Source organism: Salinimicrobium sp. WS361 (assembly GCF_050750585.1).
Classification (GTDB): domain Bacteria; phylum Bacteroidota; class Bacteroidia; order Flavobacteriales; family Flavobacteriaceae; genus Salinimicrobium.
Genome location: NZ_JBOJLM010000015.1, coordinates 1 through 57671, shown reverse-complemented (window position 1 = coordinate 57671; position 57671 = coordinate 1). Strand labels below are relative to the sequence as shown.

Genomic DNA, 57671 nt, shown 5'->3' with positions numbered 1-57671 from the left:
TAAGTAAAAGAATTCTCTCCTGTGGAGGGATTAGTTAAATGAAGGTATTGATAATACAGCAAAAAATGATTGGGGATGTACTTACATCCTCAATCTTATTTGAAGCCCTTCACAAGAAGTTCCCAAAAGCAGAACTTCATTACCTCATTCAGCCTCATACTTTACCGGTTGTTAAGAACAATCCTTTTATTGACAAATTCATTATTTATAATTCGGGGCTTAATAAGAACCCCTTAAAGTTTCTGCAGTTTGTAAATCGCATCAGGCAAGAAGAATACACCCATGTAATCGATGTATATTCTAAGATAAGTACGGGAATAATTTCCTTATTATCGGGAGCCATCAGCAGGCTAAGTTATCATAAGAAATATACCAGTCCTTTTTACTCCCGAACCTTTCAGAATATAAAAAATCCGTCTACCTGTGCCGGGTTGGCTATAGAAAACAGAATGCAGTTTTTACAGGCGTTTCATACGGATTTTCCTATGCATGCCCCTCCAAAAATATACCTGGAAAAGCTTCAGAAAGAAAAAGCCGCTACTCATCTTGAACAGGGTGGAATTTGTCATAGTAAACCTCTTATTATGTGTGGGATTTTGGGAAGCTCCGGCAACAAGAGCTATCCTCCTGCTTATATGTCCAAACTTCTCGATACCGTGGCAAACCAGGTAAAGGATAGTCAGATTTTATTTAATTATTCTCCATCACAGGAAAAAGAAGCTTTCGCTATTTATAACCTATGCTCTGAAACCACCAGGTCCAGGATTTTTTTCAAGCTTTACGCCAGGGAACTGGCAGATTATATTTCAAATTGTGCCAACTGTGATATTTTCATAGGAAATGAAGGTGGAGCAGCTAATATTGCCAAAGCACTGGCAGTCCCTACTTTTTCTATACATTCCCCTTCTATAAAAAAGAATTACTGGGGAATTTACTGTGATGACAGAGATAAAGTTTCTGTTCATCTGGAAGACTATGAGCCCAATCTTTTTCAGAATAAAAAAGAAAAGGAAATTAGGGCAAAAAACCTGAAATACTATAAAGTGTTTAGACCCGAATTAATACAACCAAAGCTGGAATCCTTTCTTAAAAACCTCGACCTATGAATTATCGCTTCCTAATCTACATTAGCTATTCATACGCATTTCCAATTGGAGAGCCACTGGAGAAAGAAATTTTAGCACGTGGATATGAGGTAAAATGGTTTGCCGACCGGGAAGAGACCCGAGAAAAAATTAGCAGTGAAAAACAAGCACTTAATAACATTAAAGAGGTTATTGATTATCAACCTCACGTGGTTCTAAGTATCACTAATACCATTGCCGATTTTATTCCAGGGCTAAAAGTTCAGGTGTTTCATGGCTTTGAAACCAGCAAAAGAAACTTTAAAAAAGGACATTTTAGGATAAGAGGTTTTTTTGATCTTTACTGTACACATGGTCCCTCAACCACTCAAATATTTTTAGAACTTCAAAAAAAGCATATACACTTCGAGGTACGCGAGACAGGTTGGCCCAAACTGGATCCTCTTTTTCCTGTGCATGATGAACCCAGGGAAAAACCATGTATTCTGGTTGCCTCAACATTTACCGAACGCCTTAGCCTCGCCTATAATGATGATGTGGTCAAAGAAATTAGGCGACTTTCAAAAAGGGGAGAATGGGAGTTTAAGGTAGTACTGCATCCAAAATTGCCTGAAGAAATCGTTAATAAATTTCGGGAAATTCAGAATGAAAATCTCACCTATTATGAAACCACTAACCTAATTCCTCTTTTTAAGGAAGCAGATGTGTTGCTTGCAGATTCTACCTCGGTTATTACAGAGTTCTTACTGCAGGAAAAACCGGTGGTTACCTTTAGAAATTCTAAACCCGGACCACAGCTCATTAATGTTACTGAAGTAAGGGATGTGGAAGTTGCTCTTACCGAAGCTCTCGACCCACAAATACAGCTTCTGGAAAACATCAAGGAATTTAATCAGAGAGTGCATCCATATAAGGATGGAATGTCCAGCAAAAGACTAATTGATGCCTGCCTGGAATTTCTTCACGCAGACAAAACAGAACTTAAGCCGAAGCCCTGGAATCTTGTAAGGAAATTTAAAGAACGAAGAAAACTTAGTTATTTTACACTTAAAACATATCGGAGACCCCCAACCATTAAATAATACCAACTAATTACACTTTTTTTACTATTATTGTGATTTTCATGATTTTAGTATACCTATAACCCTGATCTATAAAGATTATCCATAATTTTGGTATTATTTATTTCTCAAAATTAACTTCCTGAAATAAAAATCTCTGATTAAACTCTTACTGAATGACAAAAGCTGTAGAAAATATTCAAGTTGATGCCGTTATCACCTGGGTGAATGGAAATGATAAAAATTGGCAGGAAAAGATTAATACCTATTCTGAATCTAAAATTAATTTCTCTTCTAAAAACCACCTTAAACGATATAATTCAATTGGAGAAATAGACATTGCAATTAAATCGATAATTAAATTTGCTCCTTTTATTAAGAATATTTTTGTAGTAGCCGATAATCAGTCGCCTGAATCTTTTACATCCCTAAAATCTTTGGCTCGAAAAAAAGGAGTAAACTTAGAACTGGTTGATCATAAAGTTATTTTTAGAGGATTTGAAGAATATTTACCCGTCTTCAATTCGTGCTCTATTGAAACTATGCTATTCAGAATACCTAACTTATCTGAACACTTTATTATTTTAAATGATGACACTTTCATAATGAAAGAAGCATCGCTAGATGATTTTTTTATTGATGGGGAACCCATTATTAGAGGCGAATGGCAACTATTTAATGAAAATAAAACATTAAGAAAATCCTACCGCAAAGTTTTGACTTTTTTAAATATTTCGAAAAAAAAGGATAAAATAAGTTTTAAGAAATTACAACAAAATAGCGCCAAATTGGCACTAATGGAGAAATATGTTAGACGTTTTCACACCCCTGTAAGTGTAAGAAAATCAACTTTAACAAATTTCTTTAAAGAAGACACCTTACTACGAAAGAATATTCAGCACAGATTCAAAAGTCAAGATCAATATCTTATCTCGTCCTTATCTGAGCATTTAGAAATTAAAAATAATACTTACTACTATCAAAAAGATTCACAACTAACATATTTTAGATCATACAAAAATCTATGGTTGACCAAGTTAAAGCTGAAGTGGTATAAAAAAGATCAGAGGAAACTTTTCGTCACCTTCCAAAGTTTGGATATGGCAAACGATAAAATATTAGATTATATACTGAATTGGATAGAAAAACAACTTAGTAAAAACTAAATGTTCCTGTTTTAAGGATGTAAAGCGAAAGCCAAAGAAACCTAAGGCAGCCAGTGTTATTCTTTTTTATATGCCTTTACTTTTAAAGAAGATATTTTTTACAGAATCTCTTTTGCTTAATCCCTTATGTAGAATTGTTAGTTAAATAGAACTTTTTTCTGAAGCATACAAAAGGTTAATACTCCTTTTGATCTATTTAATTCCTACCGACTTCTTTAACTGCTGTTTTAATTTCCTGTTCTTCCCACGGTTCTTAAAGAATGTGTCTACTAAAGACCACATTTTTTCAAAAACTTCGTTTTTCGGCCTATTGATTAATTTAGCATACTCATCCGCCATTACTTCCACCTGTTTTTTGTTTGGAGTAAGACGTTCAAAATTCTTCATTCGCTCATTGAAATTAAGGGATTTAAAATTCATCCTGTTAAGATCAACCAGATAAAATTTATAGTCGTCTTCGTTAATTTGAATAAGCGTATTTCCGGGGGAATGGTCAAGGAATTCTATCCCTTCTTCATGTAATTTAAAGGTGAATCTGGTAAAGGCACGTAAAATTTTTTCATGTCCCTTTTTGTCGAGGTCAATATCCCTAAAGGTTAAATCGTACTCCAGGTGTTCGCTAACATAGTAACTTTTTAAAAAAGAAAAAGAAGTAGTTTCTTCAGCATAAGCCACAGGAGCCGGGGTGTTAATTCCTCTTTTTAAAAGTTCACTGGCATATATAAAAGATCTTTCAGCTTTTGATTTTCTAAAAAACCTGTAAGCAATTTTATTTACAACATTAGGGATCTTAAAAGCTTTAATGTTAAGCTCTTTCTTCTTTATGACTACTGCTTTTAAAATATTTCTTTTTCCCGGACCGATTTTTCGACCTTCCTTTTCAAAATTATTTAAAGCATCAATAATCTCTTTTTTATAAGATGAATATGCTGCACTTACAACTACCTTCATATTTTTTCAACCTTTTTGCAAAGTTAGCTATTTGAGTTTGCATTAACTTTAAACTTCAGAATTTATAAGCTTCATCACCTCCATAGCATCCTTAGAAATACCTGTTTCAAGATTCTTCTCTGCCTGCCTTGAATAGATTTATTATAAATTCGCAATACCAGGCTTTAAAAAGACGAATACAGAAAAAATATATGAATATCCTTCATTTATCGGCAGTAAAAAATTGGGGCGGCGGTGAAAAACATATTGAAAACCTGTGCCTGGAGATGTCTGAACACCATCCGGAAGTATCCAATATTATACTGTGCAGAAAAGGAAGCCTTTTTGAGCGAAGCCTTAAAAATCTAGAATTAAGGCATTATACTGCTCCCGTTTTTACGAGTTTCGACTTCAGGTATGTCAAAAAAATCATTCAGGTCTCAAAAAGGGAAAAAATTGACCTCATCCATATTCACGATCCCAATGCACTATCGCTTGCCGTATTAGCCGATCATTTTTTTGACCTGCCTCCCTTTATTTTCAGTAAAAAGACCAGTTTCCCCATCAGGGCACGCCGCCAAACCCTTTTTAAATACAATTACCCCAAAATTAAACGTATTTTATGTGTTTCAGAAGAAACAAAACGCGTGAGCTTGGAAACTCTGAGTGATCCTGACAGGTTTGAAGTAATTTATCACGGCACAAGCCTGAAAAATAAAGATCAAAAATGCCCTTTTTGGATACGTAGCGAATATAAGCTTCCGGAGCATTCAAAAATTATTGGCAACATTGGGAATCATATTGATGCAAAGAACCTTGAAACTTTTGTTCGCACCGCAGATTTTCTCATAAACAAGAAGAACCTGAAAGATCTCTACTTTTTTCAGATGGGTAACTTCAGCGAGCTAACCCCTGCTCTTAAAGACCTTGTGCAGGAATACAATCTCGAAAATCATCTGTTTTTTTCAGGTTATATTCCGGATGCTTCAGCTTTTATTCCACAGTTTGACATGCTGCTCCACACTTCCAAAAGCGAAGGAATCCCCCAGGTGATCTACGAATCTTTTTATTACAAAGTTCCTGTAGTAAGCACTAATGTAGGCGGAATCCCCGAAGTTATTGAAGATAAAATCAACGGCCTGTTGAGCGATCCTTATGACTTTAAAGGGCTGGGCGAAAACCTGCTGTTTTTACTTGAAAATCCGCAGGTAATCCCGAACTTTGCAAAAATATCCAGGAAGAAACTATTTGAATCCTTTACCAGTCAGATTATGGCCGGGAAGACCCTGGAAGCATATAAAAACGCACTAAATGGGAGATTACACTGAAGAACTTAACAATGCTTTTAACGTCCTTAAAAGAGGCGGAATAATTCTATATCCTACCGATACGGTGTGGGGAATTGGCTGTGACGCCACCAATCCTGAGGCTATAGACAAGATTTTTGCCCTTAAAAGAAGAAGTGAGGAAAAGGCATTGATCTGTTTGGTTTCTGATTTTAAAATGCTCAACCAGTTTATTGAAGAAGTGCCCGAAGTGGCTTACGATATTCTGAAATATGCTGCCAAACCCACCACCATAATTTACGACAAACCTATAAGAGTGGCCGAAAACCTGATAGGAGAAGACAATACGCTGGGTATACGGGTAACCAAAGACAAATTTTGCGAGCAGCTTTTAAGAAAACTGAAGCGCCCCCTGGTATCTACTTCTGCAAACATAAGCGGCCAACCCACTCCAAATTCCTTTAGCGAAATAAGCAAGGAGATCATAGATGGTGTAGACTACGTGGTGAATTTACAGCAGGCTATTAAAACCCCTAAACCTTCGGCTATAATCAAGCTAAGTAATGACGGGAAAGTAAAGGTGATTAGAAAGTAATAAAAACCAAAGGAGCCACGAATACACGAATATTTCCTGGCTCTTACTCAAGTAGTACGAATCTTTAAATTTATGACCGATATTATATACAAACATGAGAGTTACGCCATTGTAGGCGCCCTTTTTGAGGTATATAATAATTTAGGTAGCGGGTTTTCAGAAATAGTATATAAGGATGCGCTGGAATATGAACTTAAAAACAGAAAAATTCCATTCACTCGCGAAAAACAATATTCTGTATCTTATAAAGACATTGTTCTGTCACATAAATTTTATGCTGATTTTGTAATACAGGATAAAATAATTCTGGAAATAAAGGCAGTAGAGGATATCAATGATAAATTTATTTCTCAATGCATAAATTACCTAAAAGTGTCTAATTGCCGATTAGCAATATTGGCTAATTTTCATAAAGATCTGCTGGATCATCGACGAATTGTTTTATAAAGATTATTCGTGAATTCGTGGCAAAAAAAAGTAGCATTTTTAATGAGCCATTTGAGATTCATAGCAGAAAAAAAGAATAAAAAAAGTGAACAACTATAAACAGGCCCTAACCAATAATATTTTCAAAGTAATTTCTCTTGCAGCCACAGAGCTGGAACTCGAAAGTTACGTTATAGGTGGTTTTGTAAGGGATTATATTTTGCAACGTGGCGAGCACAAGGATATTGATATAGTGGCTGTGGGCAGCGGAATTGAACTGGCGCAGAAGGTTTCTGAGCTGCTTCCGCATAAGCCTAAAGTACAAATCTTTAAAAACTACGGAACTGCCATGCTCAGGGCTTATGACATGGAAGTGGAATTTGTTGGTGCCCGCAAGGAAAGTTATTCCGAAGAGAGCAGAAATCCCGACGTTAAAAGCGGAAGCCTTGAAGATGACCAGAACCGCAGGGATTTTACCATCAACGCCCTGGCGCTCAGCCTTAATGAAGATACTTACGGCAATCTACTGGACCCATTTAATGGGCTTCAGGATCTAAGTGCAGGCGTTATTCGCACGCCCTTAGATCCCGATATCACCTATTCTGATGATCCTCTCAGAATGTTAAGGGCAGTGCGTTTTGCTTCTCAATTGCAATTTAGGATTGAAAAGGAATCACTGCAGGCAATTATTCGCAACAGGGGCCGTCTCAAGATTATTTCGAGGGAAAGGATTGTAGATGAACTTCATAAGATCCTGCTTTCCCCGAAACCTTCAGTAGGGTTTGGGCTTCTTCATAAAACCGGGCTATTACGGCTCATTCTTCCGGAACTCACGGCTTTGGAAGGGATTGATGAAATTGAAGGGCAGCGCCACAAAGACAATTTTTGGCACACGCTTGAAGTTGTAGATAATATTTCAGAAAACACAGATGACCTCTGGCTGCGTTGGGCTGCATTACTGCACGATATTGGGAAAGCTCCCACCAAAAAGTTTGATGAAAAGCTGGGCTGGACCTTTCATGGTCATGAATTTGTAGGCTCAAAAATGGTGTTTAAGCTCTTCAAGCGACTGCGAATGCCCCTCAATGAAAAGATGAAGTTTGTACAGAAAATGGTGTACATGAGCTCCCGCCCTATCGTGTTGTCACAAGATGTAACCGACTCGGCTGTACGCCGACTCATCTTTGATGCCGGCGAAGACATAGAAGACCTGATGACCCTGTGCGAGGCCGATATTACCACCAAGAACCCGAGACGTTACAGAAAATACCACAACAACTTTAAGCTTGTAAGGCAAAAAATTAAAGAAGTTGAAGAACGCGACCATGTACGTAACTTCCAGCCGCCGGTTTCGGGAGAAGAGATCATGGATACTTTTAGTTTGAAACCATCCCGCGAGATTGGGATCATCAAAGATGCCATTAAAGAAGCCATTTTAGAAGGGGTGATCCCCAACGATTATGACGCTGCCAAAGCTTATATGCTTCAAAAAGGAAAGGAAATAGGTTTATCTCCAAAATAAGACATGCTTTACCTTCACATTTACCCCCATGAAAGACAATAAAAAAGTAGTTTACTGGCTGTACACCGGCTGTTTCCTGATTTTTATAATGGTAGTGGTTGGTGGAATCACCCGCCTTACCAATTCGGGATTGTCAATATCCGATTATAAACTCATTACCGGGACTATTCCACCTCTTACAGAAGAGCAATGGATAGAGGAATTTGAATTCTACCAACAGTTTCCCGAATACCAGAAGCTGCATTACCACTTCACTCTCGAAGACTTTAAAGGTATTTACTTCTGGGAATGGCTCCACAGGCTTATTGGGCGCTTAATAGGGGTGGTTTTCATTATACCTTTCCTCTATTTTCTTATCACCAAACAGCTTACAAAACCAACTATTTACAAATCTATCGTACTGCTCTTTTTGGGTGGTTTCCAGGGATTTTTAGGCTGGTATATGGTTAAGAGCGGCCTGGTAGATATGCCGGCCGTGAGTCATTACAGGCTTGCTGCCCATTTAACAACGGCATTTCTCACTTTTGCCTACTGCTTTTGGGTGGCTATGGACTTGGTTTATCCTAAGAAAAAAGACATCAATAAAAGCTTCAGAAACCTGGTTTGGGTGGGAATGGTCGTCCTGCTTTTACAGATCATCTGGGGAGCATTTGTAGCCGGACTCGACGCCGGATGGATTCACAATTTCTGGCCTAAAATGACCGGTGGCGAATGGATTCACGAGACCGTTTACATAGAACAAAAGCCGCTGTGGCGTAATTTCATTGAAGGTAAAAGTGGCGTTCAGTTCGTACATCGCTATCTGGCGTACGGCGTGGTAGCCATGATTCTCTTCATTTGGTACAAATCAAGAAATTTACAGCTTACCCTTCCGCAGCAAAAAGGGATCAACTGGCTGGTAGGCCTTGTATTTCTGCAATTCCTGCTGGGTGTACTCACTTTGATATATGCCGTGCCTTTATGGCTGGGTGTAGCACACCAGGTAGGGGCATTTTTCCTGCTCACGGCTATGACTTTTACCCTGCATAGATTTAGTCGCTAGCTGTAATTTGTCATCTAAAAATGTATCTTTGCAATCCAATTTTTTGACTTATGCTGTATAGATTTAGAATTATCCTCGATGCCGAAGAAGACGTATTTCGTGACATAGAAATTATGGCCGACAATACGCTTGAAGATTTACATAATACCATATTACAATCCTTCGGGTTTGATGGCACCGAGATGGCTTCTTTCTACATTAGTGATGATGATTGGAACCAGGGCGAAGAAATTTCACAGTTTGATGTGACCGAAGGTACAGGTTCTGTACGCGTTATGAATGAGACTACCCTTGATGATGTGGTTTCTGAACAACAGACCAAGCTTATTTATGTCTACGATTTTCTTAGCATGTGGACTTTTCTTGTAGAGTTGGCCGAGATCGCAGAACCCGACCCGCAAATGGACTATCCAAACCTGCTTTTTGTTCACGGGCAGCTCCCGGTGAGCGCACCCGAGAAAGATTTCCAGGCCGAAGATGACGACCTTGGCCTCGACTATGATGACGATTTTGACGTAGACGATTACGACGATCTTTCTTTTGACGAAAACTGGAACTAGTCCAAATTTTCCTATTTTTTAGCTTTTATTAATCCGGTAATTTAACCGCACTTCAATATGATCAATTTATATAACGCTCACATTGACTCCCTGTCTATTCATAGGGTTGGCAATAAGAGCAGAAATGAGAACATCTTTCTTTCTGCCCAGCCTTTTCATCTTAATGACGAGATCACCCCGCTCATAAAGGAATATTTTTTAAAGCCTTTTAGAGACAAGGAAGAAAACTATTTCCAGTTCACAAATGAAGTAGATGTAGAGTTCAATCCGTTGTACGACATTGCCTGCAAGGTCTTTGACGCACCTCAAACCATTCATGAGCAGTCAAAAAAGATCACTACCCTGCTCTTTGAACAATCGGCACACCCGCATATTAAAAGTGGGGAGGTCTATGTTGTATTTTTTGACAATATGATGCTTGACAATGAAAAGACTACCGCTATTGGTATTTTTAAGTCTGAATTAAAGCACGATTTCCTGCAGTTCCAGGAAAAGGAAAGCATTCTGGAGATGATCATTCAGCAGGGAATAAACCTAAACAAGCTTGACAAAGGAGCAATTATTTTCAACAAAAATCGCGAGGAAGGTTTCAAGATCCTTTCAGTCGATTCTAATAAGTACGATACTAAATACTGGCTGGAGAATTTCCTCGGAGTTGATGTTTTGGCCGATGAGAATTTCCACACAAAAAAGTACCTGAAGTTCTGCCAGAATTTCGCCAAAGATGTGGTACTTCCTGCGGAAGATAAAAAGGAAGAAGTAATGTTCATGAACCGAAGTGTAGATTACTTCGCCAAGAACGATGAATTTGAAGAGACTGCTTTCCTGAATTCGGTAATAGACAATCCGGCTCTGGTTCCTGAATTTCAGAATTACAAGACCGAAAAAGCTCCAAAATACAAGATTGAAGATCTCACCAGCTTCCCAATCTCTAACACAGCCGTAACAGCTGCGAGAAAATCGATTAAAAATACCATCAATCTAGACACCAATATTCAGATCAAGATGGACTTTATCAACCCCGAATCTGCTGAAAAATTTGTGGAAAAAGGATGGGATGAAGAACGACAAATGTATTATTACCTGGTATATTTTAATAAAGAGAATAAGAGTTAAGTCCGCTTCCCTTCCAGAAACAGGAATCAGAAACCAGGACTAAAAAAAGAGGAGCTTCAAAAATGCCATTTTTGAAGCTCCTCTTTTTTATTATACATTATTCCTTAATCCTTATACCTTTAAACGAGTCTTTTCATATTCACATTCTCATAATTTCTCTTCACAAAGTCAAGGGCAGTTCTTAGTATCTGGCCCATATTACGCGCTCTTTTGAACTTCATGTCATTGGAAAAGTCATAAAGTTCTTTTCGCAGTTGCTTTACATTGGGTTCGTTAGAGATTTGATCGTTGAGAATGCATCGCATTAATTCCTTATAACGCGACTGGGAGTTTATGATCCTTTTTGCTAACAAAGATCTTTCTTCCCTCCTGTATTGTTCTATGGAATTCTCCTGAAGCTTGTCAGCAACCAGCTGTACCATCTTAAAATTCTCTTTAAAGAATTGCGGCCGATACACCTTTAAACTGCCTTCAAAACACTGTTGATCAAAATCTATAGCTCTTATGGTATAATCTACATGATCAAAATCGTGAGTGGGGATGATCACATAGTTATACGATCGCATATCGCCCAGCAGTCTAACAGTACAACGTTCATTGAACTTGACAAACTGCTTGGCTATTTGGGTTTTCGCCCTGTCATCACAGGAAGGCAATTCATCTTCAATAAAAACGTCTCCGGGAATTCCGGCTATGTGCTCTTCAATAAGAGTATCCCGATAGATAAGAAAATTGATCCTGTGCGGTGAAAGTATATGTTCAAACTCCAATCCATAAATACGGGAAGCATCCGCTTTCTTGACATAAAAATAGGTGAAACTGTCATTCAGGATATTCCTGACCTTTATACGGAAGGGTTTTGAATTTCCGAAGGTACAGTAGTCAATCGCATCTACATTAAGGAACTCCAGGGAATCGTCACTTCCATCGGAATGGAGGATGGTGTAAACCTGCTTTAGGCTATTGTCGATATCATCACGTTCATAATCGGGATAGTAGCAACGCACCCAAAAAGTATCTTCATCGTGCTGATCATAGACTACGATAGACCCCGAAAACCTCAGCAGGTCATCATAAAATACCGGAATTTTAGTGTTGCGATTGTACTTTGCGAGATATTTATGGAACCGGTCGCTAACCGGAAAACTTGGTTTCTTTTTTGACATTAATTTTTCCCGCATACTCTGAATTTCCTCAAAAATAAGACTTCTTTTTATTTCGCCGTGTAACAAAACGTTAACTTAGACGTCGAATGTTAAAACGGTTTACTTTGAAGACAATCCTTCGCCTCAATAATCTCACTAAAAAATTTGGTCCCGTTACGGCGGTCAAAGATCTCTCCTTCACCATTGAAAAAGGTAACATATATGGCATTTTAGGGCCCAATGGCAGCGGAAAATCCACCACCCTGGGAATCATTCTGAACGTTGTAAATAAGACGAGCGGAGATTTTCAATGGTTTGATGGTTCACAGAGTACGCACCAGGCATTAAAAAAAGTGGGAGCCATCATTGAACGGCCTAATTTCTATCCTTACATGACCGCTGCACAAAACCTGGAACTGGTGTGCAAGATCAAGAATGTTTCAGCAAAAAATATAGATGAAAAGCTGGAAATGGTGGGCTTGCTGGACAGAAGGAACAGTAAATTCAGGACATTTTCTTTGGGAATGAAACAAAGGCTGGCAATTGCTTCAGCTTTGCTCAACGATCCGGAAATCCTTATTCTTGATGAACCCACAAACGGACTAGATCCGCAGGGGATTCACCAGATAAGGGAGATCATTACCAGGATTGCTGCTACCGGAACAACTATCCTCTTAGCCTCTCACCTGCTGGATGAAGTTGAAAAAGTTTGTACACATGTAGTGATCATTCGAAAAGGTGAAAAACTTTACAGTGGCCCGGTAGACCAGATGAACGCCAGCTTTGGCTTCTTCGAACTCAAGGCAACTAACGAAGAAAAATTACTGGCCCTGCTCAACTCACACCCTGCTTTTGGCAAGGTGGTCCAAAAAGGGGAAATTATAACGGCATTTTTGGAAGAGCCACTGGAAGCCGAAGCTCTTAACTCTTATCTTTTTGAAAACGGCCTAAGCCTCTCTCAGCTCGTAAAACGAAAAGAGAGCTTAGAAGAACAATTCTTATTGTTAACCAACCAAATTTCTGCCTAATGCTACGATTACTCAATATAGAATATCACAAACTTCGTTTTAGTAAATCTTCCAGGGTTCTAATTACAACTTATTTTATACTCATTACTTTTATTGCGCTTATCGCTTCCATAGAATTCAACTTCGGGAATGTGAATTTCAGACTGGCCGATCAGGGGATCTTTAATTTCCCTTACATCTGGCATTTTAACAGCTACATCGCTGCCACTTTAAAGCTGTTCCTGGCGATAGTCATCGTATCTATGATGTCTAATGAATACAGTAACCGCACAATAAAACAGAACCTCATTGATGGTCTCAGCAAGAAAGAATTCGTGCTCTCTAAATTTCTTACTGTAGTTACTTTTGCCTTTTTATCTACCATCTTTCTCTTTGTAGTTTCCCTTATTCTGGGGCTTTCTTTTTCAGATTATACCGAAATTTCCATCATCTTTTCAGACATGGAATACCTGCTGGCCTATTTCATTAAGCTCACAGGATTTTTCGCCTTCTGTATGTTCCTCGGAATTTTGGTGAAAAGATCGGCTTTTGCGCTGGGTTTCCTGTTCATTTGGTGGATCATGGAAAGTATTGTGAGAGGCGTTATGGAGTACAAGATCTTCAGGGATTCTAATATTGCTGAAAACATTGCGCAGTTCTTTCCGTTAGAATCTATGGCTTTGTTGGTAAGAGAACCTTTCTCAAGGCTCAACGCAGTACAATCGGCAGCCACACAACTGGGTTCAGAGATCACTAAAGACTATTCCATCCACTGGTACCAGCTTCTTATCGTGGTGTTGTGGATCGTAATTTTCGTTTACCTGTCTTATTTACTTCTGAAGAAGAGGGATCTTTAATTAACCTGATTTTAAACTTTTTAGGAACCGGCAATATTTGTTGGTAGCTCCAAAATTGGCTATTTTTGCAGGTCAGCAAAAAAGTCTATGAAATTCAAAGTAAAGTCCGATTTTAAACCTACAGGCGATCAGCCGCAGGCTATAAAGCAGCTGGTAGGCGGTATTAATAATAAAGAAAGGTACCAAACCCTGTTGGGGGTAACAGGATCTGGAAAAACTTTTACGGTCGCTAATGTGATCGAAGAAGTGCAAAAACCCACTTTGGTTCTTGCCCATAATAAGACGCTTGCAGCCCAGCTCTATTCTGAATTTAAGCAATTTTTCCCCGAAAATGCGGTGGAATATTTTGTGAGTTACTACGATTATTACCAGCCTGAAGCTTTTATTCCTTCATCGGGTACTTACATAGAAAAAGATCTTTCTATTAACGAAGAGATTGAAAAATTGCGGCTCAGCACCACTTCTTCCCTCCTCTCCGGAAGAAGAGACGTGATTGTTGTGGCTTCAGTTTCCTGTCTCTACGGAATCGGGAATCCGGTGGAATTCAAAAAGAACGTGGTTTCCATAGAAAGAGACATGGTAATCTCACGAACAAAGCTGCTGCACAAGTTGGTACAAAGTTTATATTCAAGGACTGAAGCAGAGTTCACCCACGGAAATTTCCGCATTAAAGGCGACACCGTAGATATCTTTCCGAGCTATGCTGATAATGCTTTCAGAATTCACTTTTTTGGAGATGAGATTGAAGAAATAGAAGCTTTTGATCCCGCTACCAACGACGTGATCGAAAAGTACGACCGACTCAATATTTATCCGGCAAACATGTTTGTTACCTCCCCTGATGTTTTACAGGGCGCTATAAAAGATATACAGGATGACCTGGTAAAGCAGGTTGGTTATTTCCAGGAGATTGGAAAGCATCTCGAAGCAAAGAGGCTGGATGAACGCACCAATTTTGATCTTGAAATGATCAGGGAACTCGGGTATTGCTCGGGTATTGAGAATTATTCCCGATATCTTGACGGAAGACCTCCGGGTACACGACCTTTCTGCCTGCTGGATTATTTTCCCGATGATTACCTTATGGTAGTTGATGAGAGCCACGTGACCATTCCGCAGGTTCATGCCATGTATGGCGGTGACCGCTCCAGAAAAGAGACGCTTGTAGATTACGGCTTCAGGCTTCCGGCAGCTATGGATAACCGCCCCTTGAAGTTTGAGGAATTTGAAGTACTTCAAAATCAGGTGATCTACGTAAGTGCTACCCCGGCCGATTATGAGCTTCAGAAGACAGAGGGAATGTATATTGAGCAGGTGATTAGGCCCACCGGCTTACTGGATCCCATCATAGAAGTCCGCCCAAGTCTTAACCAGATAGATGATCTTATTGAAGAAATGCAGCTAAGGATTGACAAGGACCAACGGATTCTTGTTACTACCCTTACCAAGCGTATGGCCGAAGAACTGACCAAATATTTAACCAGGATTGATATCCGTTGTCGATACATTCATAGCGATGTTGACACTTTAGAGCGGGTAGAAATTATGCAGGACCTCAGAAAAGGCATTTTTGACGTACTCGTGGGAGTGAACCTGCTACGGGAAGGCCTTGATCTTCCTGAAGTTTCTCTGGTGGCAATTCTCGATGCTGATAAGGAAGGATTTTTACGAAGCAACAGGTCGCTTACCCAAACCATTGGTCGTGCCGCACGCCACCTGGAAGGAAAAGCCATCATGTATGCCGACAAGATTACGGACAGTATGCAAAAAACTATTGACCAGACGGAATACAGGCGCGAAAAGCAACTTCAGTACAACGAAAAGAACAACATTACCCCAACCGCCTTAAAGAAGTCGTTTGAAAATATGCTGGTGGGCAAAAAACCTGAACCTTATGTATATGAAGTCGCTCCAGATCTAAAAGCTGCCGAAGCAGAAACAGAATACTTCAGCAAACCTCAATTAGAAAAGCGCATCAGGGAAAAAAGAAAGGCTATGGAAGCTGCAGCCAAAGAACTGGACTTTATGACCGCTGCAAAACTTAGGGATGAAATAAAAATGCTTCAGGAGAAAGTCAAAGAGGCTTCTTAGATGTTAAAATTTATATATAATCCTGCTGTTCAATGAGATAAATAAGTATATTGACTCTCATTAGTGCCTCCCCAATAAAAAGATCAACTTGTGCACAAGCTTCTGATAACGGGGATTTTCCTGATGCTGTTTTACTCAAAAACATATGCTCAGGTGGGAATCAATACTTATGATCCAAAAGCTCAACTGGATATCCACACCGAAAATCCTAATTCTCCTGAACCCACCGACGGTATTCTCATCCCGCGGATCAACAATTTTCCAAATACTAATCCCACAGCGGAACAACAGGGAATGCTGGTTTTTCTTACCTCTCAAAAAGGGCAATTTTTACCGGGATTTTACTGGTGGGATTCGGTTACCGGCAACTGGCAGGGCGTGGGTGGCAAGGCTACTTCCGACTTTTATAAAACAGGAACCACCTCCCCCTCAACCAGCCCCGATGATGCTGTATTTAGAAAAGGAAATGTAAGTATAGGCGGCTCTTCCCAAAATGTGAAACTAAAAGTAATGATAGATAATCAGGAAGATCATAATATTCGCACTCCGTTGGAAGTAGAAAATGCCAGCTCAACCACAAAGAACGTCACGTATGGCCTTTTAAGTAGTAACAACACAGCAACCGCCGATAAAAAGTACGGCATAAAAAGCTCGGTTAGTGCTGCAGGCATTGGTATTCACTACGGAATCTTCAATGAAGTAAATCAAAATACAAACGAAGAGATCTACGGGATCTACAATGATGTAGGAAAGACCTTTGGCTCCACCAAAAACCATTACGGGATCTACAATGAAATTGGCACCGAACAGGGCAACGGCTTTGTCTATGGCATTTACAGTACAGCCCTGGGTAACGATCCAAAAAAGGTATTTGCAGGATACTTTGCAGGAAGGGTGGGCATAGGAACTACCGGAAATGATTACATCCTGCCCGATACGCGCGGGGCAGTAGACCAGGTACTTATGACAGACGCCAACGGACTGGTAACATGGAAATATGCTAACTCTGGAACTTATTCTTCTACCGCTTCGGGCACCGGAGCTTTCCTAATCCCTCCGGAAGCCTATTCTTTGCGCATCAACAATCAGGTGAGCAGCATTGTCATTCCCGATGCAGCTACCAATAAAGGTCGTCTTATCTACCTGCTCAACTGGCCGGGGAATACTATTAAAACCCTCGAATTTATTGGCAGTAACGATCTTTTTGACATTACTACAAACACCACAGTTAACTCGATTGCTCCGGGACAGAAATACCTCATTCAAAGCGCCGGGAACCGATGGATTTTGCTGGACAAATAAAAAAGCGCCCTAAAAGATGCTTTTTTAATAGTTCATTAAATCTGACTTAGATAATTAACCAATCTCAATCACGCGTTTTGCCTGTACCTTTGCATCTTCACGTTTAGGAAGGTTGATCATCAAGACCCCTTCTTTGTACTCGGCGGAAATCTTGTCGGCTTGTACGCTATCTGGAAGACTAAAAGCCCTTTTGAAGCTGGTATAGCTAAACTCGCGGCGGGTAAACCTACCACCATTGTCTTTTTTCTCTTCCTCTTTCTTTTCTTCCGCAGAAATTGTGAGTACGCCGTTGTCCAGTTCAAGATTAAAATCCTTTTTGGTCATACCTGGCGCTGCAAGCTCGAGAGTAAAAGCATCATCATTTTCAGAAATATTCACAGCGGGAACGCTGGTACCAATACGGTTCATTCCTGAATTTCCATTGTCCATCCAGTCGGTTTTGAACATATCATCAAAAATAGATGGAAGCCAGTTGTCGGTGTTTCTTTTAATAAGGTTCATAACATTAATATTTTGAGATTAAACTTCTTTTGATTTTCATTCGGTGTAAGGCAAATTAAATACCAACTGGCTATTCAAGACTTTATGGCATAATTCTACCGAAATATGCTGACAAAATGACATTTTAGGATCCTCTGGTGTTTATTTATATTATAGTTATACCTCTCAAACTTCATTTTTAAATTCAGGTTACGTACTTTTACGGCTCAAAATTCACCTATGCCTTTATCGAATAATGATATCTTCAAAAAGCTGCGAGTTGCTTTAAAACTAAGGGATGAAGATATTGTTCACATTTGCTCCCTTGTTGATTTCAAGGTCACAAAAAGTGAAATTGGTGCGATCTTTAGAAGTGAAGACCACCCAAAATACATGGAATGTGGAGACCAGTTTCTTCGGAATTTTTTAAACGGACTGGTAATCTACAAACGCGGACCCATGCCTAAAAAAGAAGACAAAAAATAGCCGATGGAAATTGTTGCAGAAAAAAGAGCTGTTACGGCTGCCGAAGTTGACAGACTGAATCTTAAATACCGAAAGCTCGACCTTCACGAAAGGATCGAAGAACTATACAACGATTTTAATCTTGCCGAAGTTATGCTTACCAGCTCTTTTGCTGCTACTTCGGCTTTCCTTTTAAAATTATTTTCAGACGTTAACCGCGACCAGCTGGTATATTTTATTGATACTGGATACCACTTCGGGGAAACCCTGGAATACAGGCAAAAACTTACTGATCTCTACGGACTCAAGGTAAAATCTGTAAGCGCCCTAAAAGAAGAACACGAGTTTACACAAAAAGATAAGACCTGGGAAAAAGATCCCGATTTTTGTTGCCATATCAACAAGGTAAAACCCCTTGATCTGGTTAAGGCAAAATATACCGTTTGGGTAAGCGGACTCATGGAATGGCAGAGCGAACATCGTGCTAGCCTCAATATCTTCGAGAACCGCGGAGACATCCTAAAGTTTTATCCGCTGCTAGACGTTACTAAAGAGGAGCGGGATGAATTCATTAAAAAACACCAGTTACCTTTTCACCCACTGGTAAAGAAAGGATATCATTCTATTGGATGTTCCCATTGTACTTCGCCGGGAGTTGAAAGATCGGGCCGCTGGAACAACAATCCAAAAACAGAATGTGGTTTACACCTTTAAATAAAAACCCGGAGTGATTCTTCCGGGTTTTTTACTTTTAAAGCTAATGGGTCCTGACTTAACTCATGCGCTTCACTACAGTAAGTTCATAAATTTTGCCTTTTACCCAGGCTTCTACAGGCAATTGCTCATTAGACAATTGCTTTTGAATGTAAGAATTCACCTCCTCATTGGAAGAAGAAACCTGCAAACTCTGGATTTTCTGATCTTCAGAAACAGAAAAGAAAATTGTGATTTCAAGTGCCTCACATTGATTGGCTAATTCCAGGTTCTCAAGCATTCTTTCAACTTCAACAGAGACAGAATCGGGATTTGCGAGATTCCTGATTTCCTTTGCTGAAACAGATGAGGAAAGAATTATTACACACATTACCAGCAACAGTTTTAAATTTTTCATGATGTTCGTTTTTTAGATTAATTGATGCGATTTGATGATTGATGATTTACTATAAAGACTTTTAAAAATACTGATTGTTACACGGTTACATATTTTTAACAAAAGTTTCACACATTTTGATGTAAGGTTTTTGATTCCTAAAACAGCTTTCTGGTTGTTATCATTAATGAATTAGAAATGAAGAAAAGGCGCCTATAAAAAAATCCGGGTATTCCCCCGGATTTTGAACTTATCTTGTGGCCTGCACCCTTACCGGCAGTTCATAAACTTTTTCAGACTTCCAGGAATCGCCGTGGAGCTTTTGATTGGTAAGTCGCTTCTTCAAAAAAGCATTGACTTCTTCATTTGGGGATTCAACTAGCAGGATCTTAATTTTTCTTGCACTGGTCATTACAAAAAATACAGTTGCAGTAAAATCTTCTTCTATAACCAAACCGGAATCGGAGAGCATTCGTTCAATTTGATAACTTATTGAACCTGTCTTTGCTTCAAATTCAAAAGAAGAAGGAGAGCCGGCAAAGGCTACAGTTGATAAGGTCATCACTACAGCGGCTAAAAATGATTTACAACGTTTCATAATTGTTCGTTTTAAGGTTAATATTAAATGATTGATTGATGATTGTACTTTAGAGACTATTTGTCAATTTGATTGTTACAGTTATTTTTCACTCTAATGCTTCTTTTAAGCCAAAAAACCGCCTGTAATTTCTTTCTAGTATTTATATTATTACCTGATAAATTGAATGTTTTGAGAGCTTCAGGATGATTTCACCTTCATTATTCTTTGTTTTACATTTCAGAATAAAAATATTTAATTCCTGCTTCCGAAGAAAGATTCTGGGTTATGAAAATGTTGCAGAATGTTTATCAAATCTTCCCAGATGAAAATTCGAGGTAAATTATTTCCGAAGATATTATAAACGAAAAAACCCCGGGAAATTCCGGGGTTTTCTCTATTTAAATGTAAGTCTTATTAAGCCAGCACTTCCTGAACTTTATCTGCTGCTTCCTGGAATTCGACAGCACTGTACACATCAAGTCCGCTGTTGTCGATCAATTCCTTGGCAATGTCGGCATTGGTTCCCTGTAAACGAACAATAATAGGCACATTGATAGTGTCGCCCATATTTTTGTAAGCATCTACAATTCCCTGCGCCACACGGTCACATCTTACGATTCCTCCAAAGATGTTCACCAAAATAGCTTTTACTTTCTCATCCTTCAGGATAAGTCTAAAAGCTTCTTCTACTCTCTTTGCGTCGGCGGTACCACCTACATCAAGGAAGTTTGCAGGCTCTCCCCCGGCTTGTTTAATAAGATCCATGGTAGCCATTGCCAATCCGGCGCCGTTAACCATACATCCTACGTTTCCGTCAAGGTCTACGTAGTTAAGCCCAACTTCACGAGCTTCCACTTCAACAGGGCTTTCTTCCCGAATATCACGCATCTCTGCATAATCTTTATGACGAAAAAGTGCGTTATCATCAAGAGTCACCTTGGCATCTACGGCCATGATCTTATCATCACTCGTCTTAAGCACCGGGTTAATCTCAAAAAGGGAACTATCTGACTTTGTAAAGGCTTCGTAAAGCGACATTACAAATTTGGTCATTTCTTTAAAAGCATTTCCACTAAGACCAAGGTTGAAAGCAATCCTTCTTGCCTGGAAAGGCAGCAATCCTGTAGCAGGATCAATCTCTTCATTAAATATCAGGTGAGGAGTTTCTTCGGCCACTGTTTCAATGTCCATACCTCCTTCTGTAGAATACATGATCATATTCTTACCTGTAGCGCGATTTAGAAGAACAGACATATAGTATTCTTCTGGCTCGCTGTCGCCGGGATAATATACATCTTCGGCCACCAAAACCTGGTGTACTTTTTTACCTTCCGCAGAAGTTTGTGGAGTAACAAGGTTCATCCCAATGATTTGCCCTGCAATATCTTCCACTTCCTGTAGGTTCTTGGCAAGTTTTACTCCCCCGCCTTTTCCACGTCCACCTGCGTGCACCTGGGCTTTAATGACATGCCATCCAGTACCGGTTTGTTCGGTAAGTTTTTTTGCAGCCTCAACTGCCTCTTTTGCGTCCTGGGCAACAATGCCGCGCTGAGTGCGGACACCAAAGCTGCTCAAGATTTCTTTTCCCTGATATTCGTGTATGTTCATAATAAGGTGTTTCTTCAGTGTTCGTTAAGGTGCACAAAAGTAACAAATGTTAGAGGAATCTGCCAATCTTTTTAAGTTCCACATAAAAGAGGTTGATTTTCTCTAATTTTTTGTCCGTAGCCTGAATTCCTGAAAATCCAGAGGATCGTAATTTCTGAAGTGCCCGTTGAGTTCTATCACCTGTTTTGCCCGGTTCATTTCCTGTAAAATAGGAATGGTAATGGTGAGGTGATTAATGAGGAATTCCTGTCTTTCTTTTTCTGAAGTTAACTTTAGTAAGGTATATTCCTGCTGAAGGGGAAGACCTATTTTGTGAGCCAGTGTGTAACTCCTGAAATTGGGGATATCTATTTTTTTTGGCCGGGGTACTTCCAGATGTACATAGAGCTCAAAAATGAGGTTTAGTAACTGCTCTTTTAGGGTCTGGGAAGCATCATCCTTATCTGGTAAAAATTCCACATCACCGCCCGCATACATCTTTCCAGCTTCATTATGCGCAAATTCCAAAACCCTGAAAACCCTGGTCCCTTTGCAAATTACATCCCTGGCACCAGATTCATAACGACGTACCGTTTCAATAAGTTCCATTTCGGTGCCGTACTCCAGGTTATTTTCTATGTAAGTGGGAATTCCAAACTTAATGCCGGTACTTTCGCAATCGTCTATAAGTTCCTTATAACGTGGCTCAAAAATATGCAGGGGTAAGACCTCTCCCGGAAACACTATACTCTGTAATGGAAAAAGGGCCAGCCTGGACTTCATAGATACCTGATTAACAACTTGAAATTACAAAAATTCTTTTATCTACCCCGACTGGGAACTGCTAAATTTGTAGCTTTCCTCCCTGTTATAAATAACATTTTGTTAGAATTGGTTAATTTTAGACAGGCTGTAGGCAAAAGCCAAAAATCCATTTTACTTTTGTGACCGTAATAATGAACTTATGAACAACCAGGACCTTTTAGAAATATCAGAAAAATTTGGCAGCCCCGTATACGTATATGATGCCGAAAAGATCATCTCCCAATACAATAGACTCACCAGTGCTTTTAGCGGGGTAAAGAACCTTAGAATACACTACGCTGTTAAGGCACTTTCCAATATTTCGGTGCTTGGGTTGTTTCAGCAATTGGGCGCCGGGCTTGACACCGTTTCTATACAGGAAGTGAAATTAGGGCTTGAAGCAGGCGTAGATCCGGCTAATATTATTTATACTCCAAACGGCGTTTCTCTTGAAGAAATAGAAGCAGTTGCCGCCCTTGGGGTACAAATCAATATTGATAACCTTTCTATCCTCGAGCAGTTTGGAACGCGAAATCCAGATGTTCCGGTTTGTATCAGGATAAATCCGCATGTTATGGCCGGCGGAAACACGAACATTTCTGTAGGCCATATCGATTCCAAATTTGGGGTTTCCATTCACCAGATACCGCACCTTCTGCGTATTGTTGAAAACACCGGCATGCACATAAACGGCATACACATGCACACCGGGAGCGACATCCTTGATATAGAAGTGTTTTTGTATGCTTCGGAAATTCTTTTTGAAACCGCCCGAAATTTCAAAGATCTTGAATTCATGGACTTTGGCAGTGGCTTTAAAGTACCTTATAAAGAAGGTGATATTGAGACCAATATTGAAGAACTGGGAGGAAAACTCACTGCAAAATTCAAATCTTTTTGTAAAGAATATGGCCGTGATCTCACCCTCGCTTTTGAACCAGGTAAGTACCTGGTGAGTGAAGCCGGAAAATTTGTGGCCCGTGTGAATGTGATCAAACAAACCACCTCTACTGTTTTTGCAGGAGTAGACAGTGGCTTTAACCACCTTATTCGCCCCATGTTCTACGGCTCAAGACATGAAATTCACAACCTTTCAAATCCCGAAGGCAAAGAAAGGTTCTACTCGGTAGTAGGATATATTTGCGAAACCGACACCTTTGCCAGCAACCGCCGAATCCCTGAGATCAAAGAAGGGGATCTTCTTGCTTTTAGCAATGCCGGCGCTTATTGCTACTCAATGGCCAGCAACTTCAATTCCCGCTACCGCCCACCTGAAGTTCTATGGTACAATGGAGAAGCCCATTTGATTAGAAAAAGAGAAACTTTTGAAGATATTTTGCGCGGACAGGTAAAACTTGATCTATCGGCATTAAAGGAAACCGTTTAAGCAGGACACAGAAAAAATAACTTCGTTTTTTACCATTTTTGAGAATAAAGAAGCGTATTCCTTTAGATTTAGGCAAAAAATCAGTCTTTTTTTGCCTTTTTGAATCATTAACTTTACGTTTGTGGGAAACCTAATAGAAAAAATATGATTTTAAGTAAAATGAAGATCTTTAGCCTCTTATTTTTCATGATGATAGGCACCTCTACTTTAATGGCACAATCTGATGTTACAGATAAGGAAATTGAACAATTTTCGGTTACCTTTCAAAAGATGCGCATGATAAACCAGGAAGCCCAGAAGGATCTAAGCGAAATTATAACCAAAGAAGGTATGGAAATAGCCAGGTTCAATACCATCCACCAGGCGCAAATGAACCCTCAGGCAGAAGCCGATCTTACTAAAGAAGAAGAAAAGCAATATGATACCATTATCGAGGCGCTCAACGAAATGCAATTAGAATTCCGCAAGGAAATGGAAAGCATGATCTCAGAAAGCGGACTTTCAGTTAAGCGTTATGAAGAAATTGCAAATCAGTTGCAACAAGATGCACAACTCCAGGAGAGAGTAAAGCAGGAACTTACCAACTAAGCTTCCTAAGCTCCAAAAAGGCTGCTCAAAAATGTCCTTTTTGAGCAGCCTTTTTTTATTCCTAATCCTCATCCTTCAGTTTATATACTTCTTTCCAGTTCCAACCGGCATATTTAAGGCTTGAAGAAAACTGCTTGTCTACAGCTATTTCATTTTTAAAATAATACCCGTGATTCATCCAGTGGCTTCTGTAAGTTTTTAACTCCTCTACATTATGACTGGCTGCATTGGCATCTTCAAGCCCCAGTTCCAGGTACTTTTTAATACCATTAATGATCGCAGTTAACTTCTTGTATTGAACAGTTTCCTCATTCCAGTCTAGCCGAATGATCATGATTACTTCATAAAGCCTGGCCAGCTGTAAAATAAGAGCCGACTCATGATTTTTGGAAAGAAAATAATTAGCCATGGGAAAAGCCAGGTAGCTACTGGCATTTTTCAAAATCTGCTGCCTAAGATCTCCTGCATTTGAGATCAAATTTTCTAGATCATCCTGTTGTTTATAGAAAATAAAGATCTCTTCAATATCTTTTCCCATAGTAGAAATAAGAAAGGAAAGTTGCTTTTTCGCAAGTACAGCATTGAGAACACTTAAAAGGTAGGTTAACCCGGTAGTGATAAGGATGAACCCCGAAAAAGCCAATATTCCGGTAAGTATCCTGCTGGTATCTGTTCCCGGAACAAAATCTCCAATACCCAGTGTTGACAGCACATATCCGGTGTAATAGAACCTTTCGGGATGTGTGGCTGGCAGGCCTGTAGTGCTATTCACCACCATTTCTTCTCCGGCACTAAACACAATATATGTTCCAATGAATAACAACAACATCCAAAGAAATGTTGTGATTAAAAGGTGAGTTATTCCAGAGAATTTAAAAATAGTACGGGTTCGGTTTTGGATCATTATCCGATTCAGGATCTGGTTTACTATTCTTGAGAATATACCAAACCCGTTTCCGGAGAGGGTAGTGTGAAAAAAATCCAGATAGGTAAATAGAATAATGGCGAGACCAATTACAATTTGTGCTGTTTGCATAATTTCTAAATTAATCAAAAGGCCCTTAAAAAGAATTAATTCCAACTTAAACTTTTCTAAAGACACACCTTAATTTTTCCATCAATGCTTCAGATTTTGTACATTATATTCTATAAAAACCACTGATATGCAACTGGATAAGGAAAAAGAATATATCAAACCTCTGGAGCATGTAAAAGACCTGGATCCGCTTCTGGAGAAAATAGGAGATTTAAAATATGTGCTGCTTGGGGAAGCCAGTCATGGCACACACGAATATTATACGTGGCGAGCCGAAATTTCTAAACGGCTTATAGAAGAAAAAGGCTTTTCATTTGTGGCTGTGGAAGGTGACTGGCCAGATTGTTTTGAGATTAACCGCTGGGTGAAAGATTTTCCCGGTACCCCTGCAAACATTGCCGATGTGCTCAAAAATTTTAAGCGCTGGCCAACATGGATGTGGGCCAATTGGGAAGTTGCCGCTTTCGCCGAGTGGATGAAGAACTATAATAAAACGCTATATACAAATAATAAAATAGGATTTTACGGACTTGATGTGTACAGCCTCTGGGAATCTATGGAGATCATAGTAAACTACCTTGAAAAAGAAGATCCTGAAGTAGCCGCGTTGGCAAGACGTACAGCCGATTGTTTTGAACCTTACCGGCAAAACGATTCTTATGTGACAGCTTACCGCGGCCTCAAACAAAAGTGCCGCAACGAAGTGGTGCAGCTGTTAAAGGAAGTGAGGCAAAAGACTTCTCAATATGAAAATGAACCTGAAGCAGGGCTCAATGCCGAACTAAATTCCCTGGTACTCAAAAATGCCGAAAAATACTACGAGGCCATGGCACAGTTTGACCACTCTTCATGGAACGTACGCGACAGCCATATGGTAGAAACGCTCAACACGCTTACAGATTATCATGGAGAAGACACCAAAGTGATCGTTTGGGAGCACAATACCCACATAGGCGACGCCAGGGCAACAGATATGGCAGCACAGGGCCTGCATAACGTGGGGCAACTGGTGAGACAGCAGCACAGCGATGACGGAGTCTATCTGGTGGGCTTTGGTTCGTATGAAGGTTCAGTGATCGCAGGAGATTTTTGGGGCGCGCCCATGAAAAAAATGGACCTGCCAAAAGGTATTGAAGGAAGTATTGAAAGAAAACTGCATACCGTTGGCGCCGAAAATAAACTACTGCTTTTTGAAGAAGGTACCGACTTGTACAAAAAACTGCAGGAAAGGATAGGTCACCGGGCGGTTGGTGTGGTTTACGATCCACACCGCGAACGCGGCAACTATGTATCTTCAAAAATGTCAAAAAGATACGATGCCTTTTTATATATTGATAAGACCAAGGGGCTTCACCCATTACACCTGCAACCTGATGGCAGCAAAACTCCCGAAACTTATCCCTTCGGAATTTAAATTAAAATATGAAGATAAAGATTCTTGGCACCCGCGGAAAAATAGAACCCAAAGCTGAAGATCACGTCAATCACACCGGATTTTTAATAGATGATAAGATCCTGATTGATGTAGGGGAAGAAAAATATATGGATAACCAACCAAAAGCTGTGGTCTTCACCCACTTTCACCCCGATCACGCTTTTTTTGTTCCGAATAAAGAAAAATTCATACCCAAAATTCCCCTTTTTGGGCCCGAAGCCCACGACCTCATTCCGCAGCTCAATGTTATTTCAGGAAAATTTGAAGTAGAAGGATATACCTTTACTCCTATCCCTGTTATTCATGCGCTTAGATTAAAATCCCTTGGCTATATCATCGAAAAAGACGGAAAAAGAATCTTTATTACAGGAGATGTAGCATGGATAGAAAAAGCTAACCTTGCCGATTTACCGCCATTAGATCTCGTGATCACCGAAGCCACTTTTATTAAGAAAGGCGGGCGAATTAACCGCAAAAAAGATAAAATCTTTGGCCATACCGGCGTTCCCGATCTCATTCGGTTGTTATCTCCGCACACTAACAAAATAGCCTTTTGTCACTACGGCGAATGGTTTTTTGAAAATCCTTCCGAAGAGAGCAAACAAAAGATCAAAGCGCTTGAAGAAGAGATTCCGCTGGTACCGGCACACGACGGGATGGAGCTTGAAATTTAATTAGTCTGCCCAAAAAGCTCTTTTAGCTGCTGTGCATTTTTGGGGGCGTGAGCATGTATGTCATTATTAAAATAAATATAAATTTCTTTGAGCCCACTATCCATGATCTTTTTATGCCATTCCTTTAATTCATCTTTAGAATAAAGGTAATCATACCAGTCTTTACCTGTGCCGTGAAAACGGAGGTAGCCTGTTTTGCCGGTAGTAATGAGTTCTTCAGGAAATTCGGGACTTGAAATGGAGCTGAAGATGATGTTGTGCTCCTTCAAAATATTATATACTTCTTCATCATACCATGAATCATGACGGAATTCAAGCACATTTTTTAATGTTGGATCAAGCGTTTTACAAAACTCCCTGAGCTTCTCATCATTCCGGTGCAGGTTTGGCGGCAACTGCCATAGAATGCAGCCAAGGTTCTGCTTTAAAAGTTTGGCAAGACTTTCAAAATCCTTCACGCTTTGGGTAACTTCCTTGAGCTTTTTGCGGTGGGTGATGTACCGGTGTCCTTTTAAAGTAAACTCGAAATTCTTCTCCACAGTCTCTTTCCATGTATGCAACCCTTTTTCCCTGGGAAATCTGTAAAATGTATTGTTGATCTCTACGGTGTCAAAAATGGCAGAATAATGCTCCAGCCACTTACGCTGCGCCATTTTTTCCGGATAAAAAGGTCCCCTCCAGTCTTTATAGTTATAGCCCGAACAACCTATATGCACCTTCATTTTTGCTCTTTTTGACAGGATGGACAGAAATAAGTGCTACGGCCTGAGACCTTGATCTGTTTGATCTTGCCTTCACAAGCAGGGCAGTCATCACCTTCTTTTCGATGTTTAATAAGATAAGAATCGGGGAAATCCTTTCGCACTCCTTCCTTTTTTATAGACATTTCAAGCACTTTTCGCATCTTCCTGAACAGCTGCTTCTTATCTTTTTCTGAAATTAAATTCGTCTTTGTCTTCGGATGTATCTTGCACTGGTACAACATTTCATCAGAATACAAATTGCCAATTCCGGCCAGCACATGTTGATCTGTCAACACTCCTTTGATGCTTCCGGTCTTAGGTTCAAGTAGTTCCAGAAATTCATCTTCTGAAAGATCGAGCGCATCATGGCCCAACTCCTTTCGTCGCCTGAATTCTTCCAGACTTTCAGCAATAAAAAGTTTGCCCAGTTTCCCTCTGCACACAAAAGCCAGGTGGTCGTTATCCTCAAAAGAAAAAACCACTCCGGAATACTTCGGCGGATCCTGATTCTTGTAATACTCCAACTTTCCAGTCATTCCAAAATGCAAGACCAAAGCCTTTTCCCCCGAGGTCTCGATAAAAAGATATTTCCCCAACCTACGGCTGCCCGTAAATTTCTTTCCTTCAAAAGCTTTAATAAACGCTTCTTTTGGTGCCTGTAATCCGCCGGTATTCAAAAAATCTATAGAGGTGATTTTTTTATCCAGTGCAGTAGCATCGAGATATTCTTTATACAGCGTAATTTCGGGTAGTTCTGGCATAGTGGTTGATTTTTCTGTTCTTCCTTCAAATTACCTAAAATCAGCCGAAGACCCTATTTTTTAAGAAATATTTCAAAGAATTTGGAGTTGGAAACTATACCTTATCTGGGCAGGATTAAGAAAATACAATGCATAGATCACTCAAAAAAATGTTCGCTTTACTACTCCTGCTGCCGTTGCTGGGAGGACACTGGAGCTGTGCTGCAAAAAAAGACATGGAAGAAAAAAAGATCGTTTACCAGGGCAATAAGCTCATACCCGAAAGTCTACTACACGAGGCCAAAGTAGCACTCTCCTACTACCCCGAACTCAAGGATGTAGAAATTGATTTCAAGTACAAGAAAGACATCAAGAAATCTTTCATGCAGGCCCAGCCTAACAAATCGAATTTGTTCAAGGGCAAAAATGACCGTACTTATAACATTTTCATCAGCAGTAGATTTTTGATTGAAAAAGAAGAATTCACAATGTCCGATGTACCTTCAGAAGTTTTAATAGGCTGGCTGGGCCATGAACTGGGTCATGTTATGGACTACCGGGACAAATCGGCAATGGGGTTGGTTATTTTTGGCTTCAGGTATATCACTTCGGAAAATTACATCAAACGAGCCGAACGTGCTGCCGACACCTACGCTGTTAATGCCGGAATGAGTGAATATATACTCGCCACCAAAAATTTTATCCTGAATAACTCCCATCTCTCGGACAGCTATAAAGAAAGAATTGCCCGCCTCTACCTCTCCCCCGAAGAGATCCTGGTGCTGGTAAATAAACTGGAAGAAGAGCTCGAAGAAGCCGAAAATGAAGAAAGCTAATCAATTGAATATTGTATAATGAATAATTTATATTGAAACTTTGGGATCGCTCTGCTGAAGCTCCTGGGGTATTATTAAATTGTTTGAAAAATATTCCTGAAAAAACAAAGCCACTGTGAGTTGTGGCATACTGGTTGATTCACCATTACCTTTTATCTGAATCAGCCGAATAGACCTTCCTCTATGAAAATCCCCATAAAATCCGGTATTATATATTTTGATATAATTCAAGAGTTCCAGAAGTTGAAATTATCGGGTTCTACAAAGAAGGTTCTGGTTTTAATCCTGCTTTTTCCTTTCCTGACAGGGAATTGGAGTTGTGCTGCAAAGAGAAATACTGAAGAAAATAAAATTGTTCAGCAGGGTAATAAAATAATTCCCAGGACTATTTTGGAAGAAGCTAAGATTGCCCTCTCATTTTATCCTGAACTTGAAGATATAGAGATCGAGTTTAGATATAAAAGCAATATGAAAAATGCCTTTATGCAAGCACAGCCAAAGCTGGGGAATCTGTTTAAAGGTAAAAAGAACCGTAGCTATTATGTTTTGATGAGTAATAAATTCCTCATTGAAAACGAAAAATTCTCTATGGCCGAAGTTCCTTCTGAAGTTCTCATAGGCTGGTTAGGCCACGAGCTGGGACATATTGGAGATTACCGCGATAAATCGGCAATGGAACTGCTCATATTCGGAACCCGATATGTAACTTCAGATGATTTTATTAGAAAGGCAGAACGCACAGCAGATACCTATGCCGTGAACCGCGGCATGGGCAATTATATTTTTGCTACAAAAGATTTTATTCTCAATCACTCCAGTTTATCAGATTCATACAAGAAAAGAAAAGCAAGACTTTATCTTTCCCCCGAAGCCATCCTCGCACTGGCGAATAGCCTGGATGATGAACTTGCCGTTGAACTGGAAGAAGAACCTGAAGCAGAGACAGAAGAGGAAAGCTGATCAATAGTATAATGTCTATTGTATATTGAAAAGGTCTTTTGACGAGCCTGTCCTGTGCGATAAACGAAGGATTTAAGATGACATTCCTCCCGACTCAGCTCGAGTAACATTGCCGTCAACTCACATAGCGGCCTGAAAATAGTTGAATTTGGTGCTTGATATTTGGTCTTTGTTAATTGTTACTTGAAGAAACAAACTCCTCCCATTCCGCAAATTTTTCTTCGTTCATTACCTTTTCCATTTTTACCTGGCCGCCTTTCTTTTTGTTGGCTGCACTCCACGAGGTGAACGTATCAGGAGAAGTTTTTACAACCTCCACCCCTTTTAAAGCTTTACTGCGGGCTACGCCATAATTCTTGTTGGCGTCCTGTAAAGTTTTATCCAATGAAGCTGCCAATTCCCTTTCATCAACTTCAGCTTCGGTACCCAGGTACCATTTATGGATATATTCCCCGTCTTTTTTAATCGCGGCCACAGTAAACTCGGGAATGGTAATATTGAATTTTTGTTCCATTTCTTTAATGGCATCATTCATTTTATTGACCGATAGCTGAGAACCCACAACATTCAGGAAAAATTTTGTTCTCCCCGTGATCCTTATCTCAAGTCGGTCAATGTCGGTGAATTTTATGGTATCGCCAATAACATATCTCCAGGCTCCCGAAACTGTACTTATTAACAGTACATAATCTTTTTCGGGTTCTACCTTTTCCAGTGGCAGCACGGGAGCATCGGGGGTTACAGAGCCGTCTTCTCCAATGTATTCAGGTTTAAAAGGCACAAATTCGAAATATATCCCATTGTCAACAACCAGCTGCATTGATCGCGTATCGGGCCGTGACTGGAAAGCCATAAATCCTTCGGAAGCCAGGTAAGTATCTATCACCACCAGCGGATGGGAAACAAGTTTATCAAAAGCTTTTTCATACGGTTCAAAGGCAACTCCACCCGTTGAATACACCATAAGATTTGGCCAGATTTCATGAATATTGGAAGCATTGTGATATTCAATGATCTTCTTGAGCATAAGCTCTGTCCACGAAGGTATCCCGGTGAGGGCACCTATATCCCAGTTTTTAGCCTCTTTTGCGATTTGCAGTACCCGCTCATCCCAATCTTCAATCTGGGAAATCTCCACCCCGGGTTTGTAAAAATTACGGAACCAAAAAGGGATATTGCTGGCACTAATCCCGCTTATCTCTCCTTCTTCGTGGTCTTCAACCTGCTTAAGGTCGGTGGAACTGCCAAGCATCATAATCTCCTTCTGAAAAAAGTCGGAAGGCAGATCGTAATTCGCCAAAGAAGCCACCTGCTTGATCCCGGTTTGGCGAATCGCCTCTACCATATCATCGGTGACGGGAATTCTCTTGCTCGATTTACCCGTAGTACCCGAACTAAGCGCAAAATATGGAGGTTTTCCGGGCCAGGTCACATTTTCTTCCCCCTCATGCATTTTGCTCCACCATTCTTCATTGATCTTATTGTAGTCAAAAATGGGAATTCGGCGGGCAAATTCTGCCTTTATGTCATCTGCTTCTAAAAGTTCTTCAAAATTATAATGTAGACCAAAAGCAGTATTTTTCGCCTTTTTCAGGAGGTTTTTCAACACTTCGGCCTGCGCTTCATGAGGTTTGGGTTCCGAAGAAACTGCATCGGTTACCTGAATAAGCCCTTTTATTATTGATCCTATTACTGCCATTGGTTCCTTTTTGGCTGAAATTACTCAAAAGCTCATTATTTGCCAGAAAATACAGGCGGAATTACCAAGATTTTAACCTTTCAAAAGACCTGATACTTTGCTGAAATTCTTCAGAAATACTTCGGAAAAAATCGTTCCCAATTTTGCCATTTTTGAGACCTTAGCGGCATGGATCTTAAACCAGATTATAAAGCCCTTCTCGATCTCGCTCATGCGAAGATGCATTTTGGCAAATACAAAGGCCGATATCTTTCAGAACTACCGGAATTTTATCTGGTCTGGTTTAGGCAACAGGGATTTCCGAAGGGAAAAACCGGAGATCAACTACAGCAAGTGCTGGATCTTAAAGTGAACGGCATGGAAGATATCCTGCGAACTATTAGGAGAAAATACCCGAGATAGCGCAGTTTTACAGGTATTTTGCTAAGATTTCATTCCTTAAAGTTTTGCTAACATATTCTCCTGCAAATGGTTTCTTTTTCTTTTCTTCTTTGTAATTTAGCGCCCTGAATAAAAAGACGCACAAACATCTCTCTACAATGGCTGAAACCAAGTATATCTTTGTCACCGGCGGCGTTTCCTCTTCGCTTGGAAAAGGCATAATTGCTGCTTCCCTGGCAAAATTACTGCAAGCGCGTGGATACAAGACCACTATTCAGAAACTGGATCCTTACATCAACGTTGACCCCGGTACGTTAAACCCTTATGAACACGGCGAATGCTACGTCACTGAAGACGGCGCCGAAACCGATCTCGACCTGGGGCATTACGAACGTTTTCTAAACGTGAATACCTCCCAGGCCAATAATGTTACCACCGGCCGCATCTACCAAAGCGTAATTGAAAAAGAGCGCCGCGGCGAATTTTTGGGGAAAACCGTACAGGTTATTCCGCACATCACCAATGAGATTAAGGAGCGTGTACAGCTACTTGGTAAGAACCACGAGTATGATATTGTGATCACCGAGATTGGCGGAACTGTGGGAGATATTGAATCCCTGCCGTACATTGAGGCGGTGAGGCAGTTAAAGTGGGAATTAGGAGATGACAATGCGCTGGTAATTCACCTTACGCTGGTTCCCTTTCTCTCGGCAGCGGGCGAACTTAAGACGAAACCTACCCAACACAGCGTGAAGACGCTCATGGAAAGCGGACTTAGGGCCGACATCCTGGTATGCCGTACCGAGCACGAACTCTCTGACGACATAAGACGCAAACTGGCACTTTTTTGCAACGTAAAACAGGAAGCTGTTATACAATCTATAGATGCTTCTACCATTTATGATGTGCCAAATATGATGCTGCAGGAAGGTCTGGACACAGTGACTTTGAAGAAACTGAACCTTCCCGATGACACCACACCAAACCTTACCCAGTGGAATGAATTTTTGAAGCGGCACAAGAATCCAAAACATGAAGTGACCATTGGCCTGATAGGTAAATATGTTGAACTTCAGGATTCTTACAAGTCTATTCTGGAAGCTTTTATTCACGCCGGTGCTGCAAATGAAGTGAAAGTAAAAGTAGAAAGCATTCATTCTGAATTTATCAACCAAAGCACTATACAGAACAAGATCTCTCACCTTGACGGAATTTTAGTTGCCCCCGGATTTGGAGAGCGCGGAGTTGAAGGAAAGATTGATGCCGTGCGTTTTGCAAGAGAGCACAAACTGCCTTTTTTGGGTATTTGTCTTGGGATGCAAATGGCAGTAATTGAGTTTGCCCGGAATGTACTACAACTTAAAAAGGCAAATTCTACAGAGATGGATCCTAACACACCTCACCCGGTGATTGACCTTATGAAGGAGCAAAAGGAAATTACGCACCTTGGTGGTACCATGAGGTTAGGCTCGTGGGAATGTACTATAAAAGATGATTCTACTGCCAAAGAAGTATACGGCACTAACCAAATCTTTGAAAGACACCGCCACCGCTACGAATACAACAATCAATACACCACCCAAATGGAATCTCACGGACTTAAAAGCACCGGAGTTAACCCAAAAACGAACCTGGTAGAGATTGTAGAAATAGAAGACCACCCATGGTTTGTTGGTGTGCAATATCACCCCGAATACAAAAGTACGGTTGCGAACCCGCACCCTCTTTTTATAGCTTTTATTAAAGCTGCAAAAGAATACTCACAGAAAAAAAATAATGCCAGCCTGGCACAATAGTCTTTTTTGGTCACAATTTTGACTGGCAATGACAGCGGAAAGATCCGCGTTTATTAATTTTTATAATGGAAGAAAAAAAATTAGATATTAATTCTTTAATAGGATTCCTTCTCATTGGGGGAATCCTGTTATGGATGTTGTATATGAATCCTTCGGCTCCCGAAGTTGTGGAAGAACCGGCAAATAATGAAGTTGTAGTCACTCCCGATGCGCAGGAAGAAGTGCCTCAGTACGATGCAGTACAGGAGACAGATTCGGCAGCGGTAGCCCGGGCAGCATCCAGGTTGGGTGCATTTGGATATTCGGCTACTTTACCTTCGGCTTCAGAGAATACTACTTCAGTTGAAAACGATGTTCTTGCTTTGAATTTTTCAAACAAAGGCGGATACCTTTCCGAAGCGAGAATGAAGAATTACAAGACCTTTGATTCTATTCCTGTTTATCTTATAAAAGATGATAATGCATCTTTTAACCTCAGTTTTTCAACTGTAAATGGCCGGGTACTGAATACAAAGGACCTTTATTTTGAGCCGACAGTAACCAAAAATGGGGACAACACCATTGTTTCGATGAAACTTAAGGTTTCTCCTGAAGAATTTCTTGAATACCGCTACGTGCTGAAGCCTGGCGAGTACATGATAGACTTTACGGTTAGATCACAAGGTTTAAATGACGTTCTAAACTCTTCGGCGCCTATAGTTCTCGATTGGAAACTTAAAGGATACAGGCATGCAAAAAGTATCACTTATGAGAACCGATACACCAAACTTGTATATGAGTATGATGGCGGAAACGATGATGAAGTGAACGACGGGGAAGATGAAGAAAAGGACATTTCTTATGTCGCTTATAAACAGCATTTCTTTACCTCGATATTACTTACTGACACTCCTTTTGAAACCGGAACATTTAAGGCAGAAAACCTTGTGGAAGATGAGGAAGTAGATACTTTATACACCAAGGCCTTTGCTTCCAGCATGCCGCTACAGCTTAACGGCGGGGAGCTTAATTACAACATGAACTGGTATTATGGCCCCAGTGATTATAAGATCCTTAATGATTACGACAGGAACCTTGATGAAATAATGCCTCTTGGATGGGGAATATTTGGCTGGATCAACAGGTATTTATTCATTCCTTTCTTTGCCTTTATCACCAATTACATGGGGTATGGAATAGCCATTATTGTAATGACTATTGCAATTAAACTTGTGCTCTCCCCTGTTCAATACAAGCAGTACCTGTCACAGGCAAAGATGAAGGTGTTAAGACCTGAGATCAACGAGCTCAACGAGAAGCACAAGGATAACCCAATGAAGAAGCAGCAGGAAACCATGAAGCTGTACAGTAAAGCCGGTGCCAGCCCAATGAGTGGATGTCTTCCTGCCTTAATGCAGCTGCCTGTGTTCTACGCGCTCTTCATGTTCTTCCCCAGTGCTTTTCAGTTAAGGCAAAAAGGCTTCCTATGGGCAGATGATCTTTCAAGTTATGATAAGATTGCGGAGCTTCCTTTTTATATACCTTTCTACGGAGATCACGTGAGTTTGTTTCCAATTCTCGCCTCTATTGCCATCTTTATCTATATGATGATGACCACCGGGCAAACGATGCAGAATGCGCAACAGCCGGGAATGCCTAACATGAAATTTATCATGTATCTTTCCCCGCTCTTTATGTTGATCTTCTTCAACAACTACGCAAGTGGACTTTCACTGTACTATTTGACTTCAAACCTTATTACTATTGGAATCATGCTGGTGATCAAAAACTTCATTATTGATGAAGACAAGATTCACGCACAAATCCAGGAGAACAAGAAGAAGCCTAAGAAACAGGGTAAATTTGCCCGCAAGATGCAGGAGATGATGGAGCAGGCAGAACAACAAAAGAAAGGAAAGAAATAACAGAGTTTATTTACCAATAAAAAAGAAGAGCCCGGGAATTTCCCGGGCTCTTCTACATTTAACCAACCACCAAAACAATTAATTACATAGCAGGTAACAAAACAGTATCAAGAACATGAACAACACCGTTATTGGCCTGTACATCTACAACTATTATATTTGCTGTTCTTCCGTTGGCATCGGTGATCATTGCCCCATTATCAAGGTCAATAGTGAACGACTGTCCCAAAAGCGTGGAAACTTCCATATCATCTGTAAGAGCCGATGATCTCACATTTGCCCCGGCCACTACGTGGTAGCTCAATACCGACGCCAAAACATCTTTAGGGATATCACTTAAAGAGTTCATCTCCAGTTCTCCAAGCAAAGCAGCAAAAGCATCATTGGTAGGCGCAAATACTGTAAATGGCGCGGGTGAACCAGTCTCCATAAGAGTAGAAACGAAAGTAAAATCATCTTCCCTGGTAAGTGCTGCCACTAAATTGTCAAAAGTAGGATCGGCAAGAGCAAAGGTCACCACGCTTGGTAAGCCAATCACTTCATCTACTGCATGTATAATTCCGTTATCTACCTCAATATCGGCTGCAGTCACAGTGGCTACTCCGTTGATCATAACCCCATTTTCTGTACTTATATACATAGAAAGGTTTTCTTCGGAAGCACTTCCGGTAGCCATACTTTCAATATAACCTGTAGAAAGATCGGCTGCCATAATTTCTCCCATTTGTACATGGTTGAGCAATACCTGGGTAAGCACGCCTACAGGAACATCAGCAAGGGTAGAGAATCCGTTGTCTGAGAGAAAAGCAGCGAATGCATCATTATCGGGTGCAAATACAGTATAATTTTGTGTTCCATCTAGCGTTGAAGTAAGACCGGTCACCTCGAGTGCCGCAGCAAGCGAAGAATAATCGTCATTTGACGCAACAAAGTCGGCTATAGTGTTAGTCTCCACAACCGGAACGGCAGTATCATCGTCATCATCGCTACAGGCTGTAAAAGCCAATACAAAAAATAGGCCCGCCGCTATTTTTTTTAAGTTTAATAAATCTTTCATTTGTAGTTTATTTTAAGTTACGATTCAAATCTAAAGTAAAAGAACAAACAATACTGTTTAAGTTTAGTTAATTTTTTTTAAACAAAAATATGTCAGTAACAATTAAATCATTCAGTGCCTTATACTTTATACTTTTATTGACATCCTCTGCCGTGGCTCAAACCTCGCCCAACACCTATGACAATAGAGGAGAGAAGCATGGAGAGTGGATAGAATATTATGACAACAATCAATCCCAACCTAAATTCGAGGGCAGATACGAACATGGAAAAAAGAATCGGATTGTTTAAATTTTATCAGGAAGGACTTAAACAACCTGTTGCCGTAATGAATTTTGACCCCAATTCTGAAAAGGTAGCAGCAAAATACCTGGCGCAGGATGGCAGCACTATAAGTGAGGGCGGATTTACTGGTCAACAACGCACTGGTACCTGGACCTACTACCACAAAGATTCGGATGCTGTTATGATGACAGAGCATTACGTGAACGGGGAATTACATGGGCAGAAGAAAATCTATTACGATAATGGCCAACTTGCCGAAGAAGCCACGTATAATAAAGGACAACTGGATGGCCCCCGAAAGCTATATTCTGTTAAAGGCGTTGTTCTTGAAGACCTGCTCTATAAAGCCGGTAAACTTCACGGCCCTGCAAAGATCTACAACGGCAAAGGCGAGCTTGTAAGCGAGGGGATTTATGAAAACGATAAACACCACGGCACCTGGAAATACTACGAAAACGGAAAACTTAAAGAAGAAAAAGAATTTTAAGCAATCCTCAAACATTTATAGATTTAATATATTTACCAAAACCCTAAAAAATGAACATTATGAAAAAGTTTTTAATCTTATTCTTATCGCTTGGAATTTTCAGCTTCACTTCATGTAGTGATGACGATGATGCAGCACCAACCCAAACCAGTATTGTAGACACCTGGGTACTTACCGCTGTAAGTCCACCGGTAATTGACCTGCAATGCCCTCAACCTTCTACTATCACCTTTACAGCTAATGGAACAGCAAGCTGGGAACTTTATGCAGCCAACAATGACTGTGTTCTGGAAGACAGCGAAGGTGCCTGGGAAAAAAAGTCTGATAACAATTACACCATCTACATTCCGAATCTTCAGGCAGTAAATGGCACTATTGACTTTGATGGTTCTGATAGTTTCACCTTTACCACCAACATATCTGGGGTGAATGCTGTCTTATCCTTTGACAGGCAGCTATAGACGGCCTCCAGCCAAAACAACATAAAAAGCAGCCCTGCCCGTTCTTCCAGTTCGGTCAGGGCTGCTCTCTTTCTACTCTCCAAAAGTGGCAAATTTTCTGTATTTTTGCAGCTTAATTCAAGACCTTTAAAAAGGGGAGAGAAAGATTATGAAAAGAGTAGTTGTAGGTTTATCTGGAGGGGTAGATTCAAGTGTTGCAGCCTATCTGTTAAAAGAGCAGGGCTATGAAGTTATTGGCTTGTTCATGAAGAACTGGCATGATGAAGGGGTAACAATTTCCAAGGAATGCCCTTGGCTGGACGATTCAAATGATGCCATGCTGGTAGCCGATAAACTCGGAATTCCGTTTCAAACCGTAGACCTTAGCGCCGAATATAAAGAACGTATCGTAGATTACATGTTCAACGAATATGAACGTGGCCGCACACCAAATCCCGATGTACTTTGTAACAGAGAAATCAAGTTTGATGTCTTCATGAAGATTGCACTATCCCTGGGTGCCGATTATGTTGCAACAGGTCATTATTGTCGCAAGGGAGAAACGCAGGTTGATGGTAAAACGGCTTTTCAACTGCTTGCGGGAAAAGATAAGAACAAAGATCAATCATATTTTCTTTGTCAGCTTTCACAGGAGCAACTTGCAAAAACGCTGTTCCCTATAGGAGAACTTCAAAAAGGTGAAGTACGAAAAATTGCTGCGGAACAGGATCTTGTTACTGCTGAAAAAAAGGACTCACAAGGACTTTGTTTTATCGGGAAAGTAAGACTTCCGGAATTCCTTCAGCAGAAGTTGCAACCTAAAGAAGGTGACATCGTAGAAATTCCTGCTTCAGAAGAAAAATTTCAGTCTGAAACCAAAGAATTTCAGAATAAACTGGAAGAGCTACAATTCATGTCCCGTAAATATTCATACCAACCTTCCGAAGGTAAAAAAGTGGGGCGTCACCAGGGGGCTCATTATTTCACTAAAGGGCAACGAAAAGGTCTTGCCGTGGGTGGTACCCCCGAACCGCTTTTCGTAATTGAAACCGATGTGAAAGAAAACGTGATCTACACCGGACAGGGAAAAGACCACCCCGGAATTTACCGTCGCGGCCTCTTTATTTCTCCCGATGAGATACACTGGGTGCGGCCCGATTTAAAGCTGGAGACAGATGAAGAAATGCCTGTAAAGGCCAGAATTCGTTACCGGCAGGAACTTCAGGAGGCAAGGCTTTACCAAACAGAGCACGGCCTCTATATTATTTTTGACAAAGCACAACCTTCTATCACCGAAGGCCAGTTTGTGGCCTGGTACCGGGAAGATGAATTAATAGGTTCAGGAGTAATTTCTTAATTTCGCAAAAGAACTTTTCAACCCTGTCAGGGTTCCAAACCCCTGACAGGGTTTTATCTAACCTTACTATGACCAACAACAGGATCACCCAACTCTTCAACATAAAATATCCCATTGTACAAGCCGGAATGATCTGGGCGAGCGGCTGGAAACTCGCCAGTGCCGTTAGCAATGAAGGAGGACTGGGAATTATTGGTGCAGGCTCTATGTATCCTGAAGTTCTTAGGGAACACATCCAAAAATGTCAAAAAGCCACCTCCTTTCCTTTTGCCGTGAATGTTCCCATGCTCTACCCCAACCTGGAACAGATCATAGAGATCATCATTGAAGAAGGAGTGAAAATTGTCTTTACCTCTGCCGGAAACCCGAAAACCTGGACTCCCTATCTACAGGAAAAAGGAATCAAAGTGGTTCATGTGGTAAGCAGCGTGAAATTTGCCCTTAAAGCTGAAGCCGCCGGTGTAGATGCAGTGGTAGCTGAAGGTTTTGAAGCCGGAGGCCACAATGGCAGGGATGAGACCACCACTTTTACCTTAATTCCCATGGTTAGGGAACAAATCAAAATTCCGCTTATAGCTGCAGGAGGTATTGCCACCGGCCGTGGAATGCTGGCCGCGATGGTTCTGGGAGCCGATGCCGTGCAGGTGGGCAGCAGGTTTGTTGCCTGCAATGAAGCTTCATCTCATCCAAACTTTAAGGAAATGGTAGTGCAGGCCAAAGAAGGAGATACTGTTCTTACTCTAAAAGAACTCGCTCCTGTAAGGTTATTGAAAAACCGCTTTTTTGAGCAGGTAACCGAGCTGTATGCTACAAGCCCTACAAAAGACCAACTCATTGAACTGCTGGGACGCGCAAGAGCTAAAAAAGGCATGTTTGAAGGAGATCTAGAGGAAGGAGAACTGGAAATAGGACAGATTTCGGGATTGATTCATGACATCAAACCTGCAGCCGAAATTATTCAGGATATGCTCAAAGAATTTGAAGCAGCCAAAGCCGAGGTCGCCAGCTTTTAAGAAGAGAATTCTTCCAGCTTTTTCAATTCTTCGTTAACCAATATTTGCCACTTGAGCTGGGCTTCTTTATTCATACTGTGCCCTGTCTCTCTGTCAAATTTATCCTGCATTAGGGCCCGCTCCTTTTCAACATTTTTATAGATCTCCTGCAAAGAAGATTTTACCTCCCTGCTCTTTTTGAAATCAAATTCCACCATCGCTTTCCGAAGCTTTCGTGCGTGTAGTTCTGTGATATCAAAGTGCAGCTGCTCATGAGCTAGCAGGTGGACAGAATTACTGTCTTTCACCCACGATCTCTTCGGATTGAAAAATGATTCTACTTCAAATTGATATTCTTTACCTAAAACAGAAGTCTTAAGCGACCAGGAGTATGAGATGCCCGAACTGGTATTTGCAGAAAAAGGGCTGTTAGGATCTGGTGGGGCCTGAAAATTTTCCCAGGTGAGAACATTTTCCTCCCATCCTATCTTTTCTTCCGGCACCTGAGCCTGCGCTCCTAAAGAGGCTAAAAGAATTAAAAGACTACTTAGAAATGGTATTTTCATAGTGGAAACTAATGTCCAGGACGATATCGGGATGCAGGCTGTACAGCACCGGACATGTCTTTGCTGCACGCTCCAGGATCTTCCTGTTTTTCTCATCATAGGAAGCCGGAAAGCTAAGTTCAACTTTTATGCCTGAAATTCTTCTTGGATCTGCAGCCATAGTTTTTGTGATCCCGGCAGTGGTTCCTTCTACATTAATACCCAGATCTCTGGCCTTAATACCAATAATGGTCATCATACAGCTCCCCAGGGCTGTGGCGACCGTATCGGTGGGAGAAAAAGCCTCTCCCCTTCCCTCATTGTCTACGGGCGCATCTGTAATAAAGGTATTACTGCTTTGTAAATGTTCACACTGGGTTCTTAGATCGCCCAGATAAGTTACTTTTGAAGTCATTATCTAACTACTTTTAAATTGAGGTCCCTTCCGTAGGATAAGATATAAACCGAGTTATTGATATAGCCGCCATCGGGACGTACTTCGTAACTGAATTTATTTTCTACATACTGGGTAGTGCTGTCTGTCTTTAACGACTCATAGAGATTTTCTGCCGAAGCCAGCCTTAACAGAACATCATAAGTCACATCAAAACCTCTTACTGCAGCAGCATTTGGCACTACACCATACTTTTCGACATATTTCTCAATAAAAGCCCGGTTCTTTTCAGGATCAAAATTACGATCAACAGAAGGGTAATGGAAATTGAGTTTCCCCAAATGACTATTGGAAATATTATCACTTTCAAAAGACTTATTCCTGTCGGTTGTCAACAGCGTGATCTTGTATGCATCGGCAATAGAATTGAGGTATGAAGTGGCATTGCTCAATACACCAATCTTGCTCGACTCCAGGATGATCCAGTTAGGACGGGTTTTATCCAGAGCACCTGCAACCTGAGCCTGATTGATGGAACCACCTTCTGAGGGCGTTACCAATCTGGCAGCGGGAAAAGCAGCAGAAAGCCGTCTCCTGTTCTCGGCTGCGCTTCCGTCGGCAATGATCACAAGGTTCTTACCTGCAGAATTTTCTGAAATAAATGAGATCATCGCTTCACGCAGCATCTCGTCTGTAGGACGGGTTTGCAGGTAATTATCGAGAGCGGTAATTTGATTTTTTGAAAGAGGGGAAACCACAGGAATATTCTTTCGCTCCAGGCCTCTGGCGGCTGTTTCTACGGTAGACTGTAAAAGTGGCCCGATCACAGCATCAACATTATCAAAATTTTGGGTGTTGAGCAGCAAATTAACCTTTCCGGGATTTTGCTCGGTATCCAATACAGTAAGATCTGTAGAGATTCCCAAAGTCTTAGCCGAATCTACTGCCATTAAAACTCCGGTGTAGAAATCGAGGGACAACTGCATCACCTGGTCTTTCTTAATTCTTTCGGCATAATTATCAGATGTGTCGGTAACTACAAGTTTATTCTTGTTGAACGGCAACATCACCACCAGGTTCTTTGTCTTATTGTTATTGATCTTACGCTCCAGGTTCACGTATTCTTCAGACTCATATTCACCAACACCTTCAGCAAGCCCAATATTTGGAATTTTAAGCACCATACCCGATTTTAATCCGTCGGCAAGTGCCGGGTTTAGAGACACCAATGAATCGCGACTTATTCCGAAGCGACGCGTAAGACTAAAAATAGTCTCCTGTGGCTGCACCTGGTAGTACTTGAAAAGTTTACCATCTACATCAACCACTTTCTCGACATTTCCATTCCTAACCGTGATCACCATCCCCGGTTGCAGGTTCTGCATGTTTGGATTAAGCCTTTGCAAATCGGCAATGGTAATGTTGTATTTCCTGGAAATGCCGTAAAGGGTTTCCTGCGGAAGCACCACGTGCTCCTTCACACTTAGATCAAATATATTTGAAGGCGAGGGTGAAGGATTAGGATTGTTGGCTATTGCGGCAGGTGTACTTTTAGGAATCCTGATCTTTTCTCCCCTGCGAAGTTCTTCGGAATAAAGATGTTTATTGAATCTTTTAATGTCTTCAATACTCACATTATACTCCTGTGAAAGACTAAAAAGTGTCTCTTTCCGCTTCACGCGATGAGTCACAAATTTTTGATCTTCCTGTGCTGAAGCCTGTATATCTTCATCCCTACCGCTATTAAGGGGCACTACCAGTTTTCCATCAGGTTGTATCCCGCGACGGGCATCGGGGTTGTACCTAAAGAGCGTTTCTTCAGAAATATTGTATTGCCTTGCAATTTCCGCTGTTGTTTCCCCTCTCTTTACAATGTGGTATTTATACTCTTGTGCAAAAGCCTGAACAGCGAACATTTGCAAAAAGAGAAAAAGAACTGCAATTTTTTTCATAGATCATTGTTTATTCCCACTCAATAGTGGCAGGCGGTTTAGAACTTATGTCGTACACTACCCTATTAACGCCTTTAACTCTGTTAATTATTGTATTGGAGGTCTTTTGTAAAAAGTCGTATGGTAGATTCACCCAGTCGGCCGTCATTCCATCGGTAGATTCAACTGCACGCAGGGCAACTACTTTTTCATAGGTTCTTTCATCTCCCATTACTCCTACCGAGTTCACTGGCAAAAGAATTGCTCCTGCCTGCCAAACCTTGTCATATAACTCCCATTCTTTTAATCCATTTACAAAAATGGCATCCACCTCCTGTAAAATACGAACTTTTTCGGGAGTGATGTCGCCAAGAATCCTAATCGCCAGGCCGGGGCCGGGGAACGGATGTCTTCCCAAAAGTTCCTTATCGATCTCCAGCTCTGCTCCTACTCTTCTCACCTCATCCTTGAACAACATTCTCAACGGCTCCACAACCTTGAGCTTCATATAAGCAGGTAAACCGCCCACATTGTGGTGAGATTTGATGGTCACCGAAGGCCCGTTCACCGAGACAGATTCAATAACATCGGGATAAATGGTTCCCTGTGCCAGGTACTTCACATCTTTTATGCGGTGAGCCTCATCGTCAAATACATCAATAAATGTCTTTCCTATCGCCTTACGTTTCCCTTCAGGGTCTGAGATTCCTGCCAGAGCATCCAAAAAACGTGCCGAAGCATCTACTCCTTTTACGTTAAGCCCCATATGCTTGTACTGGTCAAGCACGCTTTCAAATTCATTTTTTCTAAGCAAACCATTATTTACGAAGATGCAGTAAAGGTTCTTACCAATGGCTTTATGAAGAAGTACGGCGGCAACGGTAGAATCTACGCCTCCGCTTAACCCCAGCACTACTTTATCATCTCTTATTTGTTTCTTAAGGTCGGCCACCGTCATGTCTACAAAAGCTTCCGGAGTCCATTCCTGTTCAACTTTTGCGATGTTCACAAGGAAGTTTTCCAAAAGTTGTTTTCCATCTGTTGAGTGATAAACTTCGGGGTGGAATTGGATGGCATAAGTTTCTTCCCCATCAATGCGGTAAGCGGCATTCAGTACATCTGGTGTACTTGCCAGCCTCACCCCATTCTCGGGCAATTCTTTAATGGTATCACTGTGGCTCATCCATACCTGTGAGTTTTCAGTAATATCAGCAAACAAGGCTTCATCATCTTTGATCACCGAAAGATTTGCGCGACCATATTCTCTTATTTCTGAAGCTTCCACTTTTCCACCGTTAAAGTGTGCGAGATATTGCGCTCCATAACATACGGCAAGAACCGGAAGCTGCTTTCTGATCTTTGAAAGATCGGGGTGTGGCGCATCTTCTGCTCTCACAGAAAAAGGGCTTCCCGAAAGTATTACAGCTTTAAAACTGGAAAGATCATTTGGAATCTTGTTGAAAGGGTGGATCTCGCAGTAAATATTGAGTTCTCGAACCCGGCGGGCAATCAATTGTGTGTATTGAGAGCCAAAATCTAAGATAAGGACGTTGTTGTGCATGCGCAAAAATAGGAATTTGAGGTAAAATTAACCCCTGTGCCGACTTATTTTATATCTTTAAACTTAAAATCGTTCAGTTTACCCCCTATGAAATACATTGCTCCCATCTTCGTATCGGTCGCCATAGTACTGGCCGCCTACATTGCCGGTAATTTTTATCTCAAAAGAGCCACTCCCCCCGGAGTCATCGCAGTAACGGGATCGGGAAGTGAAGATTTCACTTCAGACCTTATTGTGTGGGAAGGGACGTTTTCTCAAACCAGCATGGAGCTACAGGCTGCTTTTGAAAGGCTCAATGCAGACAAAGAAACCGTAAGACAGTACCTCATTTCAAAAGGCATAGATGAGAAGAATATCGTCTTCAATTCGGTAAAGACTACCGAGCTTAGAGAGGCACAATACCAGAACGGCAATTATGTAGGAGAAATCTTTAAGGGCTACCAACTTCAGCAAACCGTAAAAATTGAATCTACAGATGTGCCAATGGTCGAAAAAGTATCACGGGAGATCACCGAACTTCTCCAAAAAGGGGTGCAGTTCAATTCTACTCCTCCCCGCTACTACTACACAAAATTAAGTGACCTCAAGATCCAGATGATCTCGGCCGCCACAGAAGATGCCCGCATAAGAGCCGAAAAAATTGCCCAAAACAGCGGTAGCGAACTGGGATCTTTGCGCAGTGCCGATCTTGGCGTTTTCCAGATCATTGGACAGAACAGTGGCGAAAGCTTTACCTGGGGCGGCGCCTATAACACTGCCGATAAGAAGAAAACAGCCTCAGTGACCATGAGGCTGGAATTTGAAATAGACTAAGAATATATCATCTTTAACTGGTAAAAATACCTTCTGAAAATGACATTTTTGGAAGCTATTTTTCTTTAATCTTCAGCTCTTTCCTGAAAGTTTTATGCTGAAGGATTTAACTTTCCAGAAATTCTAATTTTTTCCCAAACTGACTAATTTCCTCTTATCCTTTCGATATTTTTGGGTAAACCCATTAATACAAACCATGAAACTGCATATTTCTTCTGAATTTCGGAAGGTTGCCCTTATAAATTACGCTATTCCTGCTGAAGTAGTGGAGAAATACCTGCCAAAGCACACAAAACCCGATTTTCTCAACGGATTGTGCATGATAAGCCTGGTCGGCTTTCAGGTGAATAAACTGAAGGTGGCCGATGTAAAATTGCCATTTTTGAAGGATTTTGAAGAAATTGATCTTCAAATTTATGTCCGCCGTTTTGATGGTGCAAAATGGCAAAAAGGAGTGGTGGTTATACACCGGATCTTAGAGCAACCGGGCTCTGCCATATTGGCCAATACCATCTTCAAGACAAACTATCATGCTCTCCCCACAAATAGTGCTGTAGAGGAGACACAGGAAGATATTAAAATGATTTATTCCTGGCAGTACAATGATCTACAGCAAAAATTTTGGGTGCGAAGTAACCGTCTCGCAGGACCATACAATAAGGATAGTGAAGCGGCATTCTTTCTTGATCGTCCTTTTGGATACCTTCAATCGGGGGAAAAGACCTACGAATATGGGCTCAATCACGTGGACTGGCATCTTTACAGTGTAGAAGAATATTCCGTTGACGTCGATTTCTCCCGGCAGTTCGATCCTGCGTTTAATATTCTCAATTCCCAAACCCCGCATTCGGTGATCTTTACAGAAGGCTCAACAGTTGAGATTGGGGAGAATGTGGAGGTTACTTCTTGAGATGTGAGATAAAATTTCTCGCAGAGAGCGCAAAGAACTTTCGCAGAGGCCGCTAAATCACCGAAAATATTCAAATGCCAGAATTGTCAAATTTCATTTTCCCGCAGATCACGCAGATTTCCGCAGAGAATAAAAAGACATCCATGAGTATCCGTGGCTTTAAATTAAATATCCCCACATCTTCAAATTAACATATCATCAAATTTTCAGATCAATTTTTCCCGCAGATTTCGCAGATCAAAAAGACACTAGTGTATCCGTGGCAATTAAGCTACAGGATCTAATTTCACACGAAGAACACGAAGGTTCAAATAAGCTCACAAAGAGATTCCGTAAAGAACTCTAAAAACAGAAAATCTGTGTATCTGTGGCTTTTAAATTCACGATCCCAAAAATCTTCAAATTCTCAAATCAACGAATCATCAAATCAATTTTTCCCGCAGATTCCCGCAGATTAAACTACAGGATGCAATTTCACACTAAGAGCACGAAGGTTCAAATAAGCTCACAAAGAGATTGCGTAAAGAACTCTATCAATAGAACATCTGTGTATCTGTGGCTTTTAAATTCACGATCCCAAAAATCTTCAAATTCTCAAATCAACGAATCATCAAATCAATTTTTCCCGCAGATTCCCACAGATTAAACTACAGGATGCAATTTCACACTAAGAGCACAAAGGTTCAAAAAAGCACACAAAGAGATTGCGTAAAGAACTCTAAAAATAGAATATCTGTGTATCTGTGGCTTTTAAATTCACGATCCCAAAATCTTCAAATTCTCAAATCAATTTTCCCGCAGATTTCGCAGATTCCCGCAGATTAAACTACAGGATCTAATTTCACACTAAGAGCACGAAGGTTCAAATCAGCTCACAAAGAGATTCTGTAAAGAACTCTAATAATAGAACATCTGTGTATCTGTGGCTTTTAAAACACGGTTCCCAACCTCTCGACTCCGCTCGAGGTGACATGACCGCTCTACTCCGCTCGAGGTGACCTGGTTTCCACTTGAATCTAATCCCGAATCCTGAACTTTAAATTTTGAATTTAGAATTATTTCATCGTTTCCAAAATAGCATCAATATCGGCTTCGGTGGTTTCGGGATTGATGAAACAGAAACGTGAAATAGTTTCTCCCTTCCACTTCGTGGGTGTCACTAAAGCCATACCTGATTTGTGATTTCTATAGGTCCAGTCGCGGTACTCGTCGGGAGTCCAGCCTTTTCTTCGGAATAAAACTACTGATAAACTCGCTGGCCTTACCAGTTCAAGGTTGTCATCCTGCTCAATCTTTTCCGCAGCAATCCTCGCAAGCTCGATCCCTTTTTCAATGGCAGTGGTATACTTATCGGTTCCGTGCATTGCCAGGGAAAACCATAAAGGCATTCCGCGGACCCTCCGGGTAAGCTGGATCTGATAATCGGAAGGGTTAAAGCCATCTGCACCTCCATCTTTAAAGATCTCGAGGTAAGCCCCTTTTTGTGAATGGGCTTCGGCGGCCAGGCTCATATCCTTATAAAGAATAGCCCCACAGTCATAGGGTGAAAAAAGCCATTTATGAGGATCTATCGTAATACTGTCGGCCCTTTCAATTCCGTTGAAAAGTTGGCGTACAGAAGGTGCGGCAAGTGCGCCGCCACCATAAGCAGCATCTACATGAAACCAGATCCCTTCTTTTTCACAAACATCGGCAATAGAATCCAGCTCATCTATGATTCCGGCATTGGTAGTTCCACCGGTAGCTGCCACTGCAAAAAGCCTTTTTCGGTCCTTCTCTTCGAGCTCATCAATAGCCGATTGTAACGCATGCCCTCGCAGGTTTTCATCGGGACAATCGATCATCACCACATCGGCATCCATCACTTTAGCCATTGCCTGAATTGAGGAATGGGCGCCATTTGAAGTGAGCAACAAAGCCCGCACTCCAATATTGGCCGCATCTTTCTTTCTCCAGGCTTCGCGCGCTGTAACAAGTCCCGAAAGGTTTGCGGCTGTCCCACCACTGGTGAATACTCCAAAAGACTCTTTTGGCAGCCCTGTAAGGGAAACCAGCCACTTCATGGCTTGATTTTCACAGAAGATCCCACCGGCACCTTCCATCCAGTAAGCACCGTGAATACTGGAAGCCGAGGTTACAAGGTCGAACATAATAGCTGCACGTGTAGGCGCAGCCGGCACAAAGGCTAAATGGCGAGGGTGATCTATAGGCACGGTAGCCTTCACCAAAATATCCCGAAACATTTTAAAAGCAACTTCTCCCCCAATACCTTTTGGCGTGACAGTTTCTCCAATCTTTTCAAACAGCTCCTCTTCTCTTTGGGGAGAACCCAGCTCGGGCGTAACATTTGAGATACGGTCAACAGTATATTTCATTACATCGAGCGTCATTTCAACAAGATCGATGTCTATCTTATGCATTTTCGTCATAGCGAAATAATATCAAATTTTAATTCAAGTGGTTGTAGGCTGTCCAGCAGGGCAGGAATGAGAGCATCTCCATATTCAAGATAAAACTCTGAGAAATTATGATGCCTTTCCTGAAGCCCTTTGCCGGGAAATAATTCATTTTGCAGACTTGCAATTCTTGAAACCTCATCTTCAAGCTTTTTTTTCTGGGCTTTTAGCAGCCGTTTTTCCAGGTGATCAAGGCCTTTAAGCTGTTTCACCTCCTGCGCTTTTACAGCATTCAGGAAAGATTTATCAGTTTGTTCGGCCAGGATGTACATTTCCTGAAATTGTTTCACCAAATGCTCTTTTTGAGAGGAAAAGTCGATGTCTATATTGGAAATCCTTCTTACTTTCCGGTTGATCAATTCATGAGACTTCAGGAAAAGCTCGGATAAAGAGATGTTCAGTTTTTGCCTTTTTTGATCCTGCTTTTCTGTTTGAAGCAAGGCCGAATTACGAATCAGAAGTATTGGAAAAGTCACATCTACCTCTTCAAAAAGCTGTTTTAGCTGAAACCAGTACGCCAGTTCACCGCCGCCGCCAATGTAACACAGGTTTGGCAAAATCACTTCCTGATACAACGGGCGAAGCAAAACATTGGGGCTAAATTTCTCGGGATTTTCCTCGATAAACTGCTCCAATTCTTCGCGGGTCCAGGAAATCTCCTGGTCGTGGACAAAGAACTTTCCGTCTCTTTCAATGATGCGCTCCCGCATACCTTCCTGCATGTAAAACAGGTTGATCTCACGCGGATTCACCTGCACCGGGTAACCTTCTTTCTCTAAAGCTTCAGTTTGTTGCTGAACACTATTAAAAGAAACCTGCTCAAAAAGCTCATTTTTGACAGGTGAAATGTACAACCTCTTTAGCTCGGGCTCATGGGCGTCAAGAATGACAAGCCCCTGCTCTTTAAAAAGTTCATTTGCCAGGTAACGGGTGGCATCGGCAAGATTATCGTGCTCTAAATATGCTTTTTTAAACCATTCTTTGAGCTGCTGTGCATTTTTGCTACTCCCAATTTCAGCTGAAAAAAGTTCAAAGACATCTTCAAGACCATCGGTAGGCATTTCTCCCACAGGTCCGCCGGTCTTCTTTGATTTTGGCGGATTCCATTGAAATTTCTTTCCGTGGAGATGGAAAAAACTGATCTCTTCAAAGTCATGATCTTCGGTCGCCATCCAGTACACCGGCACAAAATTGTATTCCGAATACTCTTTTTTAAGATCGGCCGCAAGATTTATAGCGGATACGATCTTGTAAAGAAAATAAAGCGGACCGGTAAAAAGGTTGAGCTGATGCCCTGTTGTCACGGTAAAAGTGGTGTCTTTCTCCAAAAGATCAATGTTCGAAAGACTTGCTTCAGAAGCATTTATATTTTGATATTGACGCTTCAGGGTTTTGACAAGAACGGCACGTTTTTCGCTTCCGCCGTGGCTGCTGAAGTTCTCTTTTTTTGAAAGGATCTGCTTTCCGAAGTTATTGAGGTCAGGGAAAAGCCCGTAAAACTGCTTAACATTCTCTTTTTGATCCAGATAATCGGTTACTAATGAAGTAAAGTAGTTCGTTTCCCGATACGAAAGAGAATTTTTCTGCATTGAAATGAATTTTCGCAAATATACAATTAAGAGCGTTGGCGGTAAAATCAATAAAAAGATATTGAGAACGATAAAGTTTTATATTTACCTCTAATTTGAAAAATGAGATTTTCCCCTATGAACAAAATTACGGCTTTATTCACAGCACTTTTACTGAGTTTTCAGTTAGCTTTTGCGCAACAATCTCCCGAAGAATTTCTAGGTTACCCACTGGGCACCAGTTTCACGCCTCACCACAAAGTGGTTGAATATTTTAAACACGTGGCGGAAAATTCGCCACTTGTGCAGTTCCAAAAATACGGAGAAACCTATGAAGGCAGACCTCTTACCTATGCCGTTATTTCTACAGAAGAAAACCTGCAAAACCTGGAGCAGATACGCCAAAGCCACCTTCAGAATGCCGGTTTAACTGAAGGCACTTCTTCTTCAGCTGCCAAAAAAGGCATTGTATGGCTTAGTTATAATGTTCACGGAAATGAAGCTTCGAGTACAGAAGCGGCCATGAAGACCATATATGAACTGGTAACCAAAAGGCAGGACTGGTTACAGGACTTGGTGGTGATCATGGATCCTGTCGTGAATCCCGATGGCCGGGACCGTTATGTGAACTGGTATAAGCAGGTAAAGGCCACGCCATCTAATACCTCACCCATGGCTGTAGAGCACAATGAGCCCTGGCCGGGAGGACGCCCCAATCATTATCTTTTTGACCTTAACCGTGACTGGGCCTGGGCTACTCAAACAGAGACAAGACAACGCCTGGAAATTTACAACAAATGGATGCCTCACATTCACGTAGATTTTCATGAACAGTACAAAAATGCTCCTTATTATTTCGCACCTGCCGCCGAACCGCTGCACGATGTGATCACACCTTTTCAGAAGGAATTTCAGAAAGAAATAGGATTGAATCACGCCCGCTATTTTGATAAAGAAGGCTGGCTCTATTTTACAAAAGAAAGCTTTGATCTCCTCTATCCCAGCTATGGGGACACCTACCCTACTTATATGGGAGCTATAGGAATGACCTATGAACAGGCAGGGCATGCCGGGCTTGCTGTTGAGACCGATCACGGATATGTACTTACCCTGGTGGACCGGGTACAGCATCACCACACCACCGGACTCTCTACAGTAGAAATTGCCGCACAGAATGTGGAGCGACTTAATGCTGAATTTTCAAAGTTTTACGACAACAGCGGAAAAAATGCAGTGAATTACGTCTTAACCGGGCATCAGGACAAGCTGGACCTGCTAAAGGAATTACTTGACCGGCATGAGATCGAATATGCAATGGCACAACCTGCGAAAGTAAAAGGATATAATGCTCTTGAACAAAAGAAGAGAACTGTGGATGTTGATCAAAATTCACTGGTAGTAAGTACAGCCCAACCAAAAGGCAAGATGGTACGCGTGCTTATGGAACCTTCTACCAACCTGGCCGATTCCCTCACTTATGATATCACTGCATGGAGCCTGCCCTATGCTCATGGCCTGGATGTTTTGAGCACCCAGTCTTCAGTTTCAGGTCTTGATGCTAAGGATACCACCGCAATAAATAACACTCCTGCTCCAGCAGCGGCGGCTTACATTTCTGGCTGGGACAGCATGAAAGACGCAAGATTCCTCACAGCACTTCTTGAAGCGGGGATCATGGTGAGATTTACTGAGACAGCTTTGGAGAATTCCGGAAAAAAATTCGCCCCGGGTAGTCTTATTATCACAAAAAGCGACAACCGAAACAAAGAGGATTTTGATTTACTTCTTGCCAGGATTGCAAACGAACACGGAAGAGAACTCACTGTAACCAACACCGGATTTTCAACCTCGGGACCCGATTTTGGCTCATCACAAGTAAAGATTATAAACACGCCCAGAATTGGCATTTTAAGAGGGGAAGGAACCTCTTCCCTTAACTATGGAGAGTTGTGGTATTTCTTTGAACGGGAACTCAATTATCCTGTCACCTCTATTGATACAGGATATTTTGGGAACGTTGACCTTACAAAGCTCGATGTCATCATACTTCCCATAGGCAGTTACAGTGATCTTTTTGATGAAGAAGGATTAGCAAAACTTACAGATTGGGTGAAGAACGGCGGAAAAGTGATTGCCATTGGCAACGCTTTAAAAACCTTCGCCGGAAATGAGGATTTTTCCCTGAAGCAGAATGAGAAAAAAGAAACCGACAGTATTTCAAAACCAAACCTGGTGCCTTATGCTCAAAGGGAAAGAAATGAGATTAAGGATCTTATAACCGGAAGCATCATAAAAACCAGGATGGACGAAACTCATCCCATGGCTTTTGGATATGAAGACACCTACCTCAGCTTAAAATTAAGTAGTGATAGTTACAGTCTTTTAAGTGACGGCTACAACGTAGGTTACCTGGAGGAATCCCCCGAGATCGTCGCCGGATTTGTTGGAAGTGAAGCTAAAGAGAAGATCAGGAATTCGCTGACCTTTGGAGTAGAACCTATGGGCGAGGGAAGTTTTATATACCTGGTTGACAATCCGTTGTTCCGGGCCTTCTGGCAAAATGGAAAACTTCTTTTCGTGAACTCCATCTTCCTGGTTGACAATAGTGAAATAACTAACTAATAAAATAAATATTCATGCTAATAGATATTCTTCTTTTACTGGTAGGCTTTGTAGCCCTTATCTACGGAGCGAACTTTTTGGTTGATTCCGCTTCAAGCCTTGCAGCTCGATGGGGGGTTCCAAGTATCGTGATTGGGCTTACCATTGTTGCTTTTGGAACCTCGGCCCCAGAGCTCGTGGTGAACGTTTTTGCGGCGACCACAGGGAGTACAGATATGGTGCTGGGCAACGTGCTGGGAAGTAACATTTTTAACGTGCTTGGAATCCTGGGGATCTCTGCCCTAATTTATCCGCTAACGGTAAAGAGCAATACGACCTGGATCGAAATTCCGCTGAGTTTACTGGCGGCAATTTGTGTATTTGTTGTAGCCTCAGACGTTGTTCTTGACGGCGCAACCACAAATCTTATCTCCCGAAGTGAAGGAATTGTACTCCTGCTGTTCTTTCTCATCTTTCTCGTTTACAACCTTATGGTTGCAAAAAGTGGTGGCGCCGATGAGGAGATGGAAACCAAAGATTATTCGGTAGGAAAAGCCGTTTTATTCATTGCTCTCGGCCTCGCCGGGCTCATCATTGGGGGGCGCCTTATTGTTACCAGTGCGGTAAGTATTGCTGAAGTTATTGGCCTTTCAGAAAGAGTAATTGGTTTAACCGTAGTTTCTATTGGAACTTCCCTGCCCGAACTTGCAACTTCTGTTATTGCAGTGAGAAAAAAGAATGTTGATATTGCCATTGGAAACGTGGTTGGTTCGAACATTTTCAACATCTTCCTCATCCTGGGAATTTCGGGGACTATTGTTCCTCTTGGTATAAACCCTGATTCCTTTTTTGATATTATGGTGAACATGGTTACCGGATTACTGCTCTTTATTTTTGTATTTACAGGAAAAGGCCGCAGCATTGAGCGTTGGGAAGGCGCTGTGTTTGTAATCGGGTATATTGCCTATGTCACCTATCTCGTAATTTAATTCTGAACAAGTTCAAATGAAGTCATCACTTAAGTCTTTTTTATTCGCATTCCTGCTGGTTGTGCTATCAGGAAATGCACGGGCTCAGCAAACTGCTGAAGCTCCCGGTTTTGAAGTAGAGTTCGAAACCTTTACCCTTGATAACGGGTTGAAAGTAATTTTTCATGTAGACCAGTCAGATCCTGTAGTGGCGGTTGCGCTTACCAGTCACGTAGGTTCGGCACGAGAAAAGCAGGGACGTACCGGATTTGCGCACCTTTTTGAGCACCTTCTTTTCCTGGAATCGGAGAACCTTGGAAAGGGCGGACTCGATAAGCTAAGTGCCCGCATTGGCGGCAGCGGCGCAAACGGTTCTACCAGCCGCGACCGTACCAATTATTTTCAAACAGTGCCAAATGATGCACTCGAAAAGATGATTTGGGCAGAAGCCGACAAACTGGGTTATTTTATTAATACGGTTACAGAACCTGTACTTGCCAAAGAAAAGCAGGTTGTGAAAAACGAAAAAAGACAGCGGGTAGATAACCAGCCTTACGGCAACACCATGTATGTTATTGACAAAAATCTCTATCCAAAAAACCATCCTTACAACTGGCAGGTAATTGGTTCCCTGGAAGACCTTCAAAATGCCACACTTGAAGATGTAAAAGAGTTCTTCAATCAATGGTACGTGCCCAACAATGTGGTACTCACTATTGCCGGTGACTTTGATACAGCACAGGCAAAACAATGGGTAGAGAAATATTTTGGAGAGATCAAAAGAGGGCCTGAAATTAAGGATCTTGAGAAGAGACCTGCGAATTTGCAGCAGACAAAAAAGCTGTACTATGAAGATAATTTTGCGCAACTACCCGAATTGACCATGGCCTGGCCATCGGTTCCTTCTTACCACAAAGACTCTTATGCTCTTGAAGTTTTGGCCAATTATCTTTCTGAAGGAAAAAATGCTCCTTTTTATAAGGAACTGGTGGCAAACAAGAAGTTGACCCCCAATGTACAGATGTTCAATTACACCTCTGAACTTGCCGGTCAATTCATGCTGCAGGTGAGAGCTTATGACGGTACAGACCTTGACAAAGTGCATTCGGCTGTAGAAGAGACCTTCCGGAAATTTGAGAAAGAAGGAATTTCAGAAAAAGATCTAAAACGAATAAAAGCGGGGCAGGAAACGGCATTTTACAATAGCCTTTCGAGCGTACTGGGAAAAGGTTTTCAGCTGGCCCAATATGAGATCTTTGCCAATGATCCTAATATGATCAATCAAGAGATCAACTACATTCTCGCAGTGACCCCGCAGGATGTGATGAGAGTTTATAAGAAGTACATTCAGAATAAACCCTTTGTAGCTACCAGTTTTGTTCCGGAAGGACAAAAGGAACTGGCGCTGGAAAATTCTGTTGCGGCCGAAGTTGAAGAAGAAGAGATCGTGATGGGAGCCGAGCAGGAATTCAATCTGGAAGAAGAAGTTACTTACAACAGGACCCCTTCCAGTTTCGACCGAACTGTAGAACCTCCTTACGGGCCGTCACCACAAGTAAAAGTTCCTGAAATTTGGGACCAAAAACTGGAAAGCGGACTCGAGGTCTATGGCATCAACAATTCTGAAGTGCCGCTGGTGCAATTTATTCTTGAGATCAAAGGAGGCATGCTGCTGGAAGACCCGTCTAAAATTGGTGTTTCCAATCTCCTGGCTAATATGCTTACAAAAGGTACTAAGAACCGCAGCCCGCAGGAGCTGGAAGAAGCCATTGAATTATTGGGTGCCGACATTCGGGTAAACGCTACCGATGAAAAAATGATCATTAGCGGTAGCACCCTTGCTAAGAATTTTGAAGCAACAATGAACCTTGTAGAGGAAATCCTTCTACAGCCCAGGTGGGATGAAGAAGAATTTGCCCTAGCGAAACAACAGGTGATAAACCGGATTCAGCAGCAAAAAGCCTCTCCAGATTATACTGCTTCCAACGAATTTAGAAAGCTCATTTACGGTGAAAACCACATTTTGTCCCACAACAACCTGGGAACCGAAAGTACGGTAGAAGCTATCAGCCTTCAGGATCTAAAGGATTATTATGCCAGGAACCTCTCCCCTCACCTGGCTTCTTTCCTGGTGGTTGGAGATATTGAGAATGAAGCAGTAGTTGCCGAATTAAAAGATATTACTGAAAACTGGAGTGTCAAAAATGTCATTTTTGAAGACCTTCCGGCAGTACTTCCTCCCGCTGAATCTAAGGTATATTTCTATGACGTTCCGGGGGCCAAGCAATCGGTATTACATATAGGCTATCCGGCTTTGGCAGAGACCGATGAAGATTTCTTTCTGGCCACGGTGATGAATTACCGGCTTGGTGGCGGAAGTTTTGCTTCCCAGCTCACCCAGGAACTTAGGGAAGGCAAAGGTTACACCTATGGCATCCGTTCCGGGTTCAACGGCAGCACTTTTACCGGTCCTTTTCTTATTTCGAGCGGCGTGCGTTCAAATATCACTTTTGAAGCCGTTGACCTCGTGAAGCAAATACTTCGGAATTATCCTGAAAACTTCAATGAACAGGATCTGGAGGTAACCAAAGGCTTTATGATAAAGAGCAACGCCCGAAAGTTTGAAACTATGGGATCAAAACTTCAAATGCTCCAGGAAATAAGCAACTATGATAAACCTATGGACTACGCTCTGCAACAGGAAGAGATCGTGAGAAACATCACTGTTCCGGAAATTAAGGCTCTGGCCCAAAAATATGTCAATCCCGATAAGATGTATTACCTCATTGTAGGTGATGCGGCTACCCAGCTCGATCGTCTGGAAGATCTGGGCTTTGGTGAACCGGTACTTTTAAATCCTTCTGAAAAATAGCATTTTTGGAACCTCTTGAAAATGTCATTTTTGAAACCTCTTGAAAATGTCATTTTTGA

At 41.3% G+C, this 57671-nt stretch carries 52 protein-coding genes; 34 read left to right on the top strand and 18 right to left on the bottom strand.

All coding sequences use genetic code 11. The features are described 5' to 3' along the window. Nucleotides 1-38: 38 nt before the first annotated feature. The 3 genes from ACQ93I_RS13980 (at nucleotide 39) to ACQ93I_RS13970 (ending at nucleotide 3312) form a co-directional block, all read left to right on the top strand. Entirely contained in the window at nucleotides 39-1106 is a 1068-nt protein-coding gene (locus tag ACQ93I_RS13980) for a glycosyltransferase family 9 protein (RefSeq protein WP_431699029.1), read from the top strand. Continuing rightward, a complete protein-coding gene (locus tag ACQ93I_RS13975) occupies nucleotides 1103-2167 on the top strand; it encodes a CDP-glycerol glycerophosphotransferase family protein (RefSeq protein ID WP_431699028.1) in 1065 nt (354 codons plus the stop codon). The genes ACQ93I_RS13980 and ACQ93I_RS13975 overlap by 4 nt, the downstream gene beginning before the upstream one ends. Nucleotides 2168-2322: 155 nt before the next feature. Then, a complete protein-coding gene (locus tag ACQ93I_RS13970) occupies nucleotides 2323-3312 on the top strand; it encodes a Stealth CR1 domain-containing protein (protein ID WP_431699027.1) in 990 nt (329 codons plus the stop codon). A 192-nt stretch (nucleotides 3313-3504) separates the two neighbouring features. Here ACQ93I_RS13970 and ACQ93I_RS13965 read toward each other — a convergent pair whose 3' ends face one another. Continuing rightward, nucleotides 3505-4263 carry a lipopolysaccharide kinase InaA family protein gene (locus tag ACQ93I_RS13965; protein WP_431699026.1) on the bottom strand — a complete coding sequence of 253 codons (759 nt, stop codon included), beginning with the start codon at nucleotides 4261-4263 and terminating at the stop codon, nucleotides 3505-3507. A 191-nt stretch (nucleotides 4264-4454) separates the two neighbouring features. Here ACQ93I_RS13965 and ACQ93I_RS13960 point away from each other — a divergent pair, with 191 nt between their 5' ends. From ACQ93I_RS13960 to ACQ93I_RS13930, 7 genes are all read left to right on the top strand, one after another. Continuing rightward, a complete protein-coding gene (locus tag ACQ93I_RS13960; protein ID WP_431699025.1) occupies nucleotides 4455-5570 on the top strand; it encodes a glycosyltransferase family 4 protein in 1116 nt (371 codons plus the stop codon). Continuing rightward, nucleotides 5554-6123 carry an L-threonylcarbamoyladenylate synthase gene (locus ACQ93I_RS13955; protein WP_431699024.1) on the top strand — a complete coding sequence of 190 codons (570 nt, stop codon included), beginning with the start codon at nucleotides 5554-5556 and terminating at the stop codon, nucleotides 6121-6123. The genes ACQ93I_RS13960 and ACQ93I_RS13955 overlap by 17 nt, the downstream gene beginning before the upstream one ends. 72 nt (nucleotides 6124-6195) lie before the next feature. Continuing rightward, nucleotides 6196-6570, top strand: coding sequence for a GxxExxY protein (locus tag ACQ93I_RS13950; protein WP_431699023.1), 375 nt, complete (start codon nucleotides 6196-6198; stop codon nucleotides 6568-6570). Nucleotides 6571-6646: 76 nt separating this feature from the next. Further along, nucleotides 6647-8071, top strand: coding sequence for a CCA tRNA nucleotidyltransferase (locus tag ACQ93I_RS13945; protein WP_431699047.1), 1425 nt, complete (start codon nucleotides 6647-6649; stop codon nucleotides 8069-8071). A gap of 28 nt (nucleotides 8072-8099) precedes the next feature. Next, nucleotides 8100-9113 (top strand): COX15/CtaA family protein, encoded by a 1014-nt coding sequence (locus ACQ93I_RS13940; protein ID WP_431699022.1) that lies wholly within the window; start codon nucleotides 8100-8102, stop codon nucleotides 9111-9113. A gap of 50 nt (nucleotides 9114-9163) precedes the next feature. Further along, nucleotides 9164-9673, top strand: a complete 510-nt coding sequence (locus ACQ93I_RS13935) for an IS1096 element passenger TnpR family protein (RefSeq protein WP_266070294.1) — start codon at nucleotides 9164-9166, stop codon at nucleotides 9671-9673. 57 nt (nucleotides 9674-9730) lie between these two features. After that, nucleotides 9731-10789, top strand: a complete 1059-nt coding sequence (locus ACQ93I_RS13930; RefSeq protein ID WP_431699021.1) for a nucleoid-associated protein — start codon at nucleotides 9731-9733, stop codon at nucleotides 10787-10789. 119 nt (nucleotides 10790-10908) lie between these two features. Here the strand turns inward: ACQ93I_RS13930 and ACQ93I_RS13925 are convergent, their stop codons facing one another. Beyond that, nucleotides 10909-11970 carry a hypothetical protein gene (locus ACQ93I_RS13925; RefSeq protein ID WP_431699020.1) on the bottom strand — a complete coding sequence of 354 codons (1062 nt, stop codon included), beginning with the start codon at nucleotides 11968-11970 and terminating at the stop codon, nucleotides 10909-10911. 89 nt (nucleotides 11971-12059) lie between these two features. On the opposite strand from ACQ93I_RS13925, the gene ACQ93I_RS13920 reads away from it, so the two are divergent. From ACQ93I_RS13920 to ACQ93I_RS13905, 4 genes are all read left to right on the top strand, one after another. After that, nucleotides 12060-12962, top strand: coding sequence for an ABC transporter ATP-binding protein (locus ACQ93I_RS13920; RefSeq protein ID WP_431699019.1), 903 nt, complete (start codon nucleotides 12060-12062; stop codon nucleotides 12960-12962). Further along, nucleotides 12962-13798, top strand: a complete 837-nt coding sequence (locus ACQ93I_RS13915) for an ABC transporter permease (RefSeq protein WP_431699018.1) — start codon at nucleotides 12962-12964, stop codon at nucleotides 13796-13798. Before ACQ93I_RS13920 ends, ACQ93I_RS13915 begins: the two co-directional genes overlap by 1 nt. 87 nt (nucleotides 13799-13885) lie before the next feature. Continuing rightward, a complete protein-coding gene (uvrB, locus tag ACQ93I_RS13910; protein ID WP_431699017.1) occupies nucleotides 13886-15889 on the top strand; it encodes an excinuclease ABC subunit UvrB in 2004 nt (667 codons plus the stop codon). Nucleotides 15890-16042: 153 nt separating this feature from the next. After that, nucleotides 16043-17191: a hypothetical protein gene (locus tag ACQ93I_RS13905; protein WP_431699015.1), complete on the top strand. Its 1149-nt coding sequence runs from the start codon at nucleotides 16043-16045 to the stop codon at nucleotides 17189-17191. Nucleotides 17192-17245: 54 nt separating this feature from the next. On the opposite strand, the gene ACQ93I_RS13900 is transcribed toward ACQ93I_RS13905, so the two are convergent. Then, entirely contained in the window at nucleotides 17246-17692 is a 447-nt protein-coding gene (locus ACQ93I_RS13900) for an Hsp20/alpha crystallin family protein (RefSeq protein WP_431699014.1), read from the bottom strand. Between the two features lie 219 nt (nucleotides 17693-17911). Between ACQ93I_RS13900 and ACQ93I_RS13895 the strand changes: the two genes are divergently transcribed. After that, a complete protein-coding gene (locus ACQ93I_RS13895; RefSeq protein WP_168136812.1) occupies nucleotides 17912-18157 on the top strand; it encodes a DUF1456 family protein in 246 nt (81 codons plus the stop codon). Nucleotides 18158-18160: 3 nt separating this feature from the next. Beyond that, nucleotides 18161-18850 (top strand): phosphoadenylyl-sulfate reductase, encoded by a 690-nt coding sequence (locus ACQ93I_RS13890; protein WP_431699013.1) that lies wholly within the window; start codon nucleotides 18161-18163, stop codon nucleotides 18848-18850. A 58-nt stretch (nucleotides 18851-18908) separates the two neighbouring features. On the opposite strand, the gene ACQ93I_RS13885 is transcribed toward ACQ93I_RS13890, so the two are convergent. From ACQ93I_RS13885 to ACQ93I_RS13870, 4 genes are all read right to left on the bottom strand, one after another. Further along, the gene (locus ACQ93I_RS13885) at nucleotides 18909-19247 is read right to left on the bottom strand and encodes a hypothetical protein (protein WP_431699012.1); all 339 of its coding nucleotides are present in this window, start codon (nucleotides 19245-19247) and stop codon (nucleotides 18909-18911) included. 229 nt (nucleotides 19248-19476) lie between these two features. Then, complete coding sequence (locus tag ACQ93I_RS13880; protein WP_431699011.1) at nucleotides 19477-19824, bottom strand: hypothetical protein; 348 nt, start codon at nucleotides 19822-19824, stop codon at nucleotides 19477-19479. Between the two features lie 396 nt (nucleotides 19825-20220). After that, entirely contained in the window at nucleotides 20221-21414 is a 1194-nt protein-coding gene (sucC, locus tag ACQ93I_RS13875) for an ADP-forming succinate--CoA ligase subunit beta (RefSeq protein ID WP_266070307.1), read from the bottom strand. A gap of 102 nt (nucleotides 21415-21516) precedes the next feature. Next, on the bottom strand, nucleotides 21517-22176 hold the full coding sequence (locus ACQ93I_RS13870; protein WP_431699010.1) for an LON peptidase substrate-binding domain-containing protein: 660 nt from the start codon (nucleotides 22174-22176) through the stop codon (nucleotides 21517-21519). Nucleotides 22177-22357: 181 nt separating this feature from the next. Here ACQ93I_RS13870 and lysA point away from each other — a divergent pair, with 181 nt between their 5' ends. Continuing rightward, on the top strand, nucleotides 22358-23584 hold the full coding sequence (gene lysA / locus ACQ93I_RS13865; protein ID WP_266070309.1) for a diaminopimelate decarboxylase: 1227 nt from the start codon (nucleotides 22358-22360) through the stop codon (nucleotides 23582-23584). 144 nt (nucleotides 23585-23728) lie between these two features. Beyond that, complete coding sequence (locus ACQ93I_RS13860; RefSeq protein ID WP_431699009.1) at nucleotides 23729-24172, top strand: DUF4168 domain-containing protein; 444 nt, start codon at nucleotides 23729-23731, stop codon at nucleotides 24170-24172. Between the two features lie 61 nt (nucleotides 24173-24233). Here the strand turns inward: ACQ93I_RS13860 and ACQ93I_RS13855 are convergent, their stop codons facing one another. Beyond that, entirely contained in the window at nucleotides 24234-25208 is a 975-nt protein-coding gene (locus ACQ93I_RS13855; protein WP_431699008.1) for a potassium channel family protein, read from the bottom strand. Between the two features lie 127 nt (nucleotides 25209-25335). Between ACQ93I_RS13855 and ACQ93I_RS13850 the strand changes: the two genes are divergently transcribed. Further along, nucleotides 25336-26622, top strand: coding sequence for an erythromycin esterase family protein (locus ACQ93I_RS13850; RefSeq protein ID WP_431699006.1), 1287 nt, complete (start codon nucleotides 25336-25338; stop codon nucleotides 26620-26622). An 8-nt stretch (nucleotides 26623-26630) separates the two neighbouring features. Continuing rightward, on the top strand, nucleotides 26631-27317 hold the full coding sequence (locus ACQ93I_RS13845; RefSeq protein WP_431699005.1) for an MBL fold metallo-hydrolase: 687 nt from the start codon (nucleotides 26631-26633) through the stop codon (nucleotides 27315-27317). Here ACQ93I_RS13845 and ACQ93I_RS13840 read toward each other — a convergent pair. Beyond that, entirely contained in the window at nucleotides 27314-28039 is a 726-nt protein-coding gene (locus tag ACQ93I_RS13840) for a DUF72 domain-containing protein (protein ID WP_431699004.1), read from the bottom strand. The two genes, ACQ93I_RS13845 and ACQ93I_RS13840, sit on opposite strands and share 4 nt — an antisense overlap. Then, nucleotides 28036-28821 carry an Fpg/Nei family DNA glycosylase gene (locus ACQ93I_RS13835; protein WP_431699003.1) on the bottom strand — a complete coding sequence of 262 codons (786 nt, stop codon included), beginning with the start codon at nucleotides 28819-28821 and terminating at the stop codon, nucleotides 28036-28038. The genes ACQ93I_RS13840 and ACQ93I_RS13835 overlap by 4 nt, the downstream gene beginning before the upstream one ends. 128 nt (nucleotides 28822-28949) lie before the next feature. Between ACQ93I_RS13835 and ACQ93I_RS13830 the strand changes: the two genes are divergently transcribed. After that, nucleotides 28950-29636 (top strand): hypothetical protein, encoded by a 687-nt coding sequence (locus ACQ93I_RS13830; protein ID WP_431699002.1) that lies wholly within the window; start codon nucleotides 28950-28952, stop codon nucleotides 29634-29636. 183 nt (nucleotides 29637-29819) lie between these two features. Continuing rightward, entirely contained in the window at nucleotides 29820-30596 is a 777-nt protein-coding gene (locus tag ACQ93I_RS13825; protein WP_431699001.1) for a hypothetical protein, read from the top strand. 172 nt (nucleotides 30597-30768) lie between these two features. On the opposite strand, the gene ACQ93I_RS13820 is transcribed toward ACQ93I_RS13825, so the two are convergent. Continuing rightward, nucleotides 30769-32295 (bottom strand): GH3 family domain-containing protein, encoded by a 1527-nt coding sequence (locus tag ACQ93I_RS13820; RefSeq protein ID WP_431699000.1) that lies wholly within the window; start codon nucleotides 32293-32295, stop codon nucleotides 30769-30771. 168 nt (nucleotides 32296-32463) lie between these two features. Between ACQ93I_RS13820 and ACQ93I_RS13815 the strand changes: the two genes are divergently transcribed. The 3 genes from ACQ93I_RS13815 (at nucleotide 32464) to yidC (ending at nucleotide 36376) form a co-directional block, all read left to right on the top strand. Continuing rightward, nucleotides 32464-32697, top strand: coding sequence for a DUF3820 family protein (locus tag ACQ93I_RS13815; protein WP_266070319.1), 234 nt, complete (start codon nucleotides 32464-32466; stop codon nucleotides 32695-32697). 137 nt (nucleotides 32698-32834) lie between these two features. Then, nucleotides 32835-34472, top strand: a complete 1638-nt coding sequence (locus tag ACQ93I_RS13810; RefSeq protein ID WP_431698999.1) for a CTP synthase — start codon at nucleotides 32835-32837, stop codon at nucleotides 34470-34472. A 65-nt stretch (nucleotides 34473-34537) separates the two neighbouring features. Next, complete coding sequence (gene yidC / locus ACQ93I_RS13805) at nucleotides 34538-36376, top strand: membrane protein insertase YidC (RefSeq protein ID WP_431698998.1); 1839 nt, start codon at nucleotides 34538-34540, stop codon at nucleotides 36374-36376. A gap of 82 nt (nucleotides 36377-36458) precedes the next feature. Here yidC and ACQ93I_RS13800 read toward each other — a convergent pair whose 3' ends face one another. Continuing rightward, nucleotides 36459-37433, bottom strand: coding sequence for a fasciclin domain-containing protein (locus ACQ93I_RS13800; RefSeq protein WP_431698997.1), 975 nt, complete (start codon nucleotides 37431-37433; stop codon nucleotides 36459-36461). A gap of 219 nt (nucleotides 37434-37652) precedes the next feature. On the opposite strand from ACQ93I_RS13800, the gene ACQ93I_RS13795 reads away from it, so the two are divergent. From ACQ93I_RS13795 to ACQ93I_RS13780, 4 genes are all read left to right on the top strand, one after another. Continuing rightward, nucleotides 37653-38204, top strand: a complete 552-nt coding sequence (locus tag ACQ93I_RS13795) for a toxin-antitoxin system YwqK family antitoxin (RefSeq protein WP_431698996.1) — start codon at nucleotides 37653-37655, stop codon at nucleotides 38202-38204. Between the two features lie 59 nt (nucleotides 38205-38263). Then, on the top strand, nucleotides 38264-38665 hold the full coding sequence (locus tag ACQ93I_RS13790) for a hypothetical protein (RefSeq protein WP_345598186.1): 402 nt from the start codon (nucleotides 38264-38266) through the stop codon (nucleotides 38663-38665). A 148-nt stretch (nucleotides 38666-38813) separates the two neighbouring features. Then, nucleotides 38814-40001: a tRNA 2-thiouridine(34) synthase MnmA gene (gene mnmA, locus ACQ93I_RS13785; RefSeq protein ID WP_431698995.1), complete on the top strand. Its 1188-nt coding sequence runs from the start codon at nucleotides 38814-38816 to the stop codon at nucleotides 39999-40001. A gap of 23 nt (nucleotides 40002-40024) precedes the next feature. Next, the gene (locus tag ACQ93I_RS13780) at nucleotides 40025-41014 is read left to right on the top strand and encodes an NAD(P)H-dependent flavin oxidoreductase (protein ID WP_431699046.1); all 990 of its coding nucleotides are present in this window, start codon (nucleotides 40025-40027) and stop codon (nucleotides 41012-41014) included. Here ACQ93I_RS13780 and ACQ93I_RS13775 read toward each other — a convergent pair. From ACQ93I_RS13775 to guaA, 4 genes are read right to left on the bottom strand one after another with little or no spacing between them, the layout of a single operon-like run. Next, on the bottom strand, nucleotides 41011-41559 hold the full coding sequence (locus tag ACQ93I_RS13775) for a DUF922 domain-containing protein (RefSeq protein WP_431698994.1): 549 nt from the start codon (nucleotides 41557-41559) through the stop codon (nucleotides 41011-41013). The genes ACQ93I_RS13780 and ACQ93I_RS13775 overlap by 4 nt on opposite strands. Next, entirely contained in the window at nucleotides 41537-41953 is a 417-nt protein-coding gene (locus tag ACQ93I_RS13770; protein ID WP_266070327.1) for an OsmC family protein, read from the bottom strand. Before ACQ93I_RS13770 ends, ACQ93I_RS13775 begins: the two co-directional genes overlap by 23 nt. Then, the gene (locus ACQ93I_RS13765; RefSeq protein WP_431698993.1) at nucleotides 41953-43884 is read right to left on the bottom strand and encodes a LysM peptidoglycan-binding domain-containing protein; all 1932 of its coding nucleotides are present in this window, start codon (nucleotides 43882-43884) and stop codon (nucleotides 41953-41955) included. The genes ACQ93I_RS13770 and ACQ93I_RS13765 overlap by 1 nt, the downstream gene beginning before the upstream one ends. 10 nt (nucleotides 43885-43894) lie before the next feature. After that, a complete protein-coding gene (gene guaA / locus ACQ93I_RS13760; protein ID WP_431698992.1) occupies nucleotides 43895-45424 on the bottom strand; it encodes a glutamine-hydrolyzing GMP synthase in 1530 nt (509 codons plus the stop codon). An 87-nt stretch (nucleotides 45425-45511) separates the two neighbouring features. Between guaA and ACQ93I_RS13755 the strand changes: the two genes are divergently transcribed. Beyond that, entirely contained in the window at nucleotides 45512-46237 is a 726-nt protein-coding gene (locus tag ACQ93I_RS13755) for an SIMPL domain-containing protein (RefSeq protein ID WP_266070332.1), read from the top strand. Between the two features lie 196 nt (nucleotides 46238-46433). Next, nucleotides 46434-47147 carry a DUF2071 domain-containing protein gene (locus ACQ93I_RS13750; RefSeq protein WP_431698991.1) on the top strand — a complete coding sequence of 238 codons (714 nt, stop codon included), beginning with the start codon at nucleotides 46434-46436 and terminating at the stop codon, nucleotides 47145-47147. Nucleotides 47148-48202: 1055 nt separating this feature from the next. Here ACQ93I_RS13750 and ACQ93I_RS13745 read toward each other — a convergent pair. Together ACQ93I_RS13745 and bshC are read right to left on the bottom strand one after the other, a co-directional pair. Continuing rightward, nucleotides 48203-49567 (bottom strand): pyridoxal phosphate-dependent decarboxylase family protein, encoded by a 1365-nt coding sequence (locus ACQ93I_RS13745; protein ID WP_266070365.1) that lies wholly within the window; start codon nucleotides 49565-49567, stop codon nucleotides 48203-48205. A 5-nt stretch (nucleotides 49568-49572) separates the two neighbouring features. Beyond that, entirely contained in the window at nucleotides 49573-51192 is a 1620-nt protein-coding gene (bshC, locus tag ACQ93I_RS13740; protein ID WP_431698990.1) for a bacillithiol biosynthesis cysteine-adding enzyme BshC, read from the bottom strand. 117 nt (nucleotides 51193-51309) lie between these two features. Between bshC and ACQ93I_RS13735 the strand changes: the two genes are divergently transcribed. Genes ACQ93I_RS13735 through ACQ93I_RS13725 form a run of 3 tightly spaced genes read left to right on the top strand, consistent with a single transcriptional unit; the run spans nucleotide 51310 to nucleotide 57612 of the window. Next, the gene (locus ACQ93I_RS13735) at nucleotides 51310-53793 is read left to right on the top strand and encodes a M14 family metallopeptidase (protein ID WP_431698989.1); all 2484 of its coding nucleotides are present in this window, start codon (nucleotides 51310-51312) and stop codon (nucleotides 53791-53793) included. Nucleotides 53794-53807: 14 nt separating this feature from the next. Further along, on the top strand, nucleotides 53808-54761 hold the full coding sequence (locus ACQ93I_RS13730) for a calcium/sodium antiporter (protein WP_431698988.1): 954 nt from the start codon (nucleotides 53808-53810) through the stop codon (nucleotides 54759-54761). A gap of 16 nt (nucleotides 54762-54777) precedes the next feature. Then, nucleotides 54778-57612 (top strand): M16 family metallopeptidase, encoded by a 2835-nt coding sequence (locus tag ACQ93I_RS13725; RefSeq protein ID WP_431698987.1) that lies wholly within the window; start codon nucleotides 54778-54780, stop codon nucleotides 57610-57612. Nucleotides 57613-57671 lie beyond the last annotated feature (59 nt).

Excerpts from the sequence above, each read along its gene's own strand:
- ACQ93I_RS13800 (WP_431698997.1), bottom strand. The coding sequence starts at position 37,433 with ATGAAAGATTTATTAAACTTAAAAAAAATAGCGGCGGGCCTATTTTTT.
- ACQ93I_RS13930 (WP_431699021.1), top strand. The coding sequence starts at position 9,731 with ATGATCAATTTATATAACGCTCACATTGACTCCCTGTCTATTCATAGG.
- ACQ93I_RS13840 (WP_431699004.1), bottom strand. The coding sequence starts at position 28,039 with ATGAAGGTGCATATAGGTTGTTCGGGCTATAACTATAAAGACTGGAGG.
- ACQ93I_RS13815 (WP_266070319.1), top strand. The coding sequence starts at position 32,464 with ATGGATCTTAAACCAGATTATAAAGCCCTTCTCGATCTCGCTCATGCG.
- ACQ93I_RS13745 (WP_266070365.1), bottom strand. The coding sequence starts at position 49,567 with ATGCATAAGATAGACATCGATCTTGTTGAAATGACGCTCGATGTAATG.
- ACQ93I_RS13880 (WP_431699011.1), bottom strand. The coding sequence starts at position 19,824 with ATGAAACGTTGTAAATCATTTTTAGCCGCTGTAGTGATGACCTTATCA.
- ACQ93I_RS13795 (WP_431698996.1), top strand. The coding sequence starts at position 37,653 with ATGACAACAATCAATCCCAACCTAAATTCGAGGGCAGATACGAACATG.
- ACQ93I_RS13895 (WP_168136812.1), top strand. The coding sequence starts at position 17,912 with ATGCCTTTATCGAATAATGATATCTTCAAAAAGCTGCGAGTTGCTTTA.
- ACQ93I_RS13955 (WP_431699024.1), top strand. The coding sequence starts at position 5,554 with ATGGGAGATTACACTGAAGAACTTAACAATGCTTTTAACGTCCTTAAA.
- ACQ93I_RS13725 (WP_431698987.1), top strand. The coding sequence starts at position 54,778 with ATGAAGTCATCACTTAAGTCTTTTTTATTCGCATTCCTGCTGGTTGTG.
- ACQ93I_RS13965 (WP_431699026.1), bottom strand. The coding sequence starts at position 4,263 with ATGAAGGTAGTTGTAAGTGCAGCATATTCATCTTATAAAAAAGAGATT.
- ACQ93I_RS13900 (WP_431699014.1), bottom strand. The coding sequence starts at position 17,692 with ATGAACCTTATTAAAAGAAACACCGACAACTGGCTTCCATCTATTTTT.
- sucC (WP_266070307.1), bottom strand. The coding sequence starts at position 21,414 with ATGAACATACACGAATATCAGGGAAAAGAAATCTTGAGCAGCTTTGGT.
- ACQ93I_RS13775 (WP_431698994.1), bottom strand. The coding sequence starts at position 41,559 with ATGAAAATACCATTTCTAAGTAGTCTTTTAATTCTTTTAGCCTCTTTA.
- ACQ93I_RS13835 (WP_431699003.1), bottom strand. The coding sequence starts at position 28,821 with ATGCCAGAACTACCCGAAATTACGCTGTATAAAGAATATCTCGATGCT.
- ACQ93I_RS13765 (WP_431698993.1), bottom strand. The coding sequence starts at position 43,884 with ATGAAAAAAATTGCAGTTCTTTTTCTCTTTTTGCAAATGTTCGCTGTT.
- ACQ93I_RS13750 (WP_431698991.1), top strand. The coding sequence starts at position 46,434 with ATGAAACTGCATATTTCTTCTGAATTTCGGAAGGTTGCCCTTATAAAT.
- ACQ93I_RS13980 (WP_431699029.1), top strand. The coding sequence starts at position 39 with ATGAAGGTATTGATAATACAGCAAAAAATGATTGGGGATGTACTTACA.
- ACQ93I_RS13970 (WP_431699027.1), top strand. The coding sequence starts at position 2,323 with ATGACAAAAGCTGTAGAAAATATTCAAGTTGATGCCGTTATCACCTGG.
- mnmA (WP_431698995.1), top strand. The coding sequence starts at position 38,814 with ATGAAAAGAGTAGTTGTAGGTTTATCTGGAGGGGTAGATTCAAGTGTT.
- ACQ93I_RS13810 (WP_431698999.1), top strand. The coding sequence starts at position 32,835 with ATGGCTGAAACCAAGTATATCTTTGTCACCGGCGGCGTTTCCTCTTCG.
- ACQ93I_RS13830 (WP_431699002.1), top strand. The coding sequence starts at position 28,950 with ATGCATAGATCACTCAAAAAAATGTTCGCTTTACTACTCCTGCTGCCG.
- yidC (WP_431698998.1), top strand. The coding sequence starts at position 34,538 with ATGGAAGAAAAAAAATTAGATATTAATTCTTTAATAGGATTCCTTCTC.
- uvrB (WP_431699017.1), top strand. The coding sequence starts at position 13,886 with ATGAAATTCAAAGTAAAGTCCGATTTTAAACCTACAGGCGATCAGCCG.
- ACQ93I_RS13790 (WP_345598186.1), top strand. The coding sequence starts at position 38,264 with ATGAAAAAGTTTTTAATCTTATTCTTATCGCTTGGAATTTTCAGCTTC.
- ACQ93I_RS13975 (WP_431699028.1), top strand. The coding sequence starts at position 1,103 with ATGAATTATCGCTTCCTAATCTACATTAGCTATTCATACGCATTTCCA.
- ACQ93I_RS13940 (WP_431699022.1), top strand. The coding sequence starts at position 8,100 with ATGAAAGACAATAAAAAAGTAGTTTACTGGCTGTACACCGGCTGTTTC.
- ACQ93I_RS13770 (WP_266070327.1), bottom strand. The coding sequence starts at position 41,953 with ATGACTTCAAAAGTAACTTATCTGGGCGATCTAAGAACCCAGTGTGAA.
- ACQ93I_RS13935 (WP_266070294.1), top strand. The coding sequence starts at position 9,164 with ATGCTGTATAGATTTAGAATTATCCTCGATGCCGAAGAAGACGTATTT.
- lysA (WP_266070309.1), top strand. The coding sequence starts at position 22,358 with ATGAACAACCAGGACCTTTTAGAAATATCAGAAAAATTTGGCAGCCCC.
- bshC (WP_431698990.1), bottom strand. The coding sequence starts at position 51,192 with ATGCAGAAAAATTCTCTTTCGTATCGGGAAACGAACTACTTTACTTCA.
- ACQ93I_RS13855 (WP_431699008.1), bottom strand. The coding sequence starts at position 25,208 with ATGCAAACAGCACAAATTGTAATTGGTCTCGCCATTATTCTATTTACC.
- ACQ93I_RS13960 (WP_431699025.1), top strand. The coding sequence starts at position 4,455 with ATGAATATCCTTCATTTATCGGCAGTAAAAAATTGGGGCGGCGGTGAA.
- ACQ93I_RS13730 (WP_431698988.1), top strand. The coding sequence starts at position 53,808 with ATGCTAATAGATATTCTTCTTTTACTGGTAGGCTTTGTAGCCCTTATC.
- ACQ93I_RS13915 (WP_431699018.1), top strand. The coding sequence starts at position 12,962 with ATGCTACGATTACTCAATATAGAATATCACAAACTTCGTTTTAGTAAA.
- ACQ93I_RS13755 (WP_266070332.1), top strand. The coding sequence starts at position 45,512 with ATGAAATACATTGCTCCCATCTTCGTATCGGTCGCCATAGTACTGGCC.
- ACQ93I_RS13925 (WP_431699020.1), bottom strand. The coding sequence starts at position 11,970 with ATGCGGGAAAAATTAATGTCAAAAAAGAAACCAAGTTTTCCGGTTAGC.
- ACQ93I_RS13825 (WP_431699001.1), top strand. The coding sequence starts at position 29,820 with ATGAAAATCCCCATAAAATCCGGTATTATATATTTTGATATAATTCAA.
- ACQ93I_RS13850 (WP_431699006.1), top strand. The coding sequence starts at position 25,336 with ATGCAACTGGATAAGGAAAAAGAATATATCAAACCTCTGGAGCATGTA.
- guaA (WP_431698992.1), bottom strand. The coding sequence starts at position 45,424 with ATGCACAACAACGTCCTTATCTTAGATTTTGGCTCTCAATACACACAA.
- ACQ93I_RS13890 (WP_431699013.1), top strand. The coding sequence starts at position 18,161 with ATGGAAATTGTTGCAGAAAAAAGAGCTGTTACGGCTGCCGAAGTTGAC.
- ACQ93I_RS13870 (WP_431699010.1), bottom strand. The coding sequence starts at position 22,176 with ATGAAGTCCAGGCTGGCCCTTTTTCCATTACAGAGTATAGTGTTTCCG.
- ACQ93I_RS13845 (WP_431699005.1), top strand. The coding sequence starts at position 26,631 with ATGAAGATAAAGATTCTTGGCACCCGCGGAAAAATAGAACCCAAAGCT.
- ACQ93I_RS13860 (WP_431699009.1), top strand. The coding sequence starts at position 23,729 with ATGATTTTAAGTAAAATGAAGATCTTTAGCCTCTTATTTTTCATGATG.
- ACQ93I_RS13735 (WP_431698989.1), top strand. The coding sequence starts at position 51,310 with ATGAACAAAATTACGGCTTTATTCACAGCACTTTTACTGAGTTTTCAG.
- ACQ93I_RS13950 (WP_431699023.1), top strand. The coding sequence starts at position 6,196 with ATGACCGATATTATATACAAACATGAGAGTTACGCCATTGTAGGCGCC.
- ACQ93I_RS13885 (WP_431699012.1), bottom strand. The coding sequence starts at position 19,247 with ATGAAAAATTTAAAACTGTTGCTGGTAATGTGTGTAATAATTCTTTCC.
- ACQ93I_RS13820 (WP_431699000.1), bottom strand. The coding sequence starts at position 32,295 with ATGGCAGTAATAGGATCAATAATAAAAGGGCTTATTCAGGTAACCGAT.